Raw genomic sequence first — 57,671 nt, forward strand, 5'->3', positions numbered from 1 at the left:
GCAACAAAAGATAAAACAATTTATCAGTTACTACAATGAACATTTGGCTAAACCATTCCGTTGGACGAAGGAAGCTAAAACCTTACAAATTTAATGTGGGGTATTTACTTCAGCCGCGTGGCACTAGCTATCGCAGCAACAGATCTGGATAACTTATTTTGGAGCAAAAACTATGGAGTGAAAAAAGATTCAGAAGCCAGAGACAGAGAGCTGGAGGTTCTTCTTTCAGAAAATACCTGGATTATAGAAGGTGTTTACTATGCTTGGTTGGATAATAGTTTTGAACAAGCGGATCAAATTATTGTGTTACATACAAATCTGTACGTAAGGCAAATGCGGATAATTATCCGTTTCTTAAAAAGAAAGCTTGGTGTTCTGCCAACGAAAAAAGAGCGTTTGAAAGATCTCATACAGTTATTAAAATGGAATACGAAATATGATACAAATAATTTAGCAATAGCACGAAAGAAGATAGAAACTTATGAAGAAAAGGTGATTGATATATACAGTAAAAGGGGATTGAATCAGTTTCTGAAAGGTATTGGAAGAAATGTGCCATAAAAATAGAACTGCATTAAAACCCCTCTGCAATCTTTTACAGAGGGAGAATTTTAGTCTGCTTTCAAAAGCGAATACATATCCATATCAATCAATTCACCCTTCACCTTTTCATACTGCCGCAATGTTCCTTCAAAGGTAAACCCTATTTTTTGCAGTACTTTCACCGAATTCATATTTGCAGGCTCGACTTTCGCCTCTATCCGATTTATTCCTGAACGATAAAAAGCTTCATGAATCAGCGCCTGAATTGCTTCAGGGGCATATCCATTTCCCCAATGTGCTTTCGCAATATCATAGCCAATTTCAACTCGGGCATTTTCAGAGTCGATAGAGTTAAAGCCGCAGCTGCCAATAATTTCTTGTGAACCCAAGTCTATCACACTATATCGGATTGCTTGATTTGTTTCAGCTAATTCATTTAACGTGTTGATCATTTCAGTAGCCTGTGATTCATGGGTGAAAGCAGAAATGTTCATGAATGCTACAACAGCCGGATCTGACCAGATAGCGAATAGTGCAGAGGCATCCGCTGGTCGTATTTTCCGCAAACAGAGTCTTTTCGTAAATAATTCTTCCTTCAATACTTTCACCTCCAATATTCAAATAAAAATGGCTGGTTTGTCGGCTTTGAAGAAGACGATGCTGACATATTATTGGTCATGATGGTGGAAGATGTGAAGGATCGCGGGGGCAGTGGTTATGTGATTTCGAAGGCGAAAAATATTGTTGAGTATATACAGTAGAGCATAGAAAGAAACTATATTCACCTGAAACTGGAAAACCAAGATTCAGGTGAATATGTGTTTGATAGATGTTACTCTTCGCCCTCGAATATGTCTTCAACTTTTTCATCATCCGATCCGTCTTCGTTATCATTTTCCTCTGCATTTCCTGATTCTGATTCCTGTTCATTATCATTATCATTTTCTTCTTCTTGTGTTGGCTCTTGATTTTCCTGTTCTTCATTATCATCACTCTGACAGGCTCCGAGAATAAGCATCAATGAAACTCCTAAGGCTGCAAGGTAAGATTTTTTCAACCTCATGATGTATCACTCCTTCTAATGTATGCTCATACCCGATTTTAACAAAGAAAATCAGAAAAATTCATTTTGTTAATAAATTGTAAAGGGATTCAGGTACAAGACAATGATGATTTTGATAAACGAAACATACAGCTGCTTAAGAAAAGAAGGAGTCAGGGCCGCTTCTCCCAAGGCTCTACTGTCCCAATAATTTTTACTTCCCGATCATACGCCACAGCGTCAATTATTCCATGGCTGATTTCTTGGTTTGTTAACCATCTGGAATGTTCTTTGCCTAAAATAAACCCCAGCTGAATTTGTCTATACTGGCAACCTGGATAGATCTTTGCAGCAGCATTTTTCATTTGATTTAAGTTAGAGTTGCTTCCTAATACGTGATAGAGTTTCCAGGATGGACTTTTCTTGGCAACTTCATAACTGATAATATCCAACGCATTGTTGGAATTAGAATGAATCCACGCAATGACTAAATCGATTGGACCGTTTTGAATGATGGCTGCCTTAATTTTTTCTTTCAGCGCCGCACTATCTCTGTAGTCAACGAATAACGGGTTGATAGAAGAATCCGGATTCGACTTATTCATCACCCTATCCATTTTAGCCTCATTGCGCGCGACAATGGAGACTTTTGAACTGTCAGCAAGCCATAAGGATGCTCCAGATATCATTCCCGTTCCACCAATAATTAAGGCATGTACAGGGAGTCCTTTTATTTTGTTATTGATGGTTTCCAGCCATGGATGCTTCCCGTTAAATTGCTGACTTAATGAATGATACAGCCACTTTATTTCACGCTTTTTCAGAACAGGAAGCAACCGCTCTAAATCTTTATTATCTTTCTCTCTGATAACAGAACTGCCGCCTTTATATAATAATTGTATCTCCGGTTTTATATAAGGGATACCATCGTTAGTGGTTATTCCAATCTCGTTGACAGGCCGTCTAATCTGGTTATCTCTTTTATAAATCCATTCGTTATCCTCTGTCTCTATCAGCATGATTTCAAATAACCAGCTTGTGCCATGCTTTTTTCTTACCCAGAGACTGTCAGATGTTCCGGTTCGTTTCTCTGAATCCTCCAGTTTTGTCAAAATGCCGTTATAAGCAATGAAAAATTCATAGCTATCATTCAGATACTTTTTTAATACAGAGAAATCTTTGCTGCTAATAAGAATATCCATGTCTTCATGTTTTCTTGTTTGCTTTCCGTAATGCAAATCGAGTGCCCAGCCGCCAGCAATCCACCATGAAATAGGAATGTCTTTCATTAAATGATTTATTTCTTCAACAGATAAGGTGTTCCAAGGATGATGCTGCAAAAAATCCCTCCTCTATAGATTTCTCTTTTATATCATTGTAGGTCTTTTGCAGTTTATTGTAAAAGCGTTTGCATAAGTAAATAAGAACAGCACATACATTTTCACTCGGACGGATATATGGCTATTTTCTGAAACGAATATCTGTGTTACGTTTAAAAGGAAAGGAGAAGGAAAGCAATGAACCTGGAGTTGGAAGAAGTATCAACAAAAGAAGCGTTCCAAAGGGAGAAAAAGAAACTGCGCTTATCGAGTATAAGATTTTTCTGTGTGTTTCTATTAGCCTGTCTGTTAATGATGGTTATTCGAAGTAATTATGCTCATGCAATAGATTATATCGGACCTTCTGTGTTGGGCGGTCTGATTTATTATTTTGGCAATTATGCCGGATTGAGAAAGTCTTACCGGAGAAACAGAGAAGCGAATGATCATTAAATTCTACTTCCCATTTTGTTTAGGGAAGAGTGGATCTATTTAACTTGAAAAGGAGGTTTTTCGATGGGGATTAGGATAGAAAAAGCGAATGATTTTGAATTACTTTCTGCGTTCCTTGCTGATATGAATAAACAAAAGAACCATCATATTGGATTTTGCGGAACAGATAAAGATGATATTTTACAAACGCTTAAAGAGGACCTTATAGATGAGAACGGAGAGATTTCCTTTTTTATAGCAAAAAATGATGCTGGGGTAGTTTTGGCTGCATGCGGGTTGGAAATCGAGAATGATGAAGCAGAGGTTTGGGGGCCTTTTAATACAACAGAGAGTATGGAGATTTCCGTTGAATTATGGAAACGCTTAAAAGCATTTTACCCAGATGTTCAGAAATATTCCTTTTTTATTAATAAGGAAAATATTAAGCAGCAGATATTTATGAAGGAGATCGATGCAGCAGAAAAAGGTCATCATTTAAATTTAATCGTAAAAAGAGATCGTTTTGAAATGCTTGATAAATTAAAAAGCAATTTGATGGAAGAAAATGATTTTCCCGCATTCCAAGAGCTGCATGATGCTATTTTTCCGGAAACATATTATGATGCAGAGACGATTCAAAGCAGATTAAATGATAATAATATATTGAGAATCTTAAAGGATAATCATGGAACATTTATTGGTTATGTTTATTTCGAGATCGATAAGGAACTTTCAGAAGCTTCATTGGAGTATTTTGGAATAGTGAACGGTTATCAAAATAAAGGATATGGAAGTCACTTGTTACAAGAAGCGTTGACAGCTATGTTTGCTTACCTTGAAATAGCTGAGATCCACCTAACTGTAGATGCTGAAAATCATCGTGCGAACCACGTTTATGAAAAGGTTGGATTTGAAAAAGGGGATATATTGATTAATTATGCACTTCAACGTTAGACGTATAAGCTATCTTATTAAGTTACGTGAAAATGGCAGGCTATCTGATAGGCATGGCAAATCGATTGATCGGGAAAATAGTAGATTTAGCAGGGAAGTATGTCAGTTTATACAAGTGCTGAACAAGGAGCCTTCAAAAAACGAGGCGATTTCTTATAAGAGAAAATTATATTTGAAAAAGATGTTCTTGTGTACGGCAGTTTAGCAAATAACATAATGATAGAATACAAGAACATCTTTCAATACTAATTTTCCATCCCCATCAATTCCTTCAGTTCTTCTTCATTCTGTATTAAATCCTCCAGCGTATATTCTTCCAGCACTTTAAAAAATTGAAACAACGCTTTATTTAAAACGTGTTTCAAAGAGCAGCCCGGCGAAATCACACAATGGTTGGTCTCTTTATCAAAGCATTCCAGCAGATTAAAATCACTCTCCAGAGAGCGTATGAGTAATCCAATATTTATATCCGAAGCAGGCTTCGCAAGACGAAATCCGCCATTTCTTCCTCTTACAGATGTCAGTAATCCTCTTTTTGTTAAATCATGCACCACTTTTCGCAGATGCTCTGGTGAGATGGAATATACATCAGATACTTCTTTAATGGTTGAAAGCTCTTCCTCTGACTTTAATCCTGCAAAAATCAAGACACGCAAAGAGAAATCTGTATATTTTTTTAGGTTCATGGTATCGCTCCATTTGTTAATTATTTCACATAATTGTAACATAAATTTGCTTATGACACATTGAATTCACATTATAACAGGCATAAAATAAAAGATGTAAACAAAATACATCTTTTATTTATTAAAATGAGACTGATAAACAAAGGAGCGTTTTATCATGGAGACCACAACAACTGAATTAGATCAAAAAACAATTGAAACGGTAAAGGCAACGGTTCCTGTTTTGCAGGAGCATGGGGAAGCAATTACAAGCCACTTTTATAAAATTATGTTAGAAAATCATCCAGAATTGAAAAATGTTTTTAACCAGACAAACCAACGAAAGGGAGGACAGCCAAAAGCATTGGCAAATACGGTGTATGCAGCCGCAGCAAATATCGAGCATTTAGAGGATATTTTGCCTCATGTGAAGCAGATAGCACATAAACATACCAGCTTAAATATCAAGCCAGAGCAATATCCAATCGTAGGAAAATATTTATTAATTGCGATTAAAGATGTTCTTGGAGAAGCTGCTACCGATGACATTATTAATGCATGGGAAAAAGCTTACGGTGTCATTGCTGATGTTTTTATCAGTGTTGAAAAAGAAATGTATGAAGAAAAACAAAATGCCCCGGGAGACTGGGTTGGATTTCGTGATTTTAAAGTCGTGAAGAAAATCCCTGAAAGTGAAGTCATTACTTCCTTTTATTTAAAACCAGCAGATAATGGCAAACTCCCAGCTTATCAACCTGGACAATATATCACGGTGAAAGCACAAATTGATGGAGAAGCCTATGATCATTTGCGTCAGTATAGTTTATCCACTGCGCCGGGACAGGATTTCTTGCGAATCAGTGTGAAAAGAGAAGATGAGCATAACCCGGAAGGTATTGTATCTAATTACCTCCATAATCAAGTGGAAGAAGGAGCGATTCTTCCAATCACTTCGCCTTCTGGGGATTTCGTATTAAATGAAACAGAACAAGAACCTTTAGTGTTGATTAGCGGAGGAGTTGGCTTAACGCCATTAATGAGTATGTTAGAAACCGCAATAGAAGAGCAGCCGGAGAGAGAAGTAATCTTTATTCACGCAGCAAGATCCCGGTCTTACCATGCGATGAAGGATAAAGTGGCGTCTATTGCTGAGTCTAATAAACAAGTAACCTATTATACGGTTTATGCGGATAGCACTGGTGCAGATGCGTGTGATAAAGAAGGAAGAATCGACTTTGATTGGTTGAAAACTGTGATTCCAACTGTAGATGCATCTTTTTATCTGTGTGGACCAAAAGGATTTATGAGTGCGATGGACGGTCATTTGAGAAGTATGAATGTGTCAGATGATGATATTCATTTTGAATTATTTGCACCGATGGATGAGATAGCGAATTAAACAACGGTAAGGCTGGTTGCGAAACCAGTCTTATTTTCATTTTCGAGCTAAATTTGTTTAAAAATATAATCCGTAAGAAGATAGACTATTAAAGAAACGCGTCCTTACTTGAACTAATCCAACCCGCCATACGTCTTTCCGATCCATACTGATTTTCGTACAGATAAATCATCTCTTCTATGGTATAGTCAGTTAAAATAGTAATTTTTCATAAGAAAATGTCAAATCCATCATGGATATCATTTCAAAGAAAAACATACAATTTATAAAGCAGATATGGAAGATACGCAATAGCTGCCTCAAGAAATGATGATACAACACTGCATGACCTTCATAAAACACGGGAAGTATTATAACATGAATTTTGAAATCCTTATAAAGGGTGGTATAAAACATGTATATCTTAGGAATAGATGGCGGAGGAACGAAAACCAACGCGTTATTATTTCATAAAACAGAGGGGCTTGTATGGGAAACAGAAGCAGAAGCTGCGAATCCGCACAGTACCAGTTTTACACATTCTGCAAAAGTTGTCAGCCGCATAATAAGTGAGGCATATGAACACAATCATTTATCGGAAAATACAGATTTATCGGTAGGTTTAGGCATAGCAGGCTTGGGAAGAAAAGCAGATCAGAAAAAATGGTTGGAATACTTTTGGAAGGCATCACCGCACAGGTTCTCCGGTAATGAAATCGTTGTGGAGCATGATGGAACCATTGCACTTTATTCAGAAACGTTTGGTGAAGATGGTATTGTGTCTATCTGTGGAACAGGAGCAATAACGCTTGGAATACATCAATCCAAGATAGCCCGCGTTGGCGGTTGGGGACATGTGATTGGAGGAGACCCGGGCAGCGGCTATGATTTAGGGTCACAAGCCTTGATAGCTGTATTCCATGAATTGGATGGGCTGGGACCGAAAACAGCGATGAGCGACCTTATTTTGGATGGAGAAGCGATTGAACGTATAGAAGAATTGATTCCTATCATCTATAACCATTTTGAAAAGCAGCGTGTAGCTGCATTTGCAAGCTATGTTTTTCAAGCAGCTGAAATGAAAGATGAGATTGCAATAAAAATTATTCAAGAAGCAGCTAAACAAATAGCGAATCGCGGACATGTATTGTTTGAGCGGTTGTTTCAAATAACGGATGGAACTGTTCCATTCGTATTAGCAGGAGGCATTTTTCAGAATGATTTCATTGTTAAACTAGTAAAAGCGGAACTATTTGCGATTCCTTTTATCAATGTTTTGAAATCGCAGCATCCACCAGTGATTGGAAGTATTGTTCTTGTTTTAAAACAACAGGGCTATTTGCCGGAAGAGGCCAAAAGAATGTTGTTAGATACAAGGAGAAGAGGTGCAATAAATGAAGAATTATGAACGGTATTTAGAGGGATTGGTTACAAAAGATGAAATTCCTGCAGCTGTTTACCTTGTTCAGCATCATCAGCAACAGAAAACGTTACGAAGTGCAGGTTCTTTTTTAAATAATAAGGGAGAGAGAATTCCTGTTACGATAGACACTTACTTTGACTTGGCTTCTTTAACAAAAATTATGTGTACACTACCAAGCATTCTATTTTTGCATGAACGAAAAGAGCTACATATAGACGATACGGTAAATAAATATATACCTGAATTTCCGCAAAAGCAGATAAGCATTCGTCATTTTTTACAGCATACCTCAGGTGTTTCCGCAGATTTATCCGTGAAAAACCGGTACCAGCAAAGAGACGTATGGAAGGAAATACTAAACTGTACAGCAGCTTATCCACCAGAGACCCAAGTATTATATAGTGATATCGGAATGATTGTTTTAGGGAAAGTTATAGAAGCAATAACGAACCAGCGGCTGGATGCCTTTGCGGATAAGGAACTATATCATCCTTGGGGGATGAAAGATACTGGCTTTCTTCCAGAAAAAATAGAGAAAAATAAAATTGCTGCTACGGAAAAAGTTTGTGGGAAATATGTTCATGGTGAGGTGCATGATGAAAAAGCTTATCATTTGGGCGGTGTTGGCGGTTCCGCAGGTTTATTTTCTAATATTTCGGATGTAGCGGTCTATGCCGATTATTGGCTGTATCCAGAAAAACAGTCCGTTCTAAGACCGGAGACAATGGCTTTAATCAAAGAAAATGTCATCCAAAATCGAGGTTTAGGTTTTGAAGTATTATGTGATAAAACGATTGGTACAACTTGTGGCTCTGCCTGGTCCCTCGGTTCTTTCGGGCATACTGGATTTACGGGAACAAGTTTTTGGATTGATCCGAAAGAAGAAATTGTTACAGTGTTGCTTACCAATATGGTTCACTATGGGAGACAACATCGCTTGTCTGAAATCAGAAAAAAGTTTCACACGATGGTTTATGAAACACTGGCAACCTAGAAAAATGCTTCCGACTAGTCGTTTGGAAGGAAAATTTTCCTAACTTGAAATCTTTTGATAAAATATGAACATAATAATGACATAGAGTAAGAGATGGGAAGATTTTTAGTAGATAAAATCATAAATAAGGGGAGACGGAATGCAGTTAAATAAAAGTAATCGGGAATTGGATTTACATTTAAACAGGGTAGAACTCAGAGTAACTTCCATCTATAAATTGCTTTATCAAATAAATGATTTAGTCCTCGGACTAATTTTCTTGATTGGAAGCTTTTTATTCTTTAGTGAAGACACAACATTTGCCGGCACCATATTATTTGTGATTGGAAGTATTCAGATGCTGATACGTCCGATTATTTCCATTACGCATGATTTTCATTTGTCCAAGGTGAAGAAGCGAAGTAAATACAACCATAGTTCATCTAAGTAAAGCTCCAGCCGTTTGGCAGCTGGAGCTTTTCAATATTTTAAAACCATTTTTTCATTTTAAAATAAACAATTAATCCAATACTCATAAGCAGCATAACCGCAAGCACCGTAAAGTAACCATAACTCCATTCCAGTTCTGGCATATTCCAGAAATTCATCCCGTAAATGCCGGTAATGAGTGATAAGGGAAGAAAAATAACAGAAACCAGTGTCAGGATTTTCATGATATTGTTTAAACGGTAGGAATTGAAAGAATCGTAATTATCACGGATATCTCCAGTCATCTCTTCAGCAGATTTAATCGTATGCATCTGTTTGATGATATGATCTTCAATATGGTGTATATATATTTTCTGTTTCTTTGTTTTTGTGAAACTGGTGTCTTCTTTCAAGTGTTGGATAAGTTCCTGCATTGGCATAGTGACGCGTTTCAGTTTAATAATCAAAGAACGTATTTGGAAAACATCCTCCATTAGCTTATTACCTGTTGTATCACTTACATGCCTGTCTTCAAAAGAAAATACTTCATCCTCGATATGATCAACATATTCAAAATAGCTATCAACGATAAAATCTAAAATAATAAAAGCGACATCTTCAGGTGTAATAGTCTGGGAAGAGGAACGTTTCTGAATAGCTGCTTCCATATCGCCTAATTTCCTCAAATTGTCCTGATGGTAGGTTACAAGAATACGGCCTTTCATAAAAAGATTAACTGCTTGTGCGCGATAATCTTTTGGGTGTATTAAATGACAGACTAAAAATTGATACTCCGGGTATTTTTTCAATTTTGGCCGTGACACCGTTTTGACAGTATCTTCAATAGCCAGCGGATCGAAATGAAATTGGGAAGCCAGCAATTTGCTTTCCTCTGCACTCGCATTTACAAAATCGTACCATATAAAACGCGCATCATTTGGAACAGCAGTATCATTCTCAGCTCGTTTCCATTCTTTTGCATTTGTCTGGTAGTGGATGGTTATTGGCATCATGCAGCTCCTTTTTATTGCCTTTGTTCACATTTATTATTTTATCATATCAATTTTTTTCTTCGCTTGCGAGCAATTATATGTTTCCATCCTACTTTACGAATGATAAATAAACCCTAAAATGAAAAAGAATGCTTCTACTTTTAAATGAAATTATGTTACATTTAGAGTAGGAAAAATAGCATGAAGAGGAGAGAGAATTTTGGAGTTAGGGCAAAAACTTAAATTTTTACGAAATAAGCAGCATTCTACCCAGCATGAGATTGTTGAAGGTATTTGCTCTGTATCTTATTACAGCAAGATTGAGACTGGTCATGTCGTTCCTAATGAAGAGATTCTACACCTGCTGGCTGAAAGGCTTGGTGTAACGTTTGAGGATTTAGTTCAAATTGATGAAGCGGTGAATGATAAAGTTATTCAAAGAGTGGAAGATATGTATCAATTGATTAAGGAAAACATGCCCGCAGCCGAAGAAGCTTACCAATCCTTTTTAAAAGAATTTGAAAAATCTTCAGACCCTGGAATTAAACTGCTTATCAGTTTAATAGAGTTACGATTTGCATTAAAGGTATCCTCGTTAGAAGAAGTTGAAGAAAAATTTCAAGAAGCAGAATCTTTGCAAGATTACAGTAATATGAAAATCATGCCTTTATTTAATCGAGTTTGCGGTTTATATTATTATAAAATTGGGGATTACGATGCAGCTTTAGAGTTGTATTTAGGTCTTGCAAATGCTTTGAATTTTCCATATAAAGCAGATATTCATTATGAAATATCATTGACATACAATCGCAAAAATAATATATATAAATCTATTCAACATTTAGAGACAGCTTTAAATAAGTATTTACAGGAAATGAACTATGATCAATGCACTGTATGTTATTTCCTGTTGGGCATTAATTATTTTAAGATGGGAAATTATGATGAAGCGATTGATTATTATTACCGTGTTGAGAAGGTCATTGGGAGTAATAGCGACTTGCAGCGAAAAGTATATCATAATCTAGGACTTGCCTATGAAGAGAAGAAAGATGTAAACAAGGCTATTTATTATTACCAAGAGAGCCTTTCTGCATCAACGGAAGAAAAGCATGGTGTGAAAACAATATATACATTAGCAGAATTATATTTGCGCATAGAAAAGAAAGAAGAAGCAGGCCCGTACATTACAAAAGGAGCAGCCTTAGCTGAAAAATATAGTATGGAAGAATATAGGATTAAATTTTATGTTCTGCAATTACAGTTAAATGGAGAATGTGTTGCAACATATCTGGAAACGGTTGCGATTCCTTTTTTTGAAGAAAAAAAGGATAGAGAATTTCTGATGCACTATAATGTGATGTTATCTGACTACTATTCTCAAAATAAGCAATATAAACAAGCTTATTTTAAGATAAAAAATGTTTTAGATATGAAGGGAGGGATTCGATGAAGAAATTACTTATTGCTGGATTAGTAGTATTCGCACTTTTCGGTGTAACGACGAGTGTCAGCGCTGGTATTGAAATTGAGTATCCTGATTCAACACTTAGCATTGACCCTGAAGATGTGTAAGCAGGATGGACGTGAGGGTGAAAAGTTATCTTGTGCCATGAAGTTGGCGGAAGATAACTTTTTATTTTGTTGTAAACGAGCCTGGCAGGATATATGATATAAGAGGGTAACTCCCAAAGTACATTGTAGTCAGGAGCGTTCTGCGTCTGAAGAGGATGATGAGAAAGAAAAATCCGATTTTACTTATAAGGAGCTTAGTATGTATCCCAATAGTTACCTGAATGATACATCGTTTTTGGGAGCAAGATAGGATTGTGTTTATTTGGATTTCGTGGTAAGGTAATTATGTTCTGTTAAAAATCGTAACAATTACGTTTTAAAAAGATAAGGAGGTGCAGAAGTTGGATAGCTATTTAGATAAAAGACTACAGGAAAAATTGATAGATCGTTTTCTTACCGAGAAAGAGCGTTTGTTATATAGAAAAGTGATACATATGGAAGATGGGATTGCGGAAAGAGCGTTGACACCTGAACACTTTATGGACCTGCTTCAGATTGAATCTCCTCATAAATATATTGCTGAAGTGTTTGACTTATCCTTATCAGAACTCTTGGAAGTATTAAAAGAGATAGAAAAGAAAATAAGTATAAACGCCGAATATATCCAAGCAGAAATACGCTGGCTCGATTGTACGAACGTGGTTTCTGCTGAATTAAAAATGGACAAAAACAAAAGATTTTTTTATACAGAAGGATTGTCATAACGTGGAAAAGGAAATACAGATATAAATAATAATAGGTTGTGAAGTTCAACGAAAAAATTTTTCGATTATATCCGTAATGATTACGGTTATAAAATTATGAGGAAGGAGGGTTAAGTATGTATCAATGGATAGTGATTGGAGGAGGAATCCAAGGAAGCTGTGTGGCTTCACGTTTGCTGGAAGCGGAAAAAGTAGAAAAAGAAGACTTGTTGATTATTGATCCGCATTCACAGCCATTGGAAAGATGGAGAACGATAACAAATAAGATTGAGATGAAGCATTTGCGTTCTCCTTTCGTCCATCATTTAGATGCCGATCCATACAGTTTAAAAAAATATTCTTCTGCATACAATTATGCCTCTGGATTTAAAGGACAATATCAACGGCCGCGTTTAGATATGTTTAATCAGCATAGTTTGGATTTATTAGAGAAAACAGGCGTCATGACGTGTTGGCTGCGAGGTGAGGTGTCCGGACTTTCTCGAAAGGCATCCGGATGGCAAGTTTACATGGCGGATGGGCGTTACTTTGTTAGTGAGCATGTAGTGCTTGCGATGGGAGTGAATCACATCTCTCATTATCCATCATGGGCTGAAAAATATAAAGGAAGTGCGTTAGTGAGACATGTATTTGAAATGGATGACAGACTTCCAGAGACTGGGGATGTGATTGTTGTCGGAGGCGGAATGACAGCGGCACATCTTGCTTATGCACTCACACAAAAAGAATCGATTGATACGGTCACGATGGTGAAGCGGCATCCGTTACGTATTCATCATTTTGACAGTGATCCGGGATGGCTGGGACCGAAATATATGAATAAATACGATAAATTAACAAGCTACAAGGAAAGAAGGGAAGTTATCCAGAATGCAAGGAATCGCGGATCTGTTACCAGAGATTTATATTTGAAGCTGCTGAAGCAAGAAAGAGCGGGTAGACTAAATATGATAACAGATAATGTGGAATCAATAAAGGAACATACAGATGAAACGATACAGCTGCTTATGGAAAATAGCGAGAGCGTCGAAGGGCATACTATTCTTCTGGCGACCGGTCCGGCTGTTGCCATGCCTGGAAAAGAGTGGTTAGATCCAGTAATAAGTCAAATGCGTCTGCTTTGTGCACCCTGTGGATTTCCAATTGTGTCTAAGTCACTTGAATGGGGAGAAGGCCTATTTGTGGCTGGAGCATTAGCTGAATTGGAAATTGGTCCTGTTTCCAGAAATATAGCCGGCGCAAGAAAGGCTGCGGAACGGGTTTTGCAGTATGCATAAAATAAAAATAACGCATTAGAACCGTCTCCTGATAAATGATTAGATGAGGCGGATTTTTTGTTTTGCATAAAGATGGGGAAGTGGTATGTTATTTAAATTTTGTTTAAAAATAAAAGAATGTCATCCAATTCCTGCGTTCTCCTGATATGATGATGTATAGAGAAGTTATGATACATGATGAACGCTTATTGGTTAGAGAGGAATAAAGTCGGGTGATAAAGAGGTGAGAACAATTGGCATACATCCTGTACATCGAAGACGAAAAAGAAATCGGACAATGGGTGACAGAAGACCTGACAGGAAGAGGGCATGAAGTAGTTTGGCTGACCTCTGGAAATGAATTAGAAACCTATATAAACGATATAGACCTTGCCATATTAGATATTATGCTCCCGGGACTGGATGGTTTCTCTATTGGAAAACGCATCAAAAAAGCGAATCAAGAAACGCCGATTGTTATGTTATCCGCTCGTTCTGCGGTGGAGGACAAGATAGAAGGCTTAAGTTTTGCGGATGATTATGTAACAAAACCTTTTCATCCGGATGAGTTAGCTGCACGTGTGGATGCATTGCTCCGCCGTTTTCAAAAGAAAGAAGATGCGCTGGAAATTGGGCATTTGCACATCGATATGAAATCCTTGGTGATTATGAATAAAAATACAGAGGAGGAAATTTTACTGACAGGCAAGCAATTTCAACTGTTTCAATATTTCCTGCGTCATCTGAACCAAATTCTTACAAAAGAGCAGCTTTATGAAGGTGTATGGGGAGAACAGTATATGGAAGGGGATAAAACATTAATGGTGCATATCCGCTATCTGCGTGAAAAAATAGAAGCAAATCCGGCGAAACCGGTGATTATTGAGACGATTCGCGGGATTGGCTATCGGGTGAAAAAATGAAACGGTTTTTCAAATCCTTATTAGCAAAATATATCCTGATTATCCTCATTGCTATCTTTTTAATACAAGCAGCCTATTTCGCCTTTATTTTTGTTTTCTTTAATTTAGTGGATGATTCCAATACTCCCGAAGCAGGACAAGGTACACAAGATACATATGATGAGATAGAAGAAAAATGGCATCAGGAAGCCGGTCAAGTTGTATCGGCAGATGATGCCGCTGATTTATTTGCGGAGTGGCAGGAGACTTATCCGACCGCTTCCATGTTTCGGGTGGATGGAGACGGTGTTTTGGACGTGCAAAGAAATGTGCAGGAAAATTTACCAGATAGATGGGATATTACGTATACCGTACAATTTTTAAAAAATCATTATGAACATGACCCGTTTACAGTCGTTGCTTTTACCGGGGAAAATGAGAACGATGGTTTCGTTGTTTTTCAGCTGCCGCGGGAAGTGATGCAGACAAATGCACAACAACTTTTTAATCAGTATAGTTGGGCTGCTATTATATTGACCATCGTCGTCGTATTTTTATTTATTTTTCTTTCCTTATGGTTCTTCAAAAGAATTCGTAAACGCCTGGTGCATCTTCAAGAAGCAATGGAAATCCGGGATACGGATGGTTTGCCAATTCTTATTGAAGAAAAAAAGCAGGATGAGATTGGTGATTTAGAGAAGTCTTTTAATCGAATGGTGCGGGAATTAAGGGGAAGCAGGGCGCGTGAACAGGAAGAGGAGCAGCTGCGAAAGGAATTGATTGCTAATTTATCCCATGATTTACGGACGCCTTTAACTAAAATAAATGCACAAGCTTATACATTGCAGAAGATGGATTTGCCGGAAGAGGCAAAGCGTTCTCTAAGGTTGACTTCCGCATCGATTGAAGACGTGGATAAATTAATTGAAAATCTCCTGTCGTATACCTTGCTGATGGCGAGCAAATATAAGAAGGAATTAAAAGAAGTCGATATGCCGCGCTTCCTTCGTCAGTATTTGGCAGCCTGGTATCCAGTTTTTGAGAAGGAAGAATTTGAAGTTGATGTTAATATAGAGGGATTTGAAGAGAATACATGGGAAATCGATGCCTTATGGTTCAGCCGGATTTTGGATAATCTCCTGCAAAATGTACTGCGCCATGCGGCAGACGGCCAATATTTTGCTGTACGGACAGAGACGACGGAACAGTATGATGCGATTGTTATTGCAGATAAAGGAAGAGGAATGCAGACAGGAACAAAGCAAAAAGGAGAAGGGATTGGTCTTTCTATTGTTGATATGATGGTGAAAGGGATGGATTTGGATTGGGAGATTGATTCTACGGAACAAGGAACTGTGATAAGGATTATGAAAGTGAAAAGAACCGGTGTCTAGTCCATTAACTTTATTGAAAACGAGCTATGAAAAGAGACAGCTAATATAAACTGTCTCTTTTTTGTGTGTGTTATCTAATCAAACTAAAAAAATTCCTGTCTCTTTAATCAAATTTTAAACAAACCCCATACCACATTTTAACCTCACACCTCTATCCTTAAAAATAGAGGTGATAAACATGGAATATATCGTAGAAACAAAGCATTTAACAAAATCATTTGGAAAAGAAAAAGCAGTATCGAATTTGGAAATGAAGATACCAAAAGGGGAGATATACGGCTTTTTAGGGCCTAACGGAGCAGGAAAAACGACAACGATTCGTATGCTGTTAGGGTTAATGCGGCCGACTTCCGGCTCTGTTCAGTTATTCGGAAAGGATATGAAAAACAACCGGATAGATATTTTGAAAAATGTAGGGTCGTTAGTAGAAAATCCTTCTTATTATCCGCATTTAACTGCCAGAGAAAATTTGGAAGCAAATCGAAAAATTCTTCACGCGCCAAAGAAAAGAATTGATGAAGTGCTGAAGCTGGTGCGTCTGGACGAGGTTGGCAATAAAAAGGTAAAGGGATTTTCCCTCGGGATGAAGCAGCGTCTCGGGATTGCTGCTGCTATGCTGCATCAACCGGAGCTGCTAATTTTGGATGAACCGACGAATGGACTCGATCCATCCGGTATTATTGAAATGCGGGAACTGATTCAAAAGTTGCCGGAAGAATACGGCATGACGGTAGTAATATCCAGTCATTTATTATCTGAAATCGATCAGATGGCTACAAGAGTTGGGGTTGTGTCAAAAGGGAAAATGATTTTTCAAGATTCGATTGAATCCATGCGTAAAATTGCGCAAGCTTCTATCCAGGTGAAAGTAAATGATAATGAAGCAGCGTGGCGTTCGCTGCTTGCCAATGGACAAAAGGCAGATCTAGGAGAAGCATATGTTACGTTGCAGGCCGAAGATGATGAGCAGGTAGCAGCTTCCATCGACTATCTCGTCAAACAAGGCTTCTCCATTTACAGGGTGGAAGAGGAAAAACGGTCTTTAGAGAATATATTCCTGGAGATGACAAAGGAGGAACAGGCAGGATGATTCTTCCATTGATACAATCGGATTTTTTAAAGATAAAACGTAAGGGTATGTGGCTATTATGTCTAATCGGTCCTTTTGGCGTGGTGGCATTGCAGATGGTCAATTACGGGGTGCGAAAAGATTATCTGTTTGAGCAGATGGATGATCGCTGGCTTTACTATTTGATGAATATTAATACATTTACACCGCTGGCGATTGTTTTGGGAATTGTGATTTTAACGTCTTTTATGGCAAGTATTGAGGATGAAACCAATGCCTGGAAGCAGCTAGTTGCTTTGCCCGTATCCAAACGGGCGGTCTATCTATCGAAGTTTACGGTCATCAGCTGTATCTTATTTTTATCCTCTGTTCTTTTATTTCTGTTTGTGACCGGATACGGCATGACGCTTGGATTAGGAGAAGCTATCCCGTATTTACGGTTAATGGAGTATAGTTTTTTCCCTTTCTTTGCGGCGCTGCCGGTATTGGGGCTGCAGCTCTGGGTGGCTACAATCAGCAAGAACCAAGCTATCCCGGTAACTTTAGGCGTGATTGGTGTTATTTTAGCTTATTCTGCCCCGCTGTTACCGGATTGGGTGATTTGGAAATGGCCGGACCTATCGAATGAGTGGGGGTATTCCTATATCAATGCGCTATTAGGCATCGGATTCGGATTGGCGCTGTATGTGCTGGGGATGGTTGATTTTAAAAGAAGGGACGTTAAATAAATGATTTCCGTAATAAATTCAGAGTGGTATAAACTGCGAAAGTCAAAAGTATTATTCCTTCTATTAGCAGCACCGCTGGTTGGGATATTTATTGGATTAGCCAATTCATTTATCGCAATAGAAGGAATGAATGCGTGGTATGAAAAGTTGGTTACGATGAATTTTACTTATGCTATATTATTTCTGCCGCTGATTTCGGGTGTCCTAGCTGGGGTGATTTGCCGGTATGAACATCAGGAGGGTGGCTGGAAACAGTTACTGGCACTGCCAGTGACAAGGGGGAAGGTATTTCTTTCTAAATATCTGGTGTTGATTTTTTTGGTGCTTGCTATGCAATTAATGTATTTAGTCTCTATTTATTTAGTAGGTGTGATAGACGGAATCACAGATCCTTTTCCTATGGAGATTGTTTGGAAAACAATTATTGGAGGCTGGATGGCAACATTTCCGTTAATTGCTTTACAATTATGGGTTTCGATTGCTTTTAAAAGCTTTGCAGCTCCATTTGCTATCAATGTTATCTTTACATTGCCGACGATTTTAGTCATTAATTCGGAGCGATTTGGGCCATATTATCCTTGGGGACAGCCATTTTTAATGATGAATGTTGGTGGTAGTGCAGGAGATTTCTTTTTTGTTCCCTGGGATCAAATTTTAATGGTTATCGGCGGCAGTTTTCTATTGTTTTTCATTGGAGGTTATCTGTATTTCCAGAGAAAAGCGGTTTAATGAAAAGACAAAAGGGATGGCAGTCGTCTGCTGTTCCTTTTTCCATTATAATAGAGAATAACGTTTTATAAGAGAGGATATCCTAAAGTGCAAAATAGATATATTTATTGTGATACATTTGGTAATCCGAATGACGTATTAAAGATAGCAGAAAAAGAGATCGCTCCTCCTAAAACAGGAGAAGTGCTTGTACGCATGTTAGCCAGGCCGATTAATCCATCTGATTTGATTCCGGTTAGAGGAAGTTATGCTCATAGAATTCCGCTGCCGTATATTCCTGGCTATGAGGGGGTTGGAGTCGTAGTGGATGTTGGTGCTAATGTCAGTGCAGAGCTTATTGGTCATCGTGTCTTACCTTTACGCGGGGAGGGGACATGGCAGGATTTTGTCAGAACGCCGGCTGCATTTGCTGTGCCTGTGCCAGCAGCGATACATACAAATACTGCTGCACAACTATATATTAACCCTGTAACGGCGTGGGTGACTCTGACGGAGGTATTGCAGTTACGGCCGGGCAAGGTACTGTTAGTTAATGCCTGTGGGTCAGCCATTGGGCACTTGTATGCGCAATTAGCAAGCATTTTAAATTTACATTTGATTGCCGTGGTGAGAAATAGGAAACATAGACAGATGCTTTTAAATCTTGGTGCTTTGGAAGTAGTGGATACATCAAGCCAATCCCTTTTTGAAATTGTGATGGACAAAACAAATGGAATAGGTGCAGATGCAGCCATTGATTCATTGGGCGGAAGTGCAGGTTCTGAGTTAGCTGGCTGTTTGCGCAGTCAGGGATATTTTTTGAGTATTGGCTTACTCTCTGGACAGCAGATGGATTGGGGCACTTTTGCGGATAAAGTGACAATGAATATTTTCCATTTAAGGCATTGGAATAAGAAGGCAGGACAGGCGAAATGGCAGAGAACCTTCCAGCAAATCATCAAGCTTGTGGAGAAGAAAGAGCTGTTGCTTGGTTTTGAAAAAGCAAATTATGATTTGGCAGATTTAAAAAAGGCGCTTGATATAGCTGCGGATGGCAGAAAGGGCAAAGTAATCTTATCCAGCGGCTAAAGATATGTATATCCGATAAAATCCGTTTCTTTTTTATCGAGTGATTTATCCGGAAAGCTTCTATACTTGAAGTCAATGGAAGGGAGGAAAAGGAAATGCAAAGCAGCATGAACGAAGCGTTACAGTATATTGAGGAGCATCTGGATGCAGAAATTGATGAAAAAGAGATAGAAAAAATCACCGGCACCTCGATTTATCATTTCCGGCGCATGTTTTCTTTTCTGTCCGGGATGACGCTGACGGCTTATATTCGCAATCGGAGGCTTTCTAATGCAATGTTTGATCTGCTTCGGGAAGATGTTAATGTGACAGAAACTGCTTTTAAATACGGTTACAACTCTGTTGATGGTTTTTCCCGCGCATTCCGGGAATGGGCAGGGTGCAAACCTTCTGACGTGAAACAGCAGCAAAAGCAGAACCTGAAAGCTTTTCCAAAACTCACTTTCCAATTAACCATTCAAGGAGGAGCAGAAATGAATTATCGAATTGTAGAAAAAGAAGCGTTTAAAATCATTGGTGTCAGTAAAAAGGTACCAATGCAATTTGAAGGGGTTAATGCAGAAATTGAAGAACTGGCGCAACATATTACCGAGTCCCAAAAAGAAAAGATGCACCAACACACTAATATAGAGCCTAATCAGGTGATTAATGCTTCCTATAACTTTGATGACGGAAGAATGATAGAAGAAGGTTATTTGGAGCATATGATTGGCGTATTGACAGATGAGGCAGGACCTTTTGAAGGACTGGACGTAGTAGAAGTGCCTGCTCATACGTGGGCTGTTTTCTCTTCCCAAGGGCCATTCCCGCAAACAATGCAGGAAACATGGGCGAAGATAGCAGCAGAATGGCTTCCTTCCTCAGACTATGAATTAGTAAAGGCACCAGAAATCTCTTTTGTGGAAGATGATCGTGATTTAGATAATGTGTATAGTGAGATTTGGATGGCTGTGCAGAAAAAAGGGTAGAAAGAATCTTTATACGAAAAACGAGGTGCTGATTTAGAGCGCCTCGTTTTTCGTATAAGGGATATGTATTCACACCTCATAATCAGGAAATAGCAACAAATGATGCTAAAATGGAAGCATTATAGAATCATTATGCCTAAAGATAAGTCTATGATAAACTTTACATATATATAATGAACAGGGAGCTGGTAGGAATGATTAAGCATATTGTACAGTGGAATCACGGCGAACATTTCAGTGAAGCAGAGAAAAAGGCAAATGCGGAGAGAATAAAAAGCGAGTTGGAGAGTTTGAAAGAGGAAATAGATGGCGTTATTTCTATTCAAGTCATTATTAATCCTATGGAGACAAGCGATCGTGATATTATTTTAGATAGTGAATTTGAAACAGAAGAGGCACTGCAGCAATATCAAATCCACCCAGAGCATGTTCGTGTATCTAGCTTTGTAAAAGAATGTGTACAGGATCGTGTTTGTGTCGATTATCAAATAAAATGATGATAGAAACAGCGTAGAAAGAAGTTCTATGCTGTTTTTACTTAGGAAGGTATATATGCAATTAATCCATAAGAGGAAGGATGCAGTTCGATGAGTGATAAATGGCTGACGTGGGCAAAGCAAATTCAGTCGATAGCCCAGGCTGGATTAACTTTTACGAATGACATGTATGATAGGGAAAGATATGAACAGCTGCGCACATTGAGTATTGAGATAATGAATGCATATACCGACTTGGAATTTGAATCTATCCGTGATTTGTTTGCGCGTGAAACGGGTTACCAGACGCCAAAAGTGGATGTGCGGGGTGTGATTTTTAAAGATGACCGCATTTTGATGGTACGTGAAAAGCATGATGATGCATGGGCATTGCCAGGCGGTTTCTGTGATATAGGTGAATCGCCAAGAGAAAATGTTATCAAGGAGATTCAAGAAGAATCGGGGTTTCATGTTCAACCGACTAAGCTGCTGGCAGTTTTTGATACCAATAAACACGCGCATCCCCCGCAGCCTTATCAATATTATAAATTATGCATCCAATGTGCGATTATAAGTGGAGCAGGCAGCTTAGGTATGGAGACAAAAGGAATTGGCTTTTTTGCGGAAGATAATCTTCCTAATCTTTCGTTAAACCGGAATACAGAAACACAAATCAAACGTTTATTTGAATTTTTTAGGGATCCTGAAAAATCAACTTTTTTTGATTGATATACGCTTCTTGAAGAGGATCAATCGTTATTCTAACCAGATTTCTTGTAAAACAAGAAAATGTCCTTTAGAATAGGGATGTTTTTATCGCAGTGTAACTGACTATAAGACTCCACTTTAAGAAACGAATGAAAATTATATTTCTAAGTGGAAGATCCAAAAGCCAGTAACGGCCCGATTCGTTCAACTAACCTTCATTGGGGGATAAAAGCCCCCAATGAAGGAAGTTTCACTTTATCACGGAGAACCGTCCATAAAACTCCCGCTGGGTGAAGTTTCGTTTTATAGTATGGAGATAGTGTAACTAGTTGATATAAACAACAAACAAAAAGGAGCATAGCAATGGATCGGTCAAAATTAAGCTCGGAAAGTAATCGTTTTATAGAAAAACTGCGGCTATATTTATTTTCTCAAGGTATCGAACAATCAGATATTGAGGAAGTTGCTGATAATCTGGCGCAGAAACTCTATGAAATGGAACAAAATAATGAACCGATTGAACCAATCACGGAACAATCACCGCAGGAATATTTAGATGAACTCAAAAAAGCAGTAAATGAAACCAAGAATCCATCTCTCTCCTGGTTGATACCTTACCTTCTTATCGGTGCGATTGTTTTTATGGTATTTGGAGATGTTTTGCGCGGTGTGTTATATGGAGAAATCGTAGCTTACAGTCTTTTCCGGATTGGAAGTACGGTTGTGATTGGCGTACTGTTTATCCTCGGTGCGCTGTTGGCAGTAAGGTATACTTCAAAAAATGAGGTAACGGGGACAAAAGAATATCAGATTTTCGCTATTCCAGCTGTTATCAGCATGCTTCTGTTTATAGCGGCTTATATAATGGATGGTTATGTGGAAACGTCTCTCGTTACTGTCCAATTCACAGGCAATATCATTTTATTAGGAATTGGTACCGTGATTGCGATATTGTTGTCTATATGGGCGAAAACATGGATATTGCCAGTTATTTTAATCGCTTGGAATTTCCCGCCCCTGATTCTAGAAAACACCCCGCTTGGAGTGAATATGCAAGCGTTCCTGGGCATTGTTTTGACGGTGTTGATTGTTGGAGCGTATATTTATTTGGAGTTTCAGGAAGAAAAATAGAAATGGAAGCAAACTTTTTAACGTAATGAGAGAAAAAATGACATAAGACAAGAGGTGTTTGTATTGAAAGGTTATTTGGCAAATGGGTTATTTTCATTGGGAGACCGTTATGTGAATGAGCAACTGGCAAAAGCAGTACGTGAGGCGGTTCCGGAGATTGATTTATATGTACCGCAGGAAAATGCGGCTATTAATGATAAGGCAGCTTATGCAAACAGCGAGATTATTGCAGAAGCGGATTTATCCAAATTGGAAGAAAGCGATATTTTAATAGCCGTGCTGGATGGGGTGGAAGTAGACTCCGGTGTAGCGGCTGAAATTGGCGCTTTTTCCATGCTTCACCGCCCTATCGTCGGTGTATTTACAGATACACGTCAGCAGGGAAGAGACAATCAAACAAAGATCGATGCGCTCATCGAAGACGGGTTAGAAAATCAATTTGTTTATCGCAATCTATTTTTAGTCGGATTAGTGAAACGCAATGGTGTGATTACCTCTTCTTTGGAGGAAGCAGTGGAAGCTGTTTTGGAAATAAGAGATAAACGGATATAAAGGTCTGAAGAGAAAATCAAAGTGGTCATTCGAGTTTAGGAAGGAATGAATGTGATTTTCTCTTTTTATTGTAAAAGAAAGTATTTATTCAAGCGTACCATTTTAAAAAATGCACTTCTCGGGGTATACTAAGCCAATAATACAATTTAAGGAGTACATCATGAAAGAAACAAAACCGTCTTTGACCTTACGTATATTAAATTTTATTGAAGAAAAGGGAAATAAGCTCCCTCATCCAGTAACCATCTTTATTATTTTTACGCTGGTTGTTATTGCTGTCTCACATCTGTTATATATGACTGGAATAAGTGTTCAATTTGAAGGTGTCAATGAGGAAACAGGTCAAATTGAGGAGTTAACTGTATCTGCTGTCAGTCTGCTTACGTCAGATGGGATTGCCCATATGTTTTCCAGTGTGGTTGAAAATTTCACGTCTTTCGTTGCCTTAGGACCAGTATTAGTTGCCATGCTTGGTGTCGGTGTAGCGGAGAAAACAGGCTATATCAGTGCGATGATGACAAATACTGTAACAAAAGCACCGCGGAAACTAGTGACACCTATCGTTGTGTTAATGGGGATTCTCTCCAATGCGGCAGCTTCGGTCGGCTATGTTGTACTGGTGCCGCTTGGAGCAATTATTTTTCTTGGATTTAAACGTCATCCTTTAGCGGGTTTATCTGCTGCTTTTGCTGGCGTTGCCGGGGGCTATTCAGCTAATCTGATTTTGGGGACCAATGATCCGCTGCTCAGCGGAATTTCCACCGAAGCGGCTGCTATTTTGAATCCTGACTATATTGTGAATGCAACGGATAACTGGTTCTTTATGTTTGTATCGACTTTTCTCATTGTAATTTTGGGAACGCTGATAACGGATAAAATTGTTGAGCCGAAATTGGGGACGTACCGGTCCGAGGATACCAATAAGGAAGCGAATGAGCTTTCAAAACAAGAGAAAAAAGGGCTGTATGCTGCCAACGGATCCGCTCTGCTGACAATTGCTGTGATTGCGCTGCTGGTGCTTCCTGAAAATGGACCATTGCGCGGAGAAGATGGTGGATTTATACAGTCTCCGTTTATGAGCAGTATTATCTTTATTATGATGCTGATTTTCCTTATACCGGGGATTGTTTATGGGATTGCTACAAAAACAGTGCGAAATGATAAGGATATTGCTGGATTGATGGCATCTTCTTTAGAGACAATGGCTGGATTTATTGTTTTGATTTTCTTTGCAGCACAGTTCGTTGCTTTATTTAATTATACGAATCTGGGTACGATTATTGCAGTAAAGGGCGCCGATTTCCTGCAATCTATCCACTTGACGGGAGCACCGCTGCTAGTTGCTCTAATTATCATTACAGCATTAATTAATCTCTTTATCGCTGCGGATTCCGCTAAATGGGCAATTATGGCACCTGTCTTTATTCCGATGTTTATGCAGATGGGTATTTCTCCAGAGGTAACACAGGTTGCTTATCGGATTGGGGATTCTGCAACCAATATTATTTCACCGTTGATGCCATTCTTTCCGTTAGTAGTGGCATTTGCGCAGCGATATGGAAAAGAAAACGGAGTCGGCACGGTCATTTCTCTGATGTTGCCACATTCCGTAATTATATTAATTTCATGGATTATCTTTTTTGTTATCTGGTATGTACTGGGCATTCCGGTCGGGCCGGGAACAAACTTAAATTATTAAAAGAAAGGATGTATTCAAATGAAGGTTGTCACTACTTGGAATGGCGGACGCGCATTTACGGCTGTTGGTGACTCTGGCTATGAAGTAAATATGGATGCAACAGAAGAATCCGGCGGTGCCGGGAAAGGTGCAACACCGGCAGAGACATTGTTAAGTTCCCTAGCCGGATGTATCGGCATTGATGTAATCATGATATTACGTCCTCATTTAGATAAGATTACTAAAATTGAATTGGAAACAGAAGGGACACGAAAAGAGGAATTGCCTAAAGGTTTTACTGGTATGGAGATTACTTTTGTTGTTGATGGGGATATTGACAGTAAAAAAGTTTGGAGAGCGATTCGTCTTGGTGAAGAAAAATATTGTACCGTTTCTGATTCTCTCCAAGCGGATGTACAGTTTAGATTAATTTTAAACGGGAAAGAACAAGAAGCATAAAGAAAGAGCCGGAAATCTGCAAACTATAACTGGTTTGTATGCTTCCGGCTCTTTTGTTGTTTATTCTAAAACTAATTTCACTTTTTCTTTTGCTTTATTGTTCACCCGTGAGATCAAGAGAATGTTTCCCGGTTAAAGTTCTTGACAATACCTGTGCAGGGTATGATATAATAGGTTTAGAAAGTAAGAGGAGGGGCAAAAATGACTAACGAAACAATTCAAGTACAAGGTATGTCGTGTGATCATTGTGTGAAAGCTGTTGAGGGAGCTGTAGGCGGTTTAGATGGCGTAGATACAGTGAACGTGCATCTTCAGGAAGGAAATGTAGATGTTTCCTTTGATAATGAAAAAGTAAAAATGGACGAAATCACAGAAGCCATTGAAGATCAAGGCTATGATGTTGTTTAAATAAAAATGCCGTTATTTAAACTTTCCCAGACCGTGTGAAGGACTTTGCACGGTCCTCTTTTTAAATAGTTACATACCCTTAAAGGGTATAGGAGATGATTTGAATGGAAGCTAAAAAAGAAGTTACTTTGCCTATCGAAGGGATGACATGTGCAGCTTGTGCAACCCGAATTGAGAAGGGTTTGAAGCGGGTAGACGGTGTAGAAGATGCCAATGTGAATTTTGCGATTGAAAAATCAACGATTCACTATGATCCGGAGCAAACGACTGTAGAGGATTTTGAGAAGAAGATCGAACAGCTTGGTTACCAAGTACAGCATACAAAGCAGACTTTTGATGTCGAGGGAATGACGTGTGCAGCTTGCGCTAATCGAATCGAGAAACGTTTAAATAAAATGGATGGCGTAGCAGAAGCTAATGTGAATTTTGCGTTGGAGAATGTTGCAGTAGAATATAATGAAGACCAAGTAACTTCCCGGGATATGATGGATGTTGTGAAGAAGCTTGGTTATGCACTTAAGCCTCAAGTGTCCAAGGAAGAGACATCAAACCGGAAGGAAGAGGAAATTCGTCACCAAACCGGAAAATTTATCTTTTCTGCAATTTTAACATTTCCTTTATTATGGACGATGGTGACGCATTTTTCCTTTACATCGTTTATTTATTCACCGGATATGTTGATGAACCCATGGGTGCAATTAGCTTTGGCAACACCTGTCCAGTTTATTGCGGGGAAGCAGTTTTATGTAGGCGCGTATAAAGCGTTAAGAAATAAAAGTGCGAATATGGATGTGCTCGTTGCCTTAGGAACATCCGTAGCATATTTGTATAGTATTTTCCTGGGGATAGAATGGCAAATACAAGGTGCAGTCGGAATGCCTGAACTTTATTTCGAAGCTGCTGCAGTGATTATTACGCTGGTATTGCTCGGAAAATTATTCGAAGTGCGCGCCAAAGGCCGTACAGGTCAGGCGATTAAAAAGTTGTTAGATATGCAGGCAAAAACTGCCCGTGTGATCCGTAACGGTGAAGAAATGGAAATCGCTATTGAAGAGGTAGCTGTCGGCGACAACATTATTGTTCGTCCGGGAGAAAAAATACCGGTGGACGGAGCGATTATAAAAGGAAAATCAGCTGTAGATGAATCAATGATTACCGGAGAAAGTATTCCAATTGATAAAAACATCGGGGATACGGCGATTGGATCAACGATTAACAAAAATGGCATGCTGACAGTAGAAGCGACAAAAATTGGGGAAGATACTGCGCTTGCGCAAATTGTAAAGGTAGTGGAAGAAGCACAGGGAAGCAAAGCGGATATTCAGCGTGTAGCAGACCGTGTATCTGGTATCTTTGTTCCTGTCGTTGTTGGTATTGCAGTGATGACATTCCTTGCATGGTATATTTTTGTCGCTCCCGGAGACTTACGTGCAGCATTAGTACCTGCAATTACGGTGCTGGTTATTGCTTGTCCTTGTGCGCTTGGGTTGGCGACACCAACGTCTGTTATGGCTGGTTCCGGCAGAGCTGCGGAATTAGGTGTACTATTTAAAGGTGGAGAGTATTTAGAGAATACTCGATCCATTGAAACGATAGTATTAGATAAAACAGGAACGGTAACAAAAGGCGAACCTGCCCTGACAGATGTTATTCCTCAAGGCAGCGTTACAAAAGAAAACGTGTTGAAAATGGCTGCTTCTGCTGAAAAGCATTCTGAACATCCGCTTGCAGAAGCCATTGTCAAAGGCGCAGAAGAACAACATATTGATTTAATCGAAACAAACGATTTTGAATCAGTACCTGGCGCCGGTATCCAAGTGACATGGGAGGGAGAACCTCTCTATATTGGAACCAGAAAACTGATGAAGCAGCAAAACATTGATATCAGCAATATTGAAGAAGCCATGACAGAATTGGAAGCTGCCGGTAAGACAGCAATGCTTGTCGGTTTTCAAGGCGAGCTTTCAGGGATTATTGCAGTTGCCGATACCGTAAAAGAAACATCAAAAGCGGCTATTGAACGTTTACACGAACAAGAGCTGGAAGTCATTCTGCTGACAGGAGATAATGAACGGACAGCTCAGGCGATTGCAAAAGAGGTCGGTGTTGATCGTGTCATTGCAGAAGTCTTGCCGGATCAAAAAGCAGATGAGATCAAGCGGCTTCAACAGGAAGGCAAAAAAGTAGCGATGGTGGGCGACGGTATTAACGATGCTCCCGCCCTGGCGATTGCCGATATTGGAATGGCAATTGGTACAGGAACCGATGTTGCGATAGAAGCAGCAGATGTGACATTGATGCGCGGTGATTTACACAGTGTAGCTGACAGTATTGAGCTAAGCACCAAAACCATGCGGAATATCAAGCAAAATCTATTTTTCGCCTTTGCCTATAATTCTGCATCCATTCCCGTTGCTGCGATTGGATTATTAGCTCCTTGGGTTGCCGGAGCAGCGATGGCATGCAGTTCGGTGTCTGTTGTGGTTAATGCGCTCAGACTTCAACGCTTGAAGCTGAAAAGGGAGGCGTAATCAATGCCGATTAAAAAATGGGTAAGTATAGGGATTGCTTATGTATGTGCTGTTGTGATTGCTTATAGTGTGATCACAGGGAATAATCCGTTTGAAAGCAATGATTTAGATCCGCATGATCATGCTGCGGTACAGGTGTTAGAAGCGGATTCGATTGGGGTTAAATAGAACATGTAAAAGAAGGGCTGTTGCACAATTAGAAAACGAATCGTGCAACAGCCCTTCTTTAATCAATCGTTAATATGAAGGAAAAACCATTCGGGCAACGGACCTCAACACAATAAAGGAAATACCAAAAATGAGTAGAAATTCTATAGATTGATAAACCCATCCCATAAAACTTGTTTGAACAACTAACCCTACCATCATCATGCTAATAATGAAGGCGGTTAATGCTAAGAACCAATTTTTATTGAGAAAAGACATTAATTATACCTTCTTTTGCATTGCGCTTAAGACGATGTCCAGCTTCCTCCATTAATATGAATAGCTTGTCCGGTCATATAAGAAGATTCTTTGGAGGCAAGCATCACATAAGGCCAAGCATGCTCTGACGGCTGACCGGGCCGCCCCATTAAATTATCCTGCCCAAATTGCTCCACTTTGTTTTCGTCAAATGAGGATGGAATAAGCGGCGTCCAAACAGGTCCTGGAGCAACAGTGTTCGCACGAATTCCTTTTTTAGCGAGACTTTGCGCAATACTTCTTGTGAAAGCAGTAATCGCTCCTTTTGTTGCCGAATAATCCATTAAAGTAGCATTTCCTTTATAAGCATTGATAGAAGACGTATTAATAATGGAGTCTCCATCCGTCATATGCGGAACTGCTGCTTTTGTCAGATAAAAATGCGAAAAGAAATTCACACGGAAGACGTCCTCAAACTGTTCAGTAGGGATATCTTCTACATTTTCATGTTCAAATTGTATGGCAGCATTATTAACTAAAATATTGATACCGCCAAATGCTTCCACTGTTTTTTCCACTAAATCAATACAATGGGACTCTTCTTTGATATCCCCTGGGAGAAGGAGACTTTGAACGCCTTCTGCTTCTACTAACTTCTTGGTTTCTTCCGCATCACCATGTTCATTTAAATAGGAAATTGCAACGTTTGCGCCTTCTTTTGCATATAAAATAGCAACTGCCCGGCCAATTCCGCTGTCACCACCGGTAATCAGCGCATTTTTTCCTTTTAATTTATCCGTGCCTGTATAATCCGTCGGCTGATGCGGGAGCGGGTTCATTTCTGACTCGATTCCCGGCTGCTTGTTTTGTGTTTGTCTGGGAGTGCTTCCTTTTTGCATGTTTGTTGGCTCCATGATGTGTTCCTCCTTATCCATTTTAATCATGTGACTATCAAAAGGTTTCCACTGACAAGCGTTTTATAAACATTGTCATGTAAAAAAAGCGTTTGAAAGGGATGGAGATAAGATATAGGTCTATGAAAATATGAGCTGAATAACACACGTCCTTTTAGCTGTATTTGTATAGCTATAGGAAGCAGCTTTCTCGTTTTCATAGGTGTGATTTGGGGAAAAGAACATTAATGAAAATAATTGGTAGAGCAATTGATAATAAACTTTAAAAATATTGCATCAATTTCTTAAAGAGTGGAGTGAAAGATATGAAATTATTTTGGAAGAAGGTAAAAAGATTTTTTACAATACCTTTTTTTACTCCGACGATTGATCGTTTTATCGTATTAGGATTTGCTTTTATTGGCGCTTTTACAGGCAGTTTTTCTCAAGGGGTTATCCCTCTTTGGCAGGTACTGCTGTATGTTTTTCTCTTTTTAGCTATTGTCATGCCGATTCTTAGAGTGATAGGAAATAAATGGAGAAAGAAAAGAGGGATAGAAGAAAAAGATATGAAGCCTAATAAACGCGTAGAGCGTATCCTGCTTAACACCCTTCTTGGTATTGCTATTGCTCTTTTAGTGTTTGTTCTTGTTTTAAATCTTTTAGCTGATTTTTTCAGTTGGATATGGGTTGGATTGCATGTATTTGTTGTCTTAATTGTTTATATTTCTCGTTTTATACATCTTAGAAGGTTAGAAAGGAGTTGATTTTAGATAGCGGGGAGAACAGTAATGTTTTTTCGTTTATATTACTGAAGCATTATCAGATAACCATGAAGTATACGGTTATTTTATCACAGTTTTTCTAATGGGATTCATTCTAGGAATTAATCTGGCTGGTAAAGTAAAAACTTCAGTCAACAGGAGAAAAATATCTCTTTACCTTGCTGACTGAAGTTTGAATTCTATATATATCTTAAGATTGTTCCCGTATCGATTTATCCGCCAACTGCATCACTGTCATATCATCCATTGGCGGATTATGCAGTCCGGCCCGGACATCGCGGTAATAGCGCTCAAAATTATTTGCTAGCTTAAGGCTTTGTGCGCCGACAACACGCATGGCAAAATCCACACCTTGAACCGCTTTGTTGGTGACAGACAGCTTCACTGCTCCTAATTCTGGTCCCATGGTGCTTCTAGTTTCTTCATCTCCACTATCCCATTTCGCGGCAACGGCATGCAGGAAATGATCGGATTCTAATAAAAGAAGCTCTAAATCACCGAGTTTCTGTTTAACATTCGGCAGTTCGGAAATTGTCCCCTTGATGCTGTTTGGCGAGTAAGTTGTTGCAAATGCGACAGCATCTTTCTGGGCAGCTTGCGCAATACCGAGATAACATGCAGGGACATGCAACAGCCATCCTGCTGGCTTTCTTTTTTGATTGGAAGTGACTTCAACAAGGTCCTCTTTTTCCAGATGGACCGCTTCTAAAACAAGATCATGGCTGCCGGAACCGCGCATGGCGATTGAATCCCATGTTTCCTCAACGTGGACGCCATCCAGGTCGTGTTTTACAAGGAAATTGCCAACGTCATCTGTTCCGTCAATAGATGCACTGACCACAAAATAAGTTAAAATGGGAGACAGCGTCGTAAAGTTTTTCCGTCCGGTAATAATCCATCCATCGTCTTTTTTTACAGCGGTTGTTTCCGGTTTGCCTCCACGGGTCGGGCTTCCTGTTGCAGGTTCGGTAGCAGCGCTGTTTAATAACGCGCCATTATCAACAACATCTTTAGCTACTTTCGCATAAACATCTTCTTTCCAGGGCTTGCTTTCACCCAGATATTTCATAAACCCCATATGCCAACCGATAGAAAGTCCAGTCGAGCCGTCTGCTTGTGCGATAATTTGCTGATAGGTAAGCAACTCATCAAGCGTGATACCGGCTCCGCCATATTCTTTTGGTACGGTGAGTGCCGGGTAGCCGATTTTTTGTAAGTCTTTAAAATTTTCATATGGAAAAGCGTCGTCGGGAAGTTGGCGAACACGTTCTCCAAAGGGTTCAACCGTTTGGGATAAAAGCTGGATACGTTCTTCTTTTGTTTGTAATTCCATTAAATGACTCATAACCATATTCCTCCTTATGAAAAACAAAGTATGTTAATCAGAATTATTTTGTTTCTATTATTTCATTATCAGATAAATAGTTCAATCATCTTCCATCTATGAAACAGGCTCATAATAAAACATAACCGTGTGCTTCCTTTAAGGCGGATGCTTAACAATTTGTGAAAATGGGGTAAACTAAAGGGAGAAGTTATAGAGCAAGGAGGGTGTATATTGAATCAGGAAAGGCACTTTACATTATTACCAGATGCGTTTTACCAATATCCTACCTTACAGTTGGCAGAAGAACTGCTTGGGTGTATTTTAGTGAAACAAACGGAGGAAGGAACAAGCTCTGGCTTTATTGTAGAGACAGAAGCATACCTGGGAAATGCTGATAGAGCGGCGCATGGATTTAAACGGAGAACGAAGCGGACGGAAATTCTCTATGCAGAAGCTGGGCTGACTTATACGCATCTTATTCATAATCATTGTTTGATTAATGTCGTCACTGCAGAGAAAGAAGTGCCGGAAAGCGTGTTAATCCGGGCAGTGGAACCTTATACAGGAATCGATCAGATGCTGGCTCGCCGTCCAGTGAAAAAGTTTCAAAATTTAACAAGCGGTCCGGGCAAGCTGTCACAGGCTTTAGATATTAATATGGGAGATTATGGACGGTCTCTCCAAGAGCCGCCGCTGTTTATTGCGGAAGGAAAAAAGCCGGAGAAAATAAAAACTGGTCCGCGAATTGGTATTGAGAACTCCGGAGAGGCGAAAGATTATCCCTATCGATTTTGGGCAGCCGGCAATAAATTTGTTTCTAAATAATCACTCCAATTCCCGTTATCATTTGTCGGATAACGGGAATTTGTATGTAGAAGACACAAATATATTGCTAGTAACGACAAAACTGAAAATGGATGGTTTGAGGAAAATATACACTTACATTATAATAATACTGGGGATTTATAACACATGACAGCTTTGAAATGATCGTTCATTCATTATAAAAGGGATACAGAAGACGTATTGTCTAAAAATATGCAAAGGAGCATGTACTATGAAACAAGTAGAGATTGCAGTAACAGGGATGGGGGCTGTCTCTCCATTTGGCATAGGAACATCCGCTTTTTGGGATAATGTCATTGCGAACCAGTCTGCGGTAAAAGAAATCACCGATGAAAATATAAGAAAATGGACAAAGGTAGGAGCGCGTGTACCTGATTTTGATGTGTCTGATTTTCTTTCTAAAAAGATTACCCGAAATACCGATTATTTTACACAGCTGGCTTTGATTACAGCAGATGAGGCATTAAAAGATGCAGGTCTCTTAAAAAGCGACGGAGAAACGTTTATTGATGATGTAGATCGAAACCGTTTCGGAACAGCGATTGGAACCGCTTTTGGAGGTATTCAGTCTTTAGAGCAGGCATCTGAAAAATTAGCGACAGAAAAGGCAAAAAGAGTCGGACCGCGTATGATTTCCAAGGCGATTCCAAACGCGGCGGCGAGTACAATCTCCATTCAGTATGGTTTTCGGGGACCGTCCAATACATATGTAACCGCTTGTGCTGCTTCAGCTAATGCGATTGGTGAATCAGCTTACTGGTTTTTCCGCGATGATGTCGATTATATTCTTGCTGGAGGCGTGGACAGCCTTTGGTCGAATGTATTCTTATCTGGATTAGGGGATGCCGGTGCATTGGCTATGAAAGGTCCGGAAGATTTTACAACATGGTCCCGCCCGTTTGATGAAGCGCGGACTGGGATGGTTATGGGAGAAGGAGCAGGCTTATTCGTCCTTGAACCGTTGGAGCGTGCCAAAGCAAGAGGGGCACATATTTATGCAACGTTAAAAGGCTATGGCGCTTCCAATGATGCGTATCATGATACGGCACCGGATCCAGAAGGAACAAGCGCAGCCCTGGCCATTGAGCGGGCACTCCGTTCAGCGCAAATGCAGCCGGAAGAGATTGATTATATTAATGCGCACGCAACCTCAACACAGGCTGGAGATATTGCGGAGACAAAAGCATTGAAAACGATATTTGGAGCGAATTTGGATCATATGCCGGTCAGCTCTATCAAAGGCAGCGTGGGTCATTTATTAGGAGCGGCTGGAGCCATTGAGAGTATTGCTTCGATTAAGGCAATCGAGACAGGGATGTTGCCAGCGACGCTTCATTCGGAAAATCGGGATGAAGAAGCGCCATTGGATATAGTTCCCAATGTCAGCCGCAAGCAGCCCATTCAAACTGCAATGAGTAATTCCTTTGGTTTTGGCGGACAAAATGGCATTGTCATTTGGCAGGCACCTCAAGGGTAACAGGAAAAAAGTTGAAACAAATGATGAAATGGAGAGATAACATGCTGGAAGAACAGCAAAGTAATGCAAGTGTTGAAGAGCGGCAAGCTGCACTGGAAAAAATGTATCCAAGTTGGGAGAAGCGAACAATTGCAACTCATTTTTATAGACAGAGCCAGCAATATAACGATTATCCTTTAATCATGATGCCGGATCGGGTTGTGACCTATGAAGCAATGTGGGGACAAGCCCGTGACTATGCAAAAGCAATGCTGGATTTAGGTGTGATGCCTGGAGATCATGTCGCTGTTCTAATGGAAAATGAACCGGAATATGTTGCATTATTTACAGCTGCCTCCATGGTCGGAGCGGTTGCAGTGCCGCTGAATACACAGCTTCAGAAGGATGAATTGATATATATGCTCCGTCAATCCGATTCCAACTGGCTGATTACCCATCAATATGCCGGGAAGCAAGATCATGCGGAAGTATTAAAGGATATTGTTTCTGAACTCCAAGAGGAAATAGAAAGTCCTTTCAAGCAAGCAGTTTGTATTCCGAATAAAGATGCAGAAGTACCGGACGTGTATATAACATGGGATGTATTTTTACAAGGAGCGGCAGCAGTGGGAGAAACGGAATTAAACAACCGCTGGAAAGAAACAGATAATCCGGACGCCACTGCTGCCATTATTTATACTTCCGGATCAACAGGGTTACCAAAAGGCGTGATGCTGACAGATGATATGATGCTCCGTTCTGGTTTTGCAACGTGCTTGACCAGAGGATATGAAGCAGGGAGACGGATTTATGCGCCCTTACCAATGTATCATGTTTATTTTCTGCAGGAAGGATTGTTTGCAGCCTCCTTTGTAGGGGGAGGTATGGTAACCTGTCATGCGTTTCAACCATTGCAGTCATTGGAATTGATGGAGAAATACCAGGTTCATGATTTTCTTGCTGTCCCATCGATGCTGGTTGCTTTATTGAACCGGCCGGAAGTGAAGCATACGAATCTCAGCCATCTTTATGCCTTGTTATGCTGTGCAGCTCCTTCACCAGTCCCGCTCTGGAAAAGAGCAGTAGATGAATTAGAAGTGACAGAAATTGGCACAGGATGTGGAGCGACAGAGGCGGCTTCTACTACGATGCTTACTGAAATTGGGGAATCATTGGAGATTATCTCCACAACGGTCGGAAAGGTGAAAACAGCCGGTGTTGCCGGACATCCGGAGTTTGGCGATAAAAGTGTTACGTATAAAGTAATTGACCCAGATACGAGAGAAACCTTGCCAAGTGGTTCTGCCGGGGAGTTAGCCGTACGAGGAAATGTGGTCACAGAAGGATATTATAAAAAGCCGGAAGAAACAGCTTTTGCCAAAGATGCGGAAGGCTATATCCGCAGCGGCGATTTAGGAACGATTGATGCGCAAGGTTCTATTCGTTTGTGGGGCAGAAGTAAGGATTTGTATAAAGTATCCGGAGAAACGGTTGTTCCCAAAGAAGTGGAGGATGTTATTTCCATGCATCCAGCGGTGAACCAAGTTTATATCGTTGGTGTGTCGGACCAATTAACAACTGAAACTGGAGCCGCGTTTGTGGAATTAAAACAAGGGGAAAACTGTACAAAGCAAGCTATCAGAACATTGTGCCGGGAACATGTAGCACGTTTTAAAGTGCCGCGTTATATCTGGTTTGTGGATGCAGCGGATTGGCCGCTGACGGGAACAGGAAAGATACAGAAATTTAAATTGCAGGATATGGCTGCGGAAAAATTAAAGAAATGATACGAGAGGGCATGCTTAACACATCCAGTTAAGCATGTCCTTTTTTTGATTTTACAAAAAATATTAAAAGCGTTTACAAGAAGAAAAAGACATGATAGGATACTTGTATACAAGTATTCGAATGAATACAGGCATGTTTTGAAAGCCTTTTATTAAGAAACATTAACATAAAGACAAAGTGCTTTTTGTAAAAGCTATTGGGATAAAACGAAATAAGCCAATAAAAGAAAAGCGAGGGATCAAGGTGGATCAGAAAAAATATATGCTCGGAGTCGATATCGGCACGACGAGTACAAAAGCCGTACTTTACCGGGAAACAGGCGAAATTATGGCGCAGAGCAGCCAAGGATATGAGATGCAGACGCCGGATGTCCGAACGGCAGAGCAAAATCCGGAAGACATTTATCAAGCAGTACGTTTTGTTATCTGGGAAACAGTGAAGGAATCAAAAATGGATACAGCGGACCTTTCCTTTATTTCTTTCAGCAGCGCGATGCACAGCCTGATTGCGATGGATGAAAATGATAAAGCGATTACCCCATGTATCACATGGGCAGATAACCGCAGTTCGCATTGGACAAATAAAATCAAAAATGAATGGAACGGCCATGATATTTATCTGCGGACAGGCACACCAATTCATCCGATGTCTCCATTAAGCAAAATCACATGGCTAGAGCAGGAGCATCCGGAAATAGCTGAGAAGACAAAGAAATACATCGGAATTAAAGAATATGTGTTTTATCAATTCTTCGGGGAATATGTGATGGATTATTCTCTTGGTTCTGCTACAGGAATGATGAATCTGGAAAAATTGAACTGGGATGAAGGAGCTCTTGAAGTAACAGACATTTCAACAGACAAGCTGCCGAGACTGGTTCCGACAACAGCAAGCTTTACCAATTGCCATCCGGAGATTGCCAAAGATTTAGGAATTAGACCAGACACGAAATTTATTATTGGTGCGAGCGATGGCGTGTTATCCAATATCGGTGTGAATGCAATTAAAGAAGGGGATGTGGCGATTACAATCGGTACGAGCGGAGCAATTCGTACAGTTATTCCCAAACCACGTACCGATCAAAAAGGACGTATTTTTTGTTATGCGCTAACAGAAAATCATTGGGTCATCGGCGGTCCGGTAAATAACGGCGGCATGGTGCTGCGCTGGATTCGTGATGAACTTGCTGCAAGCGAAGTGGAAACAGCAAAACGCTTAAACATAGATGCTTACGAAGTATTGACTGCAATCGCCAAACAGGTGGAGCCGGGTTCAAACGGCCTATTATTCCATCCATTTTTAGCTGGAGAGCGTGCACCACTTTGGAATGCAAATGTTCGCGGCTCATTTATTGGCCTGACGCTAAACCATAAAAAAGAGCATATGGTTCGTGCTGCTTTAGAAGGCGTTATTTTTAATTTATATACCGTTTTCCTGGCGTTGGTAGAAGTTATGAATGCTCCAGTGAAATCGATTAAGGCTACAGGCGGATTTTCAAAATCGGAGTTATGGCGGCAAATGATGGCTGATATCTTTGACCAGGACGTCATTGTTCCGAAAAGCTACGAATCTTCCTGTCTTGGGGCTTGTCTGCTTGGATTGTACGCAGAAGAAAAAATTGATTCCTTTGATATGGTGGAAGACTTGATTGGTTTTACCCATCAGCATGAGCCGAATCCGGAACATAGCCAGATGTATCAGGAATTAATGCCAATGTTTATCAATATCTCACGTTCATTGGAACAGGAGTATGAACAGATTGCGGCTTATCAGGAAAGAAGATCGCTGGAAAATAAAAAGCATGAAAATAGGAGTGAATAAAGATGGAAAATGTCTATCCGCTTATCATAGTAGCATTAGCAGTCGTTACGTTATTACTGCTTATTATGAAGTGGAACTTAAATACATTTATTGCATTGATTGTTGTTTCTTTATTAACGGCATTGGCATTGGGGATGTCAGTCGGGGATATTGTTGAAACGGTACAAGAAGGACTCGGAGGAACACTTGGCGATATCGCGCTTATCTTTGTTTTTGGTGCGATGTTAGGGAAGTTACTTGCAGATGCAGGCGGTGCACAACGTATTGCTTTAACATTGATTAATAAATTTGGTGAAAAGCGTATCCAATGGGCTGTTGTTATTGCCTCTTTCATCATTGGTATCGCATTATTCTTTGAAGTCGGTCTCGTATTATTAATTCCAATTGTGTATCAGATTGCAAAAGAAGTGAAGATGCCATTACTATACCTTGGTCTCCCGATGACAGCTGCATTATCCGTGACTCACGGATTCTTGCCGCCTCATCCCGGACCGACCGTAATTGCACAACAGTATGAAGCAAATATAGGTATGGTCCTTCTTATCGGTATTGTGATTGCGATTCCAACAGTGATTATTGCTGGACCTTTATTTACAAAAGTGGCACAGAAATTAGTTCCGGATGCTTTTGCAAGAATTGGTAATATTGGATCGCTGGGGACGAATAAGACATTTGAAGAAGAAGAAACACCCGGGTTTGGTATCAGTGCGTTGACTGCCCTTTCTCCCGTTATATTGATGGCGGTTACAACTGTTGTACAGCTGGTTCAAGATATTGGAGGATTTGCGAATAATTTATTCTTTGAAATCGTTGGCGTAATCGGAGACCCAATGATAGCGTTGCTTTTATCCTTATTATTTGCGATTTACACAATGGGCATTGCACGGAACATTCCAATGAAAACGTTGATGACTTCAGCAGAAGAGTCCGTCCGTGGTATTAGTGTTGTTCTTCTGGTAACTGCAGGAGGCGGTGCCTTAAAACAAGTATTGATAGACGGCGGCGTCGGTGATGCAGTGGCAAACATCTTTTCTAATACGAGTATGTCTCCGATACTGTTAGCTTGGATCATCGCGGCTATTTTGAGAATTTCATTAGGTTCTGCAACAGTTGCTGCTTTAACCACTGCCGGCATGGTTATTCCGTTAATTGAGGGAACAGATGTGAATCTAGCATTGATGGTTTTAGCTACAGGCGCTGGAAGCCTGATTGCTTCTCATGTGAATGACACAGGCTTTTGGATCTTTAAGGAATACTTTAATTTATCTATGAAAGAAACATTTGCGACATGGACATTGCTGGAAACAATTATATCTGTGTCCGGACTTGTATTTACCCTCTTAATCGGCTTGGTTATTTAAAATCTGGGTAAATGGATTGGCAGATGGGAAAGACTATCTTTAAACGGAATAAAACGATTAAATGAAATATGGGTGTGAAGGGTGTTCAAATTCTCTTGATCGGATAGAGCGTTTGAACACCTGTTTAAGGAAAGGGATGAAAAAATGAATGCAATTGGTATGTTTGGATTAGGCGTCATGGGAGCAAATCTTGCTTTGAATATGGCAAATCAAGGTGAAAAGGTGGCAGTTTATAATTATACATCTGATTTAACAGATGCTTTTCAAGAAAAGCATCCTCACGAGAATATAACAGCGTATTATGAGTTAGCGGATTTTATTCAATCATTGGAAAAGCCGAGAAAAATCTTTTTGATGGTAACAGCCGGAACAGTTGTAGATTCCGTTATTGAAAGTCTTGTACCTTTGTTGGATCAAGGCGATATTATAATGGATGGAGGAAATTCCAATTTCCAGGATTCGAACCGAAGATACCATGATTTGAAAGAAAAGGGTTTTCATTTTATCGGCGTTGGTGTTTCCGGAGGTGAAGAAGGAGCTTTGAATGGACCTGCACTCATGCCAAGCGGGGATAAAGCAGCCTATCAACACGTCGCTCCGATACTTGAAAAAATTGCAGCACAAGTAGATGGTAAACCGTGCTGTTCCTATCTTGGTAAAGAAGGTGCCGGACATTATGTAAAAATGGTGCATAACGGTATCGAATATGCAGATATGCAGCTGATTACAGAAGCCTATCAATTCCTGCGGGAAAGACTGGGGCTGGACGTTCATGAAATAGCCGCTATTTTTACAGAATGGAATAAAGGCGAATTGGAAAGCTATCTGATGGAGATCACAGCAGATATTTTAACACGTGTCGATGAAGAGACGAACCAGCCCATGGTGGACGTTATTTTAGATAAATCCGAACAAAAAGGAACTGGCAAATGGACCAGTCAAAACGCACTTGATATGGGTGTCCCTCTTACAATTGTGACAGAATCTGTATTTATGCGGTTCTTATCCAATGTGAAGGAAGAACGTATGACAGCAGAAAAAGAACTGGCAGGTCCTGATTCATTATTGGAACAAGCTGATAAGGATGAATGGATTGAATTGGTGCGGCAAGCATTATTTATGGGGAAAATAAGTACCTATGCGCAAGGATTTTATCAGTATAAACAAGCATCAGAACAGTATGGATGGGATTTGCAGCTCGATGACATTGCTTTGATTTTCCGCGGTGGATGTATTATCCGTGCCGGAATTTTAAATGAGATTAGTAGTGCTTTTCAAGCAGATAAAACATTATCCAATCTGTTCCTATCTCCATATTTCAAAACAATTTTGAATACCTATCAGAATGCGATGCGCAAAGTGGTAATCAAAGGAATGGAAACAGGATTAGCATTGCCTTGTTTCAATGCTTCGTTAGTATATTATGACGGTTATCGCTCTGGCAAAAGCGGTGCCAACTTAATTCAGGCGCAGCGTGATTACTTTGGCGCACATACCTTGGAGCGTATCGATAAAGAGGGGCATGTTCATATAGAATGGTAATATCTATCGGCAAACTTGTTTCTGTTGAGATTGGATATAAGACCAAGTATTTGCCGGTATTATTGGAAATGATTTATTTTCTTTAAATAAATGGATTATAGATGATTTCAATAAGTTAGAAGCTAGAAAGGGATGAAATATAAATGTGAACTTTCATCCCTTCATGCGCTATAGGAGTAAAATTCCGAAATTTCAATCATTTTTTCTGTGTGTAATATTACTGGTTGGAAATGAACTTGATTTTGCAAATTTATAAACTGCGAAATCCTCAATGATTCAACTTATAAACTTCATGCGCCATGGATTCCAAAATATAAAGAACAGGTACCTGTGTCGTAATATTCGCATTTTCAAACCACTCTTCCGTGACATAATACGGAATATTGATATCCGATATTTTGGCAATTGTGGAGTGTTTATTATTGGTTATGCTGATTATTTTATTTCCCTCTTGTTTCATCTGGTTAAGATGTGTAACGGCAAAATTCGTTTCCCCGGAGACGGATAAGGCAATGACGGTACTGTTATAACGCAGGCTGGAATGGACAGGAAAAAGCGGGTCTTTGATATACATTGCAAACTTACCCAGACTTGAAAAATATCTGGAGCCGTATTCGGCAAGAATTCCAGAGGTCCCAATGCCGATAAAAAGGACATTATCTGCTTTGCTTACAAGCTGCGCCGCATCTTTAATGGCTTCTTCGATATCTCCTTTTAATGTCCGGTCAAAAAATTCCGTGACAGCATGCTGCGTATCTTTTAAAATGGTTTTTCTATCTTCTTCCAGATGCATTTTCAGTTTCACTTTAAATTCGGAAAAGCCTTCACAATCAATTTTTCTGCAAAAACGCAGGATCGTTGCTGTCGATACATGGGTCTCATCAGCCAGTTCGCGTATGCGCATATAAGCAACTTTTTCGCTGTTTTTACTGATATAATTGTATAAAGAAGTCTCCAGCTCATTGAACGAAGCAATCATTTCTGATGTAAACATGGTGCACACCTCTTCTTCAGGTTAAAAATTCACCTAATTCTTTTCTTTACTTTAACACATGTCGTTACAACCATGTAACAAATTACTTCCGTGGTTACTTAAAACAGAAGTTCCGCTGTTTATTTATTTCCAGTTACTTCTTGATACAATAAAATTATAGGAAGGGTAACGAAATGAATTTCAATTTATTTGGAGGTGCACTGGAGATGACAAAAGGTATAAAAATCGCGACTATTGGCGGCGGATCAAGCTATACACCAGAATTAGTAGAAGGGTTTATAAAACGATACGATGAATTTCCATTAAGCGAACTTTGGTTAGTCGATGTGGAAGAGGGAAAGGAAAAGTTGGAAATCGTCGGGAATTTAGCGAAACGAATGATTGAAAATGCCGGGCTTCCAATTGATGTACATTTAACATTGAACCGCAGAGAGGCTCTCAAGGATGCTGATTTTGTAACAACGCAGTTTCGTGTTGGCGGTTTAGATGCCCGTGCCAAAGACGAACGTATTCCAGTGGAATATGGTGTGCTTGGCCAAGAAACAAATGGGCCGGGCGGATTGTTTAAAGGACTGCGTACGATACCGGTAATTTTAGGCATCACAAAGGATATGGAAGAACTTTGTCCGAATGCATGGCTGATTAACTTTACGAATCCTGCCGGCATGGTAACAGAAGCAATATTACGCTACTCTAATATTAACAAAGTAGTCGGTCTGTGCAATGTTCCCATCGGTATGGAAATGGGAGTTGCTAAATTATTAGATGTTGATCATTCCCGCATTCGCATTGATTTTGCAGGACTGAATCATATGGTGTACGGTTTGGATGTTTATCTAGATGGTGTCAGCGTCAAAGAAAAAGTCATTCAGAAATTATCTGATCCGGAAAATGCAAGCTTCGTGAAGAATATAGAGGGCATTGGCTGGGAACCTGCATTTATTCAAGCATTGAATGCGTTAACATGTCCGTATCATATGTACTATTACAAATCGAAGGAAATGTTAGATAAAACAATTGAAAGTTCGAAAACAGAAGGAACACGTGCGGAAGTCGTTCAAGCATTGGAAAAAGATCTATTTGAACTTTATAAAGATGAAAATTTAAATATTAAACCGCCGCAATTAGAAGAGCGGGGCGGAGCCTATTATTCGGATGCGGCAGTTCGTCTGATTACATCCATTTATAATGACAAACGGGATATTCAGCCGGTAAATACAAGAAACCGCGGGGCTATTGCCAGTATTCCAGATGAATCTGCGGTAGAAGTCAGTTGTGTGATTACTAAAGATGGTCCTGTTCCACTGGCTGTGGGAGATCTTCCTGTAGCTGCCCGCGGGCTGGTACAGCAAATTAAATCCTTTGAGCGTATTGCGGCAGAAGCGGCTGTAACCGGGGATTATAATCAAGCGGTACTTGCTTTAACGATTAATCCGCTGACTCCAAGTGATGCAATTGCGAAACAAATTATTGATGATATGATGGGGGCGCATCAAGCATATTTGCCTCAATTCTTTCTGGAAAAAGTAACGATGAATTAATAGTCTTATCAAGGTGCCGGGGTTTATTTGATAAAATAAATACCCGGTACTGCGTTAAAGCGGTTGAACACAAGGAGATAGGTATATGATTAAATTAGTATTAACGGATATGGATGGAACGTTCTTGAATTCCAATGGTGATTTTGACAGAGCGTTGTACAAGGATGTCAAAAAGCTGATGAAGGAACAGGATGTTGCTTTTGCGCCTGTCACTGGTAAACAATGTGAACGGGTAGAAAAACTGTTTGGCGAGGATGCTGAAGATTTATGGATTTTAGGAGACAGTGCTACTCGAATTAAGCATAATGGTGTATTTGTTTATGAATCATTGTTAAACAATGCATTAGGCTTGGAGATTATTCGCCTGTTGGAAGACATCAGCTTAGAACATACTATTATTGCATGTACAAGGGACGCTGCAATGGTTAAGGAGAATACTTCAGAGGAAGAAATGGTATTTGTTAACGGATCTTATGCACAAGTTAAAGAAGTTTCTGATTTTAATGAAATAAAGGATGACTTTATTAAAATAACGATTCATGATCCTTCTTTGAATTGCTTTGAAACAAAAGAGAAGCTGTTACCATTTTTTGAGTCGGCTTATATTGTAGCTTCGGATGCAGCGTGGATTGATATTGCGGATGCGAATGTTCATAAAGGAACAACAGTGGAACAATTGCAGCGCATGTTGCACGTTACGCCGGAAGAAACGCTTGCTTTTGGGGATGGTTACAATGATATCGAGCTTATGAATAGTGCGGCCTATAGTTTTGCTGTGCGTAATGCTGTTCCGGAATTAAAAGAGGCGGCGAATTTTATTACTCGTTCTAATGAAGAGAAGGCTGTTATGACAACAATCAGGAAATTGTTGTCATTGCAGCAAAATAGAGTTGATTAAGTAATAGTATGAACATGAACCGAAAGAAAGTTGGACAAAATAGTTGAAACTGAATATAAAAGGAAGAAAGCCGTTATAAATACGTTTATAACGGCTTTTCTCTTTCTTTAATAACTTTCATTTTGTACTACAATTAGTTTAGTTTAAGTAATATATTGTTTAGGACTTCTGATAATTGTATTTTATTGATTGTATCGTTTGTTTAATATTTAAAATTATTCATCTACTTTTTGCCACTTATAGTGGCATTTATTGTTCTTAAAATTAAGAAATACATATTGTATTCTAAGAATAGGTGATAGATCATGAGAATTGCAAATTTAGTGCGAATTATTTATAACAATAAGCAGCCGGTTAGCAAAAGCAGTTTAGTAGAGATGATGGAGTTATCGGAAAGGTCGATAAGAAAAATTATTCATGATTCTAATGATGTTGGTAAAAAGAATGGGTTTCATATTGAATTAATACGTGGAAAAGGATATATCCTGCATATTACAAACAAGAAATTATTTGAACAATTTTATACTGAGTCAAATGTCTATGGGGATGTATATAACCGCGAGCAAAGAATCAACATGATTATCGCCTATTTATTGCAAGAAAATGATTATGTAACGATTGAATCTATAGCTGAAACAATGGAGATTAGCCGTAACACAATTGTTAAAGATTTGAATTTAATACAAGAGAGGTTACAAACTTTTGATTTACAGTTAGAACGAAAGCCTCACTATGGAATACGAGTAAATGGATATGAAGGAAATTATAGGCGTGCTTTTTCTACTTTTGTTTTAGGGGAGTATTATTTGCTTCCTGCCAGTGACTTTAATGAATTTAGAAAATCTTTTAATTTTAGGGAAGTACGTAGTGTATTAAATGATGCATTAGAAGAAACAAATCTTACAATAAATGCGGTTGCCTTAGATAATTTAGTTAGGCATGTCCGAATTCTAGTATTTCGGTCATTACGTCATAACTTCTTATCTTCTGATCAGGAACTGCAGATAGAAACAGAAAAAGTTTATTGTCAGGTTGCTACTAAAATAAACGACTGGATTTATCAAAAATATGATATCCAGTTACCGGAATCAGAGGTTCAATTTCTAGCTGCGCATATATCAGGTAAGACTTCTATTGAAAAACTTGGGCAGATGGAGAAAGAGAAATTTTCTCATCAACTAAAATATATTTTACAAAAGCTTGATGATGAGTTTTTGACAGACTTTACAAGTGATTCAGTACTTGTAAACGATTTGTTGTTGCATATGCTTCCACTAATGAAACGATTGTATTATAAAATGCAACTTGAAAATCCGCTAATAGAAGAGATTTATAGTAAATATGCGAATGTATTCGTCATTGCATTCCGCTTTAGTGAACTGGTTGAAAAGGAATATGGTTTTGTTCTCTCAAGAGATGAAGCGGGTTATGTGGCTATTCATTTTGCTGCACATCTGGAACGAAGAAAGTCGATGTCACTGGAAAAATACAGAAGAATTGTTGTTATTTGTGAAACGGGCGGTGGAAGTTCTGAATTGCTTCGTTTAAAGTTAGAATCTGTTTTTCCAAGAGCGTTTATCATGGCTACTACGACTGATAATCTGAATCGATTCAGAGGTCAATTGCCGGAGTTGTTTTTAAGCACGATTCCAATGGAAGATAATTTTCAAGGTGTACCAATCATTCATATTAAACATTTTTTGGATGATGAAGAAATGAGGAGAATTAAGGAAGTCATTTCTTATGAAATAAATAGTCAAACAAAACAACAATCTATACCTTTAGTGAAAGAGTTATTTAAAGAAGAGTTATTTTTACGTACTTCTACTCAGAATTATTTGGATATTTTAAGGAGTTGTGCAAAAGACATTGTCAAAAAGGGGTATGCAGCGGAAGGATTTATTAATTCTGTCTTGGAAAGGGAGAAGAAGTTCACAACTGTTTATAAAAATGGCGTTGCTGGACCGCATGCTATGAAACTAGATGCAATAAAAGACTGTGTAAGTGTCATTATATTAGAAGAACCTATTGAGTGGCAAAATAAACGGATAGAAATAATTTTTTTAATTAATTTGAAACCAGGGCATTTGTTTCTTCACCGTGAAATCAGTCGTTTAATGCTTCAGTTGATTGAAAATGTGACATTGCGAAAAAGACTCATGCAAGCTAAGGATTATCGTGCATTTATGTCTGAAATTGAGGTACTTTTGTAAGCGGAAAGGAAGGATTTTATTGAAGAATGAACAAGAAATTATGCAGATTATTACTACTGGAGGAGATGCCCGCGCTAAATATTTAACAGCGTTACAAGAAGCTAGAAATAGAAATTGGAGAGAAGTGGACGAACTATTGGAACAAGCAGAAATCAGTTTGAATGAAGCACATAAAACCCAAACTAGTTTAATCCAACGTGAAATACGAGGAGAAGAAATAGAAACAAGTCTTCTAATGGTACATGCTCAAGATCATTTGATGAATGCAATTACAGTAAAAGACTTGGTATGTGAAATGATTCTATTTATAAAAGAAAAAGTGAATGAAGAGAGTGGGAGGATAAAATGATGAAAAAAATAATTTTAGCGTGTGCAGGCGGGTTCTCAACAAGTATGTTAGTTGAAAAAATGAAGGCGGCAGCAGCAGCCAAAGGATTAGAGGTTAGTGTCGATGCTTGCGCAGAATCAAAAGTCAATGATTATTTACCAGCAGATATTGTGATGCTTGGACCTCAAATGGGGCATAAAGAAAAGGAGATAAAGGAAGTTGTAGGGTTAGATATACCAGTTATGACAATTGACATGATGGATTATGGAATGATGGAAGGAGAAAAGGTGTTAAACCAAGCATTAGAATTAATGGACACAGAATAGGAGGTGTTTGATAATGAGTGAATCAAAAGTTTGGAGAGAGAGGATTCAAAAGTTTTCCGGAGCGATTCAAAGTAATAAGTATGTGAGTAGTATTTCAAATGGTTTGACATCTATTTTACCTGTTATTTTAGTCGGTGCAATTTTCACATTAATAAATACAATTAATATTCCTGCGTATCAAGATTTTTTAGATAGCATCGGCTTGAAAGCGCTAACAGAATTACCGTCAATATTAACCATTGATCTATTATCACTTTATGCAGTATTTTCTATCGCATATGCTGTCTCCACTCAATTTAAACGGGATGGCTTTTCCGCAGGTATCATTGCTTTAATGAGCTTCTTATTAGTAACTCCAGTTGGTTTATTAGAGGATGGTGCTACGAATGCGCTTAGTTTCCAATGGTTAGGTGCAACTGGTTTATTTGTTGCAATTCTAATAGGTATTACTGTCGGCAGACTCTATGTGCTAATTTTAGATAAAGAGTTTTATATAAAAATGCCTAAAGGTGTTCCGCCGACTATCGGAAAATCTTTTGCGGCATTAACACCTGCTTTTATTGTAGTATTTTTGATGTTAATTGTTCGAGGGATTTTTAATATTTCTTCTTTTGATAGCATTCATGATTTTATTTATTCAATGGTACAAGCTCCATTAGTCTCCCTTGGGGGAAGTTGGTGGGCGTATCTGATTGTGATTACAGTAATGAGTCTACTATGGTTTTTCGGTATTCATGGAACCATTGTTGTGATGGGGGTAATTCTACCAATTTGGACGGGTTTGCGTTTAGAAAACTTAGATGCTTTTTCTAATGGGGAACCGTTGCCACATATGATTCCCGGTGGGCCATTCTTCATGACCTATACGGCCATCGGTGGGACTGGGGCTACGATTGGATTAATTATTGCATTATTAATGGCGAAATCTAAACGGTATAAAACGTTAGGAAAATTAGCGGTTGCTCCGGGATTAACGGGTATTAATGAACCAATACTTTTTGGGCTTCCAGTTGTTTTAAATATACGTCTAATTATTCCGTTAATATTTACTCCAATAGTAGTTAGTGTTATTGCAATTATTGCTACTTATTCAGGGTTAGTCCCTCCATTAAGAGGGATTGGTGTTCCTCTTGGTACCCCAATATTTATAAATGGTTTTCTGGAAGGGGGATGGCGTGCATCCGTACTTCAAGCGGTACTCTTATTTATTAGCTTAGCAATGTATTATCCGTTCTTTAAAAGGTTGGATAAAGAAGCGTTGAAAGTGGAGTCTCAAGAGAAAAATGTAGAAGAGATGCCCAAAGCTTCGAATCAATAAATAGTCAAATAGAGGGGGTCTGGTGAAAATGAAATTTTTGCTGGATCTTCTTCTCTTTTCAGTTATTCGAACTGATTATTTTGGGAAATTTAAAGTGGTAATTATATATTAAAGAATAGAACTGTTTGTTTATCATATCAGTAACTCAAGTTCATGAAAAACTCCGGTATTTCGGGTTTTTCATGAAGAAAACATATGAATCTGAAGGATGCTCTCATTTTACTAACATAGTATTTAATACTAATTTCACTCTCCCCACTCCAACTCCGGTATCCACTGCGACATATGCTCTTGCATTTCAGCCATCACGTCATTCCGATTCTCCATTTGCTCGGCAGATGCTTGTTCTAATGGAATAACCTGTACATTTTTCATCGTCCCGTCATTTTCTTCAAACTCCACAAAGGTGGGCTGAAAAGCAGGTTCCTCGACATGTACATCATCACCTTCTTTCACCAGCTTGAATTCGAGAATACCGCCAATACGATTATAAAATTGATATTGCCCCGATAAGAAGTTTCCTAAAGAATAGGCGACTAACGTTTCGTTTCCATCTTTCCCTTCCAGCCATTCTGCTGGCTGCAGTACATGCGGATGATTGCCGATGACAACATCGACGCCAAGATCTGCGGCATATTGTGCTAAATCCTTTTGATCCTGATTCGGCATCCGTTCTTCTTCTTTGCCAAAATGGAAGCTGACAATGGTGGCATCCGCCAGCTTATTTGCTTTTTCGACTTCTTTTTTAATTTGCTGGCGATCAATCAAATTAACGAGATAAGGTTTTCCATCCGGTATAGGCATGCCATTTACTCCATATGTATAACTCAGAAAAGCAACAGAAATACCCTGATCCGTTTCCAGCACGCTTATGTCAGACTGGTCGTCGGCATTTTGGAAACTGCCTGTATAAGACATGCCGATTTTTTTATAATAGGCAATGGCATTTTGGATGCCTTCTTCTCCTTTGTCCAATGTATGATTATTTGCCATTGTAATCATATCTACACCAGCGTCCTGTAAAGCGTCCCCTATTTCAAACGGGCTGTTAAAATTGGGATAACCGGATAAGCCGATATCTTCTCCCCCCATGATGGTTTCTTGGTTGGCAACCGTGATATCTGATTCACTTAAATCATCTGCTACTTCAGCTAGCATTGGTTTAAAATCATAGGTATAGCCATTCCAGGCATCGTTATAAATGCGGTCATGAATTAAAATATCACCAATAGCAGAAACTGTAATTTCAGGTGTAATCCAATCGGTTTCTTTTACGGTGATGGATGTATATTTGGGAGAATGTTGTTCGGCTGTGTCATTACCTAGAAAGGCTGCACAGGATGTCAGTGTTAAAATGAAGAAAATAATGATAAAATATCGTAGATAACGCATATTAACCTCTGTTGTATAATTATTTTTGTGTGGTTATATGTTACCATATCTTTCATTTTATATAAATGAGGACTGCAGTCTTTGAAAACAACAGACGAGAGGTGAAGGTTTTTTGGTTTATTTTATTGCTTCCGTTCCATTTGTATTTTTGGTTCTATTTCTAATCAGTTATTTGCAGGATCGGCGTAAATTAATGAACGGTTTTCTATTTAATGGCTTTTTGTTAACATTCCTGTTTTTTTGCGCTTTCTTTTATATACGCATAGATGGGCCGTACCAGTATTTCTTGTTAATTATTCTGTTGCTGTTTCTTCTTGTGTTGCTGCCATTTGCGGTAATTGCTTTTATTGTTGGATTATTTTACAATGCCAAAGTATTGATGCAGAAGGAAGGAAAAAAGTTCCGAAATGCATTAACATTCATCATGGCTATAGGTATCCTTACATTAACAATGATAAGTATCGTTAATCCGTCGCGTTTTTTTCCGGATTATTTAGGGCCGCTTTTTGGTGGGGCTGGACTGGTGGTTACCTATGTGTTCTTACATATGTTTAACTTTCTGACGGCGTATATCCTGAATCAATGGCATTATCCGAGACGGAATCAGGATTTTATCATTGTGCTGGGAAGCGGATTAATCAACGACCGGGTACCTCCGCTGCTTGCAAGCAGAATTGATAGAGCAGTCAAGTTTTATCACCAGCAGAAGAAGAAGGCTGCTCCTCCGAAAATTATTTTTTCCGGCGGGCAAGGACCGGATGAGGGCATTCCTGAAGCAGAAGCAATGCAAACATACGCAATAGAAAAAGGAATTCCCATGGAAGATACGATAAAAGAAGACAGATCGGTCAGTACGTATGAAAATATGGTTTTTTCAAAAAAAATCATGGATGAAAAGAATGGACCGGGAGCATACCAGAGTATTTTTGCGACGAATAATTTTCATCTGTTCCGTGCGGGAATGTATGCAAGAAAAGCGGGATTGGACAGCCAAGGAATCGGTGCAAAAACAGCATGGTACTATTGGCCAAATGCAATGATTAGAGAGTACATTGCGGTTGTTGTGATGAGACGGCATCGTCATATGCTGGTTGTTGGAAGTATCATGAGCCTTTCCCTGTTGCTGACAATGATTGGCTATTTTTTCACCTGAATCATTAAATAATAAAAAAGAAATCCAAACATATCATCATTCTGATGAACGTTTGGATTTCTTTGATTATGTCAGCTTGACCCAGTCAGGAACGTCGATTCTGCTAAGAATGGTTATTTCATTTTCACGGGCATCGGTGTACGAGCTGACCTTTCTCAGCGTTTCATCCACTTGTCCTGGATGCGTCATCACTTCGATAGAAGAAACATTTTCTTTTTGAATAACGTCGAATAAATCATCCGTAACACCATCTTTATAAAATCCTGTCCATAGCTTATCCGTCCAGCATATATCTGGATGATCAGCCAAGGAATCAACTCGTCGCACAGGAACCTCATATTCTTGAGCAAGCTTGATAATAAGATTTTTCAAAGGCGGCCAACCGTGTACATGATGGTGGCTGTCAATGTGATCCAGAGGCAAGCCTGTTGCTAAGCAGGCCTCCAGTTGTGCACGCCATTCTAATTCCACTTCTTCCAGATTCGGAACCTCCATATCAAGAAAATTGCTAGTAAATCGAAAAGTTCCATCTGGATTCACAAGATTGGAAACAGAAGTATGGAGGGGCTTTCCCCATGTTAAGACAAGATGAATACCTATTTTTAAATCTGGATTTTCTGCTGCCTTTTCGACAGCATAGTTGGTGGCAAGGCCATTCATCATTATTGTAGTGGATGTTACACACCCATTTTGATGTGCCTCAATAATACCGTCTGTAACCCCTTTTGTCAGCCCGAAATCATCTGCATTTATTTCGACTCTCATCAAATCACTCCTACGTTGGTTCATTATTTGGAATAGCTGCGTTCAATCGAAAAGTTTGTTTTATCTCCCCGGAAGAAAGATCTGGAAAACTCGACTTTCTTTCCATTTTCATCTTCAGCCAATGTTTCCATATAAAAGCATGGAAGTCCTTGTTCACATTCTAAAAAAGTGCATATTTGTTCATCTGCAATCGCTATTTCAATATTCTCAGAAGTTTTTGCAATCCACACATCAAAGAATTCATTTAATGACTTATATAGGGAAATGCCGGCTTGTTCTTTCGTAATTCCAGGAGCAACCACCCATGGAACATAAGCGACTTCGTACTGCGTCGTATCTCCATTCGCTTTGCGGACACGTTCAATTCGTTGAATGGGATCTTGCAGCTTCACATTTAAATTCGTGGATAATAATTCATTGGCAGCAACAGCGGAAATATCCAATACCTCAATTTCCGGATGCTTTCCTTGGTCAGCTAATTGGTCGCTATATCGTCTGATTGTCTGGGATAAGGTTTGTTTTACTTTCTTGTCCGCTACAAATGTACCTCGTCCTTGCTGGCGTTCTAAATACCCCTCTAATGTAAGCTGGTTGAGAGCCGTGCGAACAGTGGTGCGGCTTACATTAAAATTTTTGCATAGTTCCAGTTCAGTAGGGATCTTCTCACCGGGCTTGTATCGGTTTGTCTTAATACGATGTAACAATTCCTCTTTGATATAAATGTGCAGTGATTGGTTTTTCTCCATAGGTTTCGTGCTCCTTTTGCGACACTTTTAAAAATCAAATCATACCTTTTTTAATACAAAAGAACAAAGGTGAAGCATTTCAAGGTTAAAAGACTAATATATCATTTTTGACTTTCATATTTCTATAAGGAGGTATTTTACAAATTGTCTGGAAGGTTTATCGTCTACAGATAGTGTACTAGATATTTGATAAAAACACAATTGTTACTACAAATTACTTTTATATTGTATAGACAAATAAAAAATTGTATGATACGTTTTATTTATAATTTTTTGCAATTCAATTAAAACGCTTACAAAAACACAACAATGGAGGAGCAATAAATCATGTCTTTAAAAATAGCAATCATCGGTGGAGGTTCCAGTTATACGCCAGAAATTTTAGAAGGATTTATTCAGAGACAAGCGACATTTCCAGTGACCGAAATTGTGCTGGTAGATGTGAAAGCAGGGGAAGAAAAGGTAGATACTATCTGTCAATTAGGTAACAGGATGATTGCGGAAGCAGGGGTCAATATACAATTAACTTGGACATTGGACCGAAGGAGTGCTTTACAAGGTGCAGATTTTGTCTCCACACAAATCCGGGTAGGCGGATTAGCTGCAAGGGCACATGATGAACGGATTCCGTTAAAACATGGGTTAATTGGTCAGGAAACAAATGGTGCAGGAGGAATAATGAAAGCGTTTCGAACGATTCCGGTATTAATGGAAATTGCCGAGGAAATGCAAGAACTTTGTCCCGACGCCTGGATGATTAATTTTACGAATCCGGCTGGGATTGTTACGGAGGCATTGCTTAACCATTCGGTCCATAAAAAAGTCATTGGCGTATGTAACATACCTTTTAATATGCGTCATTCTACGGCCGAATTATTGCAGGCAGCTCCAGAAGATGTATTGATTCGATTTATTGGCTTAAATCATTTTATATTTGGTGACAAAGTATATGTGAAAGGGGAGGATCGTACAGCAGATGTCTTTCAAAAATTACTTCAAAAGGAGCTTGATTACAATCCCGCCAATATTATGCCGTTAGATTGGTCGGAAACGTTTATCAAAGCAGTGAGGTTATTGCCAAATCCATATCATCAATACTATTTTCAAACTCCGTCCGTATTGGAAAAGGATAAGCAAGCCTATCAGGAAAATGGAACACGTGCAGAAGTTGTGCAAGCGCTGGAGGAATCGTTGTTTGCATTATACAAACAGGAAAGTCTACGAAAAAAGCCAGAGGAACTGGAACAACGCGGCGGAGCTTTTTACAGTCAGGTTGCATGCCAGTTAATGGATTCAATTTATAATCATAAAGAAGATATCCAAACGGTGAATACGTGGAATCATGGTGCGATACCGGAATTGCCTTATGATGCAGTGATTGAAGCAAATTGTGTGATTACAAAGCAAGGGCCAAAGCCTATTTCCATCGGTGAAATTCCTGCGCCGGTACGGGGGATGATTCAAAATATGAAAGCGATGGAAGAACTTGTGATTAAAGCTAGTATTTCTGGAGAGTATGAAGATGCCTATAATGCCTTTTTAGTAAATCCCTTGGTGCAAGATGAAAAGAAAGCAAAACTTGTGTTAGATGAACTGTTAGAAGCTCATAAAGATTATTTGCCACAGTATAATCGTATGTGATTTTTCCAAAAAAGAAAGGGAAAACGGGTGCTATATTTTTGATTAATTCAGGCTAGGATTTAGTGCAAAAACATTACTAAATAAGGTTTCATTCGACCACAACTTAACCTGTAGGGGGAAGAAAAATGAATCAAACATTTATACAGAAGTTCATTGAAATTGCCGGCCGTATTGGTTCTCAGCGTCATTTGGTTGCTGTTCGTGATGGTTTTGTAGCGATAATGCCTTTGATTATTATTGGGTCATTAGCAATATTAATAAATAATTTTCCTGCGTTTGGCACCTTTGATGTCGTCGCTATACTAAATAATATTTTTGGAGAAGGAAATTGGCAGACAGTCGGGGGTAGTATTTGGAACGCTACGTTTGCAGTAATCGGACTACTTATTTCATTTACTATCGCTTATAATTTAGCTAAGTCTTATGAAATCGACGGACTATCTGCGGGTTTAATATCCATCGCTTCCTATATTATACTTGTACCAGTGACGGAAGATTTCGGGCTGAATATGAATTGGCTGGGAGCGCAAGGACTTTTTGTAGCTATTATTGTAGGACTAATCGTAACGGAATTATTCCGTATGCTTCTGCAAGCCAATATTACCATCAAGATGCCTGATGGCGTACCTGAGGGAGTAACCCGTTCCTTTGCTGCGTTAATTCCGGCGATGATTATTCTTACATTAGTGGGTCTATTTCAGGCATTTATTACAGTGTTTGTTGGTATCAGTATATTTGAAGTTATTTTTAATGCAATACAAGAACCGCTGCAAGGACTTGGAAATACATTACCCGCGGCGATGGTTGTTTCTTTCTTAAATCATTTACTTTGGTTCTTCGGTTTGCATGGAACAAATATTATTGGGTCTGTGATTGAGCCGGTATATCTGCCTCTAATTGAGCAAAATGCAAACCTTTTCCAACAGGGGATGTCTGCGTTTGATGTACCGAACGTTGTGACCAAACCCTTTTTGGATTCCTTTGTCTTTATGGGAGGTTCAGGTACAACGATTGCGCTTTTAATAGCTATCTTTATTGTGATAAGAAGAGAGAAAAATCACCCATATCGGGAAGTTGCCAAAGTGTCTGCTCCAGCAGGATTATTTAATATTAATGAACCGGTCATTTTTGGTTTGCCGATTGTGTTAAATCCGATTTTCTTGATTCCGTTTATTCTTGTTCCGGTTACGTTAACGGTGCTTTCTTATATTGCATTATCTACTGGATTGGTACCGAAAACAGTAGCTATTCTGCCTTGGACAACACCGCCGATTTTAAGTGGTTATTTAGTAACCGGCGGCAGCGTCAGAGGAATTATTCTGCAGCTTATTAACTTGGCTGTGGCGGTGACGATTTATATACCATTTATTATGGCAGGTGTTCGTGCGATGAAAGAGAAGATGGGAGGTAAAATATGACGATGACAAAGGAAGAAGTGCAGATGCTTTCCTTTCAAATGATTTTACATGCAGGGAATGCGAGGTCAGATGCCATGGAAGCCTTGCTGCTGGCTAAAAAAGGACAGTTTGAGGAAGCTGCTGTAAAGATGGAGTCAGCGGGTGAGGCATTCACCGAAGCGCATCAGATGCAGGCGAATTTGCTTCATGAGGAGGCAAATGGTGAAACAACAGAACTTTCCGTTATCCTGATACATGCGCAAGACCATTTAATGAATGCGTTAACCGTAAAGGATTTGGCCATTGAAATGATCGATATGCATCAAAAAATCAATCACCTGGAGGGAAAATGATATGAAAATACGCTTAGTTTGTTCTGCAGGAATGTCTACGTCGATGCTTGTGAAAAAAATGAAAGAAGCGGCTGAAGCACAGCATGTAGAGGCGGATATTGAAGCGGTAGCAGAATCGCAGCTGAAAAATCATCTGGAAGGACTGCAAGTAGTGCTTATAGGTCCGCAAGTCCGTTATTTAGAAGGGAAAATCAAAGAAAACCTGGAGCCGCAGGGTGTGAAAGTCGCCGTAATTGACCAGATGGCATATGGCATGATGCAGGGCGATAAAGTTTTGCAGCAGGCAATGGATTTAGTTGGAGATAATTAAAACAACGATAAAATAGTCATTTCACGTTATATAGAAACAAAAAACTCGTATCTAGTGGAAGATACGAGTTTTTTTGTTTCTTAAATATCCTCTTAAAGATATTGTTTATAGAATGTTTCCAGCTTGTCAACTGCTTTTTCAACAGGTTCTGGCTGATCATATAAATCATAATGTGTTACGCCATCAAGCACGAGAATGTCCTTGTCGGCAGACGCTGCTTTTTCATAAAGTTCGTGCCCATCAGAGTAAGAGCCGAAGCTGCCTTTCACACTGCCGATAACAATTTGTAATGGTTGTGTAAGCAGTTGATCTGCTAAGTGAAAAGCATCGAAAGCAAGAACCTTTTCCATACTTGTGAATTTTAATTTGTTTGGAGAATTGGAACTCTGGCCTCTTGACGTTTTGTAGTAATCAATTGCTTCTTTAATGTCGATATCATCAATGCCGGCTTGTTCTCTTTCTTCTTGACTATTCGGAATCCACTGGGTGATCAGGGGATCTGCTCCGTTTGCTTCAGCGGTGCGCTGTTCACCGATTTGTTCCAATGTCTGAATTGGGTTTTGTTCTCGATACAATCTGCCGATATTTGCACTTGCAACGACACCGACTGCTTTGATACGTTTTTCTGTCATTGCTACATTGGCAGCATAACCCCCGCCAGCACAAACACCGAGTACACCGATACGTTCATTATCAACAACATCTAATGTTGTTAAATAATCTACAGCGGAACGAACATCTTCCACACGTGCAGACGGATCTTCTGTATAACGGGGTTCTCCACCACTCTCTCCTTGATAAGAAGCATCAAAGACAATCGTGATATAACCAAGCTCCGCAAATTTTTCTGCATAAATTCCCGCAGTTTGATCTTTACAGCTGCTTCCGGGGTGTACACAAACAAGAGCTGGTGTTGCTTTGCTAGTATTTTCAGGTGTGTTTAAAAACCCTGCTACATTGATGCTATTTGACGAAAACGTGATTGCTTTTTTATTGAAACGCATTGTATAAGGTCTCCTTTCAAAAATGAAATACAATTATGTTGCTTATTAACCTTGTGTGAACTAATATAAAGGGTATGCAAGCTACATTCAATAACCATCTGTGTAGGTGTGTATACTAATACCCATCTGTATAAATATGTGTCATAAAGGATGTGAAATGATGTCAGAAAAAATAGATAGAAGAATTGTGAAATCACAAAAAGCCATTCGCGAAGCTTTCCTTGATGCCCTTTTGGAGAAAGGTTTTGAAAATATTACCGTAAAAGATATTACGGAGCAGGCAGATTTAAGCAGGAAAACATTCTATTTACACTATATTGATAAATACGATCTGCTGGATAAGATTATGGATGAGCATTTAAAACAATTAAGAGAAATATGTGAGCAAAAGAAGGATAAAGGATTGGTAGAAGGGACAATTATCTGGTTTGCATATTTTGAGAAGCATAAAGCATTTTTTACTTCGTTATTTCAAAGTGCCAATACAGTCTCTTTTCGTCATCGTTTGCTTCACTTTGTGATGGGGGAAATAGATAAGAAACTGTCAGAATCATCTCTAAATCAACAAATAGACCGACAGAT

The 57,671-nt window shown here is 39.2% G+C and carries 58 protein-coding genes (1 of these 58 running past the window's edge); 46 read left to right on the forward strand and 12 right to left on the reverse strand.

What is annotated here, in order from left to right:
• The first annotated feature begins 177 nt into the window (after positions 1 to 177).
• A complete protein-coding gene (locus ACFQ19_RS02200; protein WP_379590317.1) occupies positions 178 to 561 on the forward strand; it encodes a hypothetical protein in 384 nt (127 codons plus the stop codon).
• A 50-nt stretch (positions 562 to 611) separates the two neighbouring features.
• Here ACFQ19_RS02200 and ACFQ19_RS02205 read toward each other — a convergent pair whose 3' ends face one another.
• The 3 genes from ACFQ19_RS02205 to ACFQ19_RS02215 all read right to left on the reverse strand — a co-directional run bounded on the left by ACFQ19_RS02205 (position 612) and on the right by ACFQ19_RS02215 (position 2,925).
• Positions 612 to 1,142: a GNAT family N-acetyltransferase gene (locus ACFQ19_RS02205; protein WP_379590318.1), complete on the reverse strand. Its 531-nt coding sequence runs from the start codon at positions 1,140 to 1,142 to the stop codon at positions 612 to 614.
• Between the two features lie 233 nt (positions 1,143 to 1,375).
• Positions 1,376 to 1,606 carry a hypothetical protein gene (locus ACFQ19_RS02210; protein WP_379590319.1) on the reverse strand — a complete coding sequence of 77 codons (231 nt, stop codon included), beginning with the start codon at positions 1,604 to 1,606 and terminating at the stop codon, positions 1,376 to 1,378.
• A gap of 152 nt (positions 1,607 to 1,758) precedes the next feature.
• Positions 1,759 to 2,925 (reverse strand): nucleotidyltransferase domain-containing protein, encoded by a 1,167-nt coding sequence (locus tag ACFQ19_RS02215; protein ID WP_379590320.1) that lies wholly within the window; start codon positions 2,923 to 2,925, stop codon positions 1,759 to 1,761.
• A gap of 177 nt (positions 2,926 to 3,102) precedes the next feature.
• On the opposite strand from ACFQ19_RS02215, the gene ACFQ19_RS02220 reads away from it, so the two are divergent.
• Positions 3,103 to 3,357 (forward strand): hypothetical protein, encoded by a 255-nt coding sequence (locus tag ACFQ19_RS02220; protein ID WP_379590321.1) that lies wholly within the window; start codon positions 3,103 to 3,105, stop codon positions 3,355 to 3,357.
• A 63-nt stretch (positions 3,358 to 3,420) separates the two neighbouring features.
• Positions 3,421 to 4,290 carry a GNAT family N-acetyltransferase gene (locus ACFQ19_RS02225; protein ID WP_379590323.1) on the forward strand — a complete coding sequence of 290 codons (870 nt, stop codon included), beginning with the start codon at positions 3,421 to 3,423 and terminating at the stop codon, positions 4,288 to 4,290.
• A gap of 245 nt (positions 4,291 to 4,535) precedes the next feature.
• On the opposite strand, the gene ACFQ19_RS02230 is transcribed toward ACFQ19_RS02225, so the two are convergent.
• The gene (locus tag ACFQ19_RS02230; protein WP_379590325.1) at positions 4,536 to 4,976 is read right to left on the reverse strand and encodes an RrF2 family transcriptional regulator; all 441 of its coding nucleotides are present in this window, start codon (positions 4,974 to 4,976) and stop codon (positions 4,536 to 4,538) included.
• A 157-nt stretch (positions 4,977 to 5,133) separates the two neighbouring features.
• Between ACFQ19_RS02230 and hmpA the strand changes: the two genes are divergently transcribed.
• From hmpA to ACFQ19_RS02250, 4 genes are all read left to right on the forward strand, one after another.
• The gene (gene hmpA, locus ACFQ19_RS02235; protein ID WP_379590327.1) at positions 5,134 to 6,354 is read left to right on the forward strand and encodes an NO-inducible flavohemoprotein; all 1,221 of its coding nucleotides are present in this window, start codon (positions 5,134 to 5,136) and stop codon (positions 6,352 to 6,354) included.
• A gap of 394 nt (positions 6,355 to 6,748) precedes the next feature.
• Positions 6,749 to 7,741, forward strand: coding sequence for an N-acetylglucosamine kinase (locus ACFQ19_RS02240; protein ID WP_379590329.1), 993 nt, complete (start codon positions 6,749 to 6,751; stop codon positions 7,739 to 7,741).
• Positions 7,728 to 8,750: a serine hydrolase domain-containing protein gene (locus tag ACFQ19_RS02245; RefSeq protein WP_379590330.1), complete on the forward strand. Its 1,023-nt coding sequence runs from the start codon at positions 7,728 to 7,730 to the stop codon at positions 8,748 to 8,750. Before ACFQ19_RS02240 ends, ACFQ19_RS02245 begins: the two co-directional genes overlap by 14 nt.
• Positions 8,751 to 8,889: 139 nt before the next feature.
• Positions 8,890 to 9,180 (forward strand): YrhK family protein, encoded by a 291-nt coding sequence (locus ACFQ19_RS02250; RefSeq protein WP_379590331.1) that lies wholly within the window; start codon positions 8,890 to 8,892, stop codon positions 9,178 to 9,180.
• 37 nt (positions 9,181 to 9,217) lie between these two features.
• Here the strand turns inward: ACFQ19_RS02250 and corA are convergent, their stop codons facing one another.
• Positions 9,218 to 10,168, reverse strand: coding sequence for a magnesium/cobalt transporter CorA (gene corA, locus ACFQ19_RS02255; RefSeq protein WP_379590332.1), 951 nt, complete (start codon positions 10,166 to 10,168; stop codon positions 9,218 to 9,220).
• Between the two features lie 202 nt (positions 10,169 to 10,370).
• On the opposite strand from corA, the gene ACFQ19_RS02260 reads away from it, so the two are divergent.
• The 20 genes from ACFQ19_RS02260 (at position 10,371) to ACFQ19_RS02355 (ending at position 28,654) form a co-directional block, all read left to right on the forward strand.
• Positions 10,371 to 11,603, forward strand: a complete 1,233-nt coding sequence (locus tag ACFQ19_RS02260) for a tetratricopeptide repeat protein (RefSeq protein WP_379590334.1) — start codon at positions 10,371 to 10,373, stop codon at positions 11,601 to 11,603.
• Positions 11,600 to 11,725 (forward strand): hypothetical protein, encoded by a 126-nt coding sequence (locus ACFQ19_RS02265; RefSeq protein ID WP_379590335.1) that lies wholly within the window; start codon positions 11,600 to 11,602, stop codon positions 11,723 to 11,725. The genes ACFQ19_RS02260 and ACFQ19_RS02265 overlap by 4 nt, the downstream gene beginning before the upstream one ends.
• Before the next feature lie 341 nt (positions 11,726 to 12,066).
• Positions 12,067 to 12,429, forward strand: a complete 363-nt coding sequence (locus tag ACFQ19_RS02270; RefSeq protein WP_379590337.1) for a hypothetical protein — start codon at positions 12,067 to 12,069, stop codon at positions 12,427 to 12,429.
• Positions 12,430 to 12,545: 116 nt separating this feature from the next.
• Positions 12,546 to 13,706 carry an FAD/NAD(P)-binding protein gene (locus tag ACFQ19_RS02275; RefSeq protein ID WP_379590339.1) on the forward strand — a complete coding sequence of 387 codons (1,161 nt, stop codon included), beginning with the start codon at positions 12,546 to 12,548 and terminating at the stop codon, positions 13,704 to 13,706.
• Positions 13,707 to 13,939: 233 nt separating this feature from the next.
• Positions 13,940 to 14,608 (forward strand): response regulator transcription factor, encoded by a 669-nt coding sequence (locus ACFQ19_RS02280; RefSeq protein ID WP_379590341.1) that lies wholly within the window; start codon positions 13,940 to 13,942, stop codon positions 14,606 to 14,608.
• Positions 14,605 to 15,981: a HAMP domain-containing sensor histidine kinase gene (locus ACFQ19_RS02285; RefSeq protein WP_379590342.1), complete on the forward strand. Its 1,377-nt coding sequence runs from the start codon at positions 14,605 to 14,607 to the stop codon at positions 15,979 to 15,981. Before ACFQ19_RS02280 ends, ACFQ19_RS02285 begins: the two co-directional genes overlap by 4 nt.
• A gap of 178 nt (positions 15,982 to 16,159) precedes the next feature.
• Complete coding sequence (locus ACFQ19_RS02290; RefSeq protein ID WP_379590344.1) at positions 16,160 to 17,071, forward strand: ABC transporter ATP-binding protein; 912 nt, start codon at positions 16,160 to 16,162, stop codon at positions 17,069 to 17,071.
• Positions 17,068 to 17,778, forward strand: a complete 711-nt coding sequence (locus ACFQ19_RS02295; RefSeq protein WP_379590345.1) for an ABC transporter permease — start codon at positions 17,068 to 17,070, stop codon at positions 17,776 to 17,778. Before ACFQ19_RS02290 ends, ACFQ19_RS02295 begins: the two co-directional genes overlap by 4 nt.
• Positions 17,779 to 18,507 (forward strand): ABC transporter permease, encoded by a 729-nt coding sequence (locus tag ACFQ19_RS02300; RefSeq protein WP_379590346.1) that lies wholly within the window; start codon positions 17,779 to 17,781, stop codon positions 18,505 to 18,507.
• Positions 18,508 to 18,594: 87 nt separating this feature from the next.
• Positions 18,595 to 19,575, forward strand: coding sequence for a zinc-dependent alcohol dehydrogenase family protein (locus tag ACFQ19_RS02305; protein ID WP_379590348.1), 981 nt, complete (start codon positions 18,595 to 18,597; stop codon positions 19,573 to 19,575).
• 95 nt (positions 19,576 to 19,670) lie between these two features.
• Positions 19,671 to 20,543, forward strand: a complete 873-nt coding sequence (locus ACFQ19_RS02310; protein ID WP_379590349.1) for an AraC family transcriptional regulator — start codon at positions 19,671 to 19,673, stop codon at positions 20,541 to 20,543.
• Positions 20,544 to 20,737: 194 nt separating this feature from the next.
• Entirely contained in the window at positions 20,738 to 21,040 is a 303-nt protein-coding gene (locus ACFQ19_RS02315) for a Dabb family protein (protein ID WP_379590351.1), read from the forward strand.
• A 90-nt stretch (positions 21,041 to 21,130) separates the two neighbouring features.
• Positions 21,131 to 21,748, forward strand: coding sequence for an NUDIX hydrolase (locus ACFQ19_RS02320; protein WP_379590352.1), 618 nt, complete (start codon positions 21,131 to 21,133; stop codon positions 21,746 to 21,748).
• Between the two features lie 342 nt (positions 21,749 to 22,090).
• Positions 22,091 to 22,858 (forward strand): HAAS domain-containing protein, encoded by a 768-nt coding sequence (locus ACFQ19_RS02325; protein ID WP_379590354.1) that lies wholly within the window; start codon positions 22,091 to 22,093, stop codon positions 22,856 to 22,858.
• A gap of 63 nt (positions 22,859 to 22,921) precedes the next feature.
• Complete coding sequence (locus ACFQ19_RS02330; RefSeq protein WP_379590355.1) at positions 22,922 to 23,410, forward strand: nucleoside 2-deoxyribosyltransferase; 489 nt, start codon at positions 22,922 to 22,924, stop codon at positions 23,408 to 23,410.
• Positions 23,411 to 23,570: 160 nt separating this feature from the next.
• Entirely contained in the window at positions 23,571 to 25,109 is a 1,539-nt protein-coding gene (locus ACFQ19_RS02335) for an AbgT family transporter (RefSeq protein ID WP_379590356.1), read from the forward strand.
• 18 nt (positions 25,110 to 25,127) lie between these two features.
• A complete protein-coding gene (locus tag ACFQ19_RS02340; RefSeq protein ID WP_379590357.1) occupies positions 25,128 to 25,547 on the forward strand; it encodes an OsmC family protein in 420 nt (139 codons plus the stop codon).
• Positions 25,548 to 25,748: 201 nt separating this feature from the next.
• Entirely contained in the window at positions 25,749 to 25,955 is a 207-nt protein-coding gene (gene copZ / locus ACFQ19_RS02345) for a copper chaperone CopZ (RefSeq protein ID WP_379590358.1), read from the forward strand.
• A gap of 104 nt (positions 25,956 to 26,059) precedes the next feature.
• The gene (locus ACFQ19_RS02350; protein WP_379590359.1) at positions 26,060 to 28,486 is read left to right on the forward strand and encodes a heavy metal translocating P-type ATPase; all 2,427 of its coding nucleotides are present in this window, start codon (positions 26,060 to 26,062) and stop codon (positions 28,484 to 28,486) included.
• 3 nt (positions 28,487 to 28,489) lie between these two features.
• Positions 28,490 to 28,654, forward strand: coding sequence for a hypothetical protein (locus ACFQ19_RS02355; RefSeq protein ID WP_379590360.1), 165 nt, complete (start codon positions 28,490 to 28,492; stop codon positions 28,652 to 28,654).
• A gap of 284 nt (positions 28,655 to 28,938) precedes the next feature.
• Here the strand turns inward: ACFQ19_RS02355 and ACFQ19_RS02360 are convergent, their stop codons facing one another.
• Positions 28,939 to 29,805: an SDR family oxidoreductase gene (locus tag ACFQ19_RS02360; protein WP_379590361.1), complete on the reverse strand. Its 867-nt coding sequence runs from the start codon at positions 29,803 to 29,805 to the stop codon at positions 28,939 to 28,941.
• A gap of 296 nt (positions 29,806 to 30,101) precedes the next feature.
• Here ACFQ19_RS02360 and ACFQ19_RS02365 point away from each other — a divergent pair, with 296 nt between their 5' ends.
• A complete protein-coding gene (locus ACFQ19_RS02365; protein ID WP_379590362.1) occupies positions 30,102 to 30,551 on the forward strand; it encodes a hypothetical protein in 450 nt (149 codons plus the stop codon).
• A 208-nt stretch (positions 30,552 to 30,759) separates the two neighbouring features.
• Here the strand turns inward: ACFQ19_RS02365 and ACFQ19_RS02370 are convergent, their stop codons facing one another.
• Positions 30,760 to 31,914 (reverse strand): acyl-CoA dehydrogenase family protein, encoded by a 1,155-nt coding sequence (locus ACFQ19_RS02370; protein WP_379590363.1) that lies wholly within the window; start codon positions 31,912 to 31,914, stop codon positions 30,760 to 30,762.
• A gap of 213 nt (positions 31,915 to 32,127) precedes the next feature.
• Between ACFQ19_RS02370 and ACFQ19_RS02375 the strand changes: the two genes are divergently transcribed.
• From ACFQ19_RS02375 to gnd, 6 genes are all read left to right on the forward strand, one after another.
• Complete coding sequence (locus ACFQ19_RS02375; protein WP_379590364.1) at positions 32,128 to 32,721, forward strand: DNA-3-methyladenine glycosylase; 594 nt, start codon at positions 32,128 to 32,130, stop codon at positions 32,719 to 32,721.
• A 232-nt stretch (positions 32,722 to 32,953) separates the two neighbouring features.
• The gene (locus ACFQ19_RS02380) at positions 32,954 to 34,219 is read left to right on the forward strand and encodes a beta-ketoacyl-[acyl-carrier-protein] synthase family protein (protein WP_379590365.1); all 1,266 of its coding nucleotides are present in this window, start codon (positions 32,954 to 32,956) and stop codon (positions 34,217 to 34,219) included.
• A gap of 20 nt (positions 34,220 to 34,239) precedes the next feature.
• Positions 34,240 to 35,985, forward strand: a complete 1,746-nt coding sequence (locus tag ACFQ19_RS02385; protein WP_379590787.1) for an AMP-binding protein — start codon at positions 34,240 to 34,242, stop codon at positions 35,983 to 35,985.
• A 262-nt stretch (positions 35,986 to 36,247) separates the two neighbouring features.
• A complete protein-coding gene (gene gntK, locus ACFQ19_RS02390) occupies positions 36,248 to 37,807 on the forward strand; it encodes a gluconokinase (RefSeq protein ID WP_379590789.1) in 1,560 nt (519 codons plus the stop codon).
• A gap of 2 nt (positions 37,808 to 37,809) precedes the next feature.
• Positions 37,810 to 39,168, forward strand: coding sequence for a gluconate:H+ symporter (locus tag ACFQ19_RS02395; RefSeq protein WP_379590366.1), 1,359 nt, complete (start codon positions 37,810 to 37,812; stop codon positions 39,166 to 39,168).
• A 144-nt stretch (positions 39,169 to 39,312) separates the two neighbouring features.
• The gene (gene gnd / locus ACFQ19_RS02400) at positions 39,313 to 40,710 is read left to right on the forward strand and encodes a decarboxylating NADP(+)-dependent phosphogluconate dehydrogenase (RefSeq protein ID WP_379590367.1); all 1,398 of its coding nucleotides are present in this window, start codon (positions 39,313 to 39,315) and stop codon (positions 40,708 to 40,710) included.
• 268 nt (positions 40,711 to 40,978) lie between these two features.
• On the opposite strand, the gene ACFQ19_RS02405 is transcribed toward gnd, so the two are convergent.
• Entirely contained in the window at positions 40,979 to 41,704 is a 726-nt protein-coding gene (locus ACFQ19_RS02405; protein ID WP_379590368.1) for a MurR/RpiR family transcriptional regulator, read from the reverse strand.
• Between the two features lie 206 nt (positions 41,705 to 41,910).
• On the opposite strand from ACFQ19_RS02405, the gene ACFQ19_RS02410 reads away from it, so the two are divergent.
• The 6 genes from ACFQ19_RS02410 (at position 41,911) to ACFQ19_RS02435 (ending at position 48,328) form a co-directional block, all read left to right on the forward strand.
• A complete protein-coding gene (locus ACFQ19_RS02410) occupies positions 41,911 to 43,245 on the forward strand; it encodes a 6-phospho-beta-glucosidase (protein WP_379590790.1) in 1,335 nt (444 codons plus the stop codon).
• 85 nt (positions 43,246 to 43,330) lie between these two features.
• Positions 43,331 to 44,143, forward strand: coding sequence for an HAD family hydrolase (locus tag ACFQ19_RS02415; protein WP_379590369.1), 813 nt, complete (start codon positions 43,331 to 43,333; stop codon positions 44,141 to 44,143).
• A 305-nt stretch (positions 44,144 to 44,448) separates the two neighbouring features.
• On the forward strand, positions 44,449 to 46,356 hold the full coding sequence (locus ACFQ19_RS02420; protein WP_379590370.1) for a BglG family transcription antiterminator: 1,908 nt from the start codon (positions 44,449 to 44,451) through the stop codon (positions 46,354 to 46,356).
• Positions 46,357 to 46,375: 19 nt separating this feature from the next.
• Positions 46,376 to 46,705 (forward strand): PTS lactose/cellobiose transporter subunit IIA, encoded by a 330-nt coding sequence (locus ACFQ19_RS02425; protein ID WP_379590371.1) that lies wholly within the window; start codon positions 46,376 to 46,378, stop codon positions 46,703 to 46,705.
• Entirely contained in the window at positions 46,705 to 47,010 is a 306-nt protein-coding gene (locus ACFQ19_RS02430) for a PTS sugar transporter subunit IIB (protein ID WP_379590372.1), read from the forward strand. Before ACFQ19_RS02425 ends, ACFQ19_RS02430 begins: the two co-directional genes overlap by 1 nt.
• A gap of 13 nt (positions 47,011 to 47,023) precedes the next feature.
• A complete protein-coding gene (locus ACFQ19_RS02435) occupies positions 47,024 to 48,328 on the forward strand; it encodes a PTS sugar transporter subunit IIC (protein WP_379590374.1) in 1,305 nt (434 codons plus the stop codon).
• A 246-nt stretch (positions 48,329 to 48,574) separates the two neighbouring features.
• On the opposite strand, the gene ACFQ19_RS02440 is transcribed toward ACFQ19_RS02435, so the two are convergent.
• Positions 48,575 to 49,720 (reverse strand): CapA family protein, encoded by a 1,146-nt coding sequence (locus ACFQ19_RS02440; RefSeq protein WP_379590375.1) that lies wholly within the window; start codon positions 49,718 to 49,720, stop codon positions 48,575 to 48,577.
• A gap of 112 nt (positions 49,721 to 49,832) precedes the next feature.
• Here ACFQ19_RS02440 and ACFQ19_RS02445 point away from each other — a divergent pair, with 112 nt between their 5' ends.
• Positions 49,833 to 50,873 (forward strand): YdcF family protein, encoded by a 1,041-nt coding sequence (locus ACFQ19_RS02445; protein ID WP_379590376.1) that lies wholly within the window; start codon positions 49,833 to 49,835, stop codon positions 50,871 to 50,873.
• 66 nt (positions 50,874 to 50,939) lie between these two features.
• On the opposite strand, the gene chbG is transcribed toward ACFQ19_RS02445, so the two are convergent.
• Together chbG and ACFQ19_RS02455 are read right to left on the reverse strand one after the other, a co-directional pair.
• Positions 50,940 to 51,638 carry a chitin disaccharide deacetylase gene (gene chbG, locus ACFQ19_RS02450; RefSeq protein ID WP_379590377.1) on the reverse strand — a complete coding sequence of 233 codons (699 nt, stop codon included), beginning with the start codon at positions 51,636 to 51,638 and terminating at the stop codon, positions 50,940 to 50,942.
• Between the two features lie 23 nt (positions 51,639 to 51,661).
• On the reverse strand, positions 51,662 to 52,384 hold the full coding sequence (locus tag ACFQ19_RS02455) for a GntR family transcriptional regulator (protein WP_379590378.1): 723 nt from the start codon (positions 52,382 to 52,384) through the stop codon (positions 51,662 to 51,664).
• A 327-nt stretch (positions 52,385 to 52,711) separates the two neighbouring features.
• Between ACFQ19_RS02455 and ACFQ19_RS02460 the strand changes: the two genes are divergently transcribed.
• The 4 genes from ACFQ19_RS02460 to ACFQ19_RS02475 all read left to right on the forward strand — a co-directional run bounded on the left by ACFQ19_RS02460 (position 52,712) and on the right by ACFQ19_RS02475 (position 56,085).
• The gene (locus ACFQ19_RS02460) at positions 52,712 to 54,025 is read left to right on the forward strand and encodes a 6-phospho-beta-glucosidase (RefSeq protein ID WP_379590379.1); all 1,314 of its coding nucleotides are present in this window, start codon (positions 52,712 to 52,714) and stop codon (positions 54,023 to 54,025) included.
• A gap of 125 nt (positions 54,026 to 54,150) precedes the next feature.
• A complete protein-coding gene (locus tag ACFQ19_RS02465; RefSeq protein WP_379590381.1) occupies positions 54,151 to 55,443 on the forward strand; it encodes a PTS sugar transporter subunit IIC in 1,293 nt (430 codons plus the stop codon).
• The gene (locus ACFQ19_RS02470) at positions 55,440 to 55,775 is read left to right on the forward strand and encodes a PTS lactose/cellobiose transporter subunit IIA (RefSeq protein ID WP_379590383.1); all 336 of its coding nucleotides are present in this window, start codon (positions 55,440 to 55,442) and stop codon (positions 55,773 to 55,775) included. The genes ACFQ19_RS02465 and ACFQ19_RS02470 overlap by 4 nt, the downstream gene beginning before the upstream one ends.
• 1 nt (position 55,776) lies before the next feature.
• A complete protein-coding gene (locus tag ACFQ19_RS02475) occupies positions 55,777 to 56,085 on the forward strand; it encodes a PTS sugar transporter subunit IIB (RefSeq protein WP_379590384.1) in 309 nt (102 codons plus the stop codon).
• A 92-nt stretch (positions 56,086 to 56,177) separates the two neighbouring features.
• On the opposite strand, the gene ACFQ19_RS02480 is transcribed toward ACFQ19_RS02475, so the two are convergent.
• Positions 56,178 to 57,089 carry an alpha/beta hydrolase gene (locus tag ACFQ19_RS02480; RefSeq protein WP_379590385.1) on the reverse strand — a complete coding sequence of 304 codons (912 nt, stop codon included), beginning with the start codon at positions 57,087 to 57,089 and terminating at the stop codon, positions 56,178 to 56,180.
• A 160-nt stretch (positions 57,090 to 57,249) separates the two neighbouring features.
• On the opposite strand from ACFQ19_RS02480, the gene ACFQ19_RS02485 reads away from it, so the two are divergent.
• A protein-coding gene (locus ACFQ19_RS02485) for a TetR/AcrR family transcriptional regulator (protein ID WP_379590386.1) crosses the window boundary here: on the forward strand, positions 57,250 to 57,671 show its 5' portion. 136 nt of this gene lie beyond the right edge of the window; 422 of the gene's 558 nt are visible here — the first part of the coding sequence; its start codon is at positions 57,250 to 57,252; the stop codon falls past the right edge of the window.

Origin of the sequence: Oceanobacillus locisalsi, from assembly GCF_042675985.1 — a bacterium.
GTDB classification, from domain to species: domain Bacteria; phylum Bacillota; class Bacilli; order Bacillales; family Amphibacillaceae; genus Oceanobacillus; species Oceanobacillus locisalsi.

Bases quoted from the DNA above. Each gene is read 5' to 3' on its own strand.
- ACFQ19_RS02245 (WP_379590330.1), top strand. From the start codon at position 7,728: ATGAAGAATTATGAACGGTATTTAGAGGGATTGGTTACAAAAGATGAA.
- ACFQ19_RS02315 (WP_379590351.1), top strand. From the start codon at position 20,738: ATGATTAAGCATATTGTACAGTGGAATCACGGCGAACATTTCAGTGAA.
- ACFQ19_RS02415 (WP_379590369.1), top strand. From the start codon at position 43,331: ATGATTAAATTAGTATTAACGGATATGGATGGAACGTTCTTGAATTCC.
- ACFQ19_RS02285 (WP_379590342.1), top strand. From the start codon at position 14,605: ATGAAACGGTTTTTCAAATCCTTATTAGCAAAATATATCCTGATTATC.
- ACFQ19_RS02310 (WP_379590349.1), top strand. From the start codon at position 19,671: ATGCAAAGCAGCATGAACGAAGCGTTACAGTATATTGAGGAGCATCTG.
- ACFQ19_RS02370 (WP_379590363.1), bottom strand. From the start codon at position 31,914: ATGAGTCATTTAATGGAATTACAAACAAAAGAAGAACGTATCCAGCTT.
- ACFQ19_RS02420 (WP_379590370.1), top strand. From the start codon at position 44,449: ATGAGAATTGCAAATTTAGTGCGAATTATTTATAACAATAAGCAGCCG.
- ACFQ19_RS02295 (WP_379590345.1), top strand. From the start codon at position 17,068: ATGATTCTTCCATTGATACAATCGGATTTTTTAAAGATAAAACGTAAG.
- chbG (WP_379590377.1), bottom strand. From the start codon at position 51,638: ATGAGAGTCGAAATAAATGCAGATGATTTCGGGCTGACAAAAGGGGTT.
- ACFQ19_RS02230 (WP_379590325.1), bottom strand. From the start codon at position 4,976: ATGAACCTAAAAAAATATACAGATTTCTCTTTGCGTGTCTTGATTTTT.
- ACFQ19_RS02335 (WP_379590356.1), top strand. From the start codon at position 23,571: ATGAAAGAAACAAAACCGTCTTTGACCTTACGTATATTAAATTTTATT.
- ACFQ19_RS02220 (WP_379590321.1), top strand. From the start codon at position 3,103: ATGAACCTGGAGTTGGAAGAAGTATCAACAAAAGAAGCGTTCCAAAGG.
- ACFQ19_RS02360 (WP_379590361.1), bottom strand. From the start codon at position 29,805: ATGGAGCCAACAAACATGCAAAAAGGAAGCACTCCCAGACAAACACAA.
- ACFQ19_RS02380 (WP_379590365.1), top strand. From the start codon at position 32,954: ATGAAACAAGTAGAGATTGCAGTAACAGGGATGGGGGCTGTCTCTCCA.
- ACFQ19_RS02455 (WP_379590378.1), bottom strand. From the start codon at position 52,384: ATGGAGAAAAACCAATCACTGCACATTTATATCAAAGAGGAATTGTTA.
- corA (WP_379590332.1), bottom strand. From the start codon at position 10,168: ATGCCAATAACCATCCACTACCAGACAAATGCAAAAGAATGGAAACGA.
- hmpA (WP_379590327.1), top strand. From the start codon at position 5,134: ATGGAGACCACAACAACTGAATTAGATCAAAAAACAATTGAAACGGTA.
- ACFQ19_RS02290 (WP_379590344.1), top strand. From the start codon at position 16,160: ATGGAATATATCGTAGAAACAAAGCATTTAACAAAATCATTTGGAAAA.
- ACFQ19_RS02320 (WP_379590352.1), top strand. From the start codon at position 21,131: ATGAGTGATAAATGGCTGACGTGGGCAAAGCAAATTCAGTCGATAGCC.
- ACFQ19_RS02225 (WP_379590323.1), top strand. From the start codon at position 3,421: ATGGGGATTAGGATAGAAAAAGCGAATGATTTTGAATTACTTTCTGCG.
- ACFQ19_RS02355 (WP_379590360.1), top strand. From the start codon at position 28,490: ATGCCGATTAAAAAATGGGTAAGTATAGGGATTGCTTATGTATGTGCT.
- ACFQ19_RS02240 (WP_379590329.1), top strand. From the start codon at position 6,749: ATGTATATCTTAGGAATAGATGGCGGAGGAACGAAAACCAACGCGTTA.
- ACFQ19_RS02210 (WP_379590319.1), bottom strand. From the start codon at position 1,606: ATGAGGTTGAAAAAATCTTACCTTGCAGCCTTAGGAGTTTCATTGATG.
- ACFQ19_RS02435 (WP_379590374.1), top strand. From the start codon at position 47,024: ATGAGTGAATCAAAAGTTTGGAGAGAGAGGATTCAAAAGTTTTCCGGA.
- ACFQ19_RS02275 (WP_379590339.1), top strand. From the start codon at position 12,546: ATGTATCAATGGATAGTGATTGGAGGAGGAATCCAAGGAAGCTGTGTG.
- ACFQ19_RS02250 (WP_379590331.1), top strand. From the start codon at position 8,890: ATGCAGTTAAATAAAAGTAATCGGGAATTGGATTTACATTTAAACAGG.
- ACFQ19_RS02395 (WP_379590366.1), top strand. From the start codon at position 37,810: ATGGAAAATGTCTATCCGCTTATCATAGTAGCATTAGCAGTCGTTACG.
- ACFQ19_RS02300 (WP_379590346.1), top strand. From the start codon at position 17,779: ATGATTTCCGTAATAAATTCAGAGTGGTATAAACTGCGAAAGTCAAAA.
- ACFQ19_RS02465 (WP_379590381.1), top strand. From the start codon at position 54,151: ATGAATCAAACATTTATACAGAAGTTCATTGAAATTGCCGGCCGTATT.
- ACFQ19_RS02430 (WP_379590372.1), top strand. From the start codon at position 46,705: ATGAAAAAAATAATTTTAGCGTGTGCAGGCGGGTTCTCAACAAGTATG.
- gntK (WP_379590789.1), top strand. From the start codon at position 36,248: ATGCTCGGAGTCGATATCGGCACGACGAGTACAAAAGCCGTACTTTAC.
- ACFQ19_RS02265 (WP_379590335.1), top strand. From the start codon at position 11,600: ATGAAGAAATTACTTATTGCTGGATTAGTAGTATTCGCACTTTTCGGT.
- ACFQ19_RS02405 (WP_379590368.1), bottom strand. From the start codon at position 41,704: ATGTTTACATCAGAAATGATTGCTTCGTTCAATGAGCTGGAGACTTCT.
- ACFQ19_RS02460 (WP_379590379.1), top strand. From the start codon at position 52,712: ATGTCTTTAAAAATAGCAATCATCGGTGGAGGTTCCAGTTATACGCCA.
- ACFQ19_RS02475 (WP_379590384.1), top strand. From the start codon at position 55,777: ATGAAAATACGCTTAGTTTGTTCTGCAGGAATGTCTACGTCGATGCTT.
- ACFQ19_RS02385 (WP_379590787.1), top strand. From the start codon at position 34,240: ATGATGAAATGGAGAGATAACATGCTGGAAGAACAGCAAAGTAATGCA.
- gnd (WP_379590367.1), top strand. From the start codon at position 39,313: ATGAATGCAATTGGTATGTTTGGATTAGGCGTCATGGGAGCAAATCTT.
- ACFQ19_RS02340 (WP_379590357.1), top strand. From the start codon at position 25,128: ATGAAGGTTGTCACTACTTGGAATGGCGGACGCGCATTTACGGCTGTT.
- ACFQ19_RS02325 (WP_379590354.1), top strand. From the start codon at position 22,091: ATGGATCGGTCAAAATTAAGCTCGGAAAGTAATCGTTTTATAGAAAAA.
- ACFQ19_RS02480 (WP_379590385.1), bottom strand. From the start codon at position 57,089: ATGCGTTTCAATAAAAAAGCAATCACGTTTTCGTCAAATAGCATCAAT.
- ACFQ19_RS02350 (WP_379590359.1), top strand. From the start codon at position 26,060: ATGGAAGCTAAAAAAGAAGTTACTTTGCCTATCGAAGGGATGACATGT.
- copZ (WP_379590358.1), top strand. From the start codon at position 25,749: ATGACTAACGAAACAATTCAAGTACAAGGTATGTCGTGTGATCATTGT.
- ACFQ19_RS02470 (WP_379590383.1), top strand. From the start codon at position 55,440: ATGACGATGACAAAGGAAGAAGTGCAGATGCTTTCCTTTCAAATGATT.
- ACFQ19_RS02440 (WP_379590375.1), bottom strand. From the start codon at position 49,720: ATGCGTTATCTACGATATTTTATCATTATTTTCTTCATTTTAACACTG.
- ACFQ19_RS02410 (WP_379590790.1), top strand. From the start codon at position 41,911: ATGACAAAAGGTATAAAAATCGCGACTATTGGCGGCGGATCAAGCTAT.